Annotated in this window: 58 protein-coding genes and 2 pseudogenes (2 of these 60 running past the window's edge); 37 read left to right on the forward strand and 23 right to left on the reverse strand. The window is 55.0% G+C overall.

Annotation, left to right across the window (positions count from 1 at the left end):
• The 5 genes from NBT82_RS18660 to NBT82_RS18680 all read left to right on the forward strand — a co-directional run.
• A protein-coding gene (locus tag NBT82_RS18660; protein ID WP_251331473.1) for a DUF7995 family protein crosses the window boundary here: on the forward strand, positions 1 to 433 show its 3' portion. Its footprint begins 59 nt before the window's first position; the window shows 433 of its 492 coding nt (coding positions 60-492); its start codon lies beyond the left edge, outside the window; it ends in the stop codon at positions 431 to 433.
• 3 nt (positions 434 to 436) lie between these two features.
• Positions 437 to 802 (forward strand): DUF7568 family protein, encoded by a 366-nt coding sequence (locus tag NBT82_RS18665; protein ID WP_251331474.1) that lies wholly within the window; start codon positions 437 to 439, stop codon positions 800 to 802.
• 77 nt (positions 803 to 879) lie between these two features.
• On the forward strand, positions 880 to 1275 hold the full coding sequence (locus NBT82_RS18670) for a DUF7567 family protein (RefSeq protein WP_058567078.1): 396 nt from the start codon (positions 880 to 882) through the stop codon (positions 1273 to 1275).
• Positions 1276 to 1333: 58 nt separating this feature from the next.
• Complete coding sequence (locus NBT82_RS18675; RefSeq protein ID WP_251331475.1) at positions 1334 to 1927, forward strand: hypothetical protein; 594 nt, start codon at positions 1334 to 1336, stop codon at positions 1925 to 1927.
• Positions 1928 to 2001: 74 nt separating this feature from the next.
• The gene (locus NBT82_RS18680) at positions 2002 to 2574 is read left to right on the forward strand and encodes a hypothetical protein (protein WP_251331476.1); all 573 of its coding nucleotides are present in this window, start codon (positions 2002 to 2004) and stop codon (positions 2572 to 2574) included.
• Between the two features lie 87 nt (positions 2575 to 2661).
• Here NBT82_RS18680 and NBT82_RS18685 read toward each other — a convergent pair whose 3' ends face one another.
• Complete coding sequence (locus NBT82_RS18685) at positions 2662 to 3003, reverse strand: hypothetical protein (protein ID WP_008458758.1); 342 nt, start codon at positions 3001 to 3003, stop codon at positions 2662 to 2664.
• Between the two features lie 349 nt (positions 3004 to 3352).
• Positions 3353 to 4720, reverse strand: a complete 1368-nt coding sequence (locus tag NBT82_RS18690) for a restriction endonuclease (protein WP_251331477.1) — start codon at positions 4718 to 4720, stop codon at positions 3353 to 3355.
• 118 nt (positions 4721 to 4838) lie between these two features.
• Between NBT82_RS18690 and NBT82_RS18695 the strand changes: the two genes are divergently transcribed.
• The 12 genes from NBT82_RS18695 to NBT82_RS18745 all read left to right on the forward strand — a co-directional run bounded on the left by NBT82_RS18695 (position 4839) and on the right by NBT82_RS18745 (position 15131).
• Positions 4839 to 5525, forward strand: coding sequence for a DUF6166 domain-containing protein (locus NBT82_RS18695; RefSeq protein ID WP_251331382.1), 687 nt, complete (start codon positions 4839 to 4841; stop codon positions 5523 to 5525).
• Positions 5525 to 5650, forward strand: coding sequence for a hypothetical protein (locus NBT82_RS20090; protein WP_256476704.1), 126 nt, complete (start codon positions 5525 to 5527; stop codon positions 5648 to 5650). The genes NBT82_RS18695 and NBT82_RS20090 overlap by 1 nt, the downstream gene beginning before the upstream one ends.
• Positions 5651 to 5779: 129 nt before the next feature.
• On the forward strand, positions 5780 to 6940 hold the full coding sequence (locus NBT82_RS18700; RefSeq protein WP_251331383.1) for a hypothetical protein: 1161 nt from the start codon (positions 5780 to 5782) through the stop codon (positions 6938 to 6940).
• 97 nt (positions 6941 to 7037) lie between these two features.
• Positions 7038 to 7349, forward strand: coding sequence for a hypothetical protein (locus NBT82_RS18705; protein ID WP_251331384.1), 312 nt, complete (start codon positions 7038 to 7040; stop codon positions 7347 to 7349).
• A 139-nt stretch (positions 7350 to 7488) separates the two neighbouring features.
• A complete protein-coding gene (locus tag NBT82_RS18710) occupies positions 7489 to 7710 on the forward strand; it encodes a DUF8129 domain-containing protein (RefSeq protein ID WP_059059096.1) in 222 nt (73 codons plus the stop codon).
• A gap of 123 nt (positions 7711 to 7833) precedes the next feature.
• Positions 7834 to 8835, forward strand: a complete 1002-nt coding sequence (locus NBT82_RS18715; RefSeq protein ID WP_251331385.1) for a DUF6610 family protein — start codon at positions 7834 to 7836, stop codon at positions 8833 to 8835.
• A 70-nt stretch (positions 8836 to 8905) separates the two neighbouring features.
• The gene (locus NBT82_RS18720) at positions 8906 to 9253 is read left to right on the forward strand and encodes a DUF8013 domain-containing protein (RefSeq protein WP_251331386.1); all 348 of its coding nucleotides are present in this window, start codon (positions 8906 to 8908) and stop codon (positions 9251 to 9253) included.
• Between the two features lie 86 nt (positions 9254 to 9339).
• On the forward strand, positions 9340 to 10266 hold the full coding sequence (locus tag NBT82_RS18725; RefSeq protein ID WP_251331387.1) for a M78 family metallopeptidase domain-containing protein: 927 nt from the start codon (positions 9340 to 9342) through the stop codon (positions 10264 to 10266).
• Between the two features lie 162 nt (positions 10267 to 10428).
• A complete protein-coding gene (locus NBT82_RS18730) occupies positions 10429 to 10644 on the forward strand; it encodes a hypothetical protein (RefSeq protein WP_251331388.1) in 216 nt (71 codons plus the stop codon).
• Positions 10645 to 10733: 89 nt separating this feature from the next.
• Positions 10734 to 12368 carry a potassium channel family protein gene (locus NBT82_RS18735; protein ID WP_251331389.1) on the forward strand — a complete coding sequence of 545 codons (1635 nt, stop codon included), beginning with the start codon at positions 10734 to 10736 and terminating at the stop codon, positions 12366 to 12368.
• Between the two features lie 147 nt (positions 12369 to 12515).
• A complete protein-coding gene (locus tag NBT82_RS18740) occupies positions 12516 to 13337 on the forward strand; it encodes a CPBP family intramembrane glutamic endopeptidase (protein ID WP_251331390.1) in 822 nt (273 codons plus the stop codon).
• Positions 13338 to 13445: 108 nt separating this feature from the next.
• Positions 13446 to 15131 carry an NAD-binding protein gene (locus tag NBT82_RS18745; protein ID WP_251331391.1) on the forward strand — a complete coding sequence of 562 codons (1686 nt, stop codon included), beginning with the start codon at positions 13446 to 13448 and terminating at the stop codon, positions 15129 to 15131.
• A 329-nt stretch (positions 15132 to 15460) separates the two neighbouring features.
• Here the strand turns inward: NBT82_RS18745 and NBT82_RS18750 are convergent, their stop codons facing one another.
• Complete coding sequence (locus NBT82_RS18750; protein ID WP_251331392.1) at positions 15461 to 16192, reverse strand: hypothetical protein; 732 nt, start codon at positions 16190 to 16192, stop codon at positions 15461 to 15463.
• Between the two features lie 489 nt (positions 16193 to 16681).
• Here NBT82_RS18750 and NBT82_RS18755 point away from each other — a divergent pair, with 489 nt between their 5' ends.
• On the forward strand, positions 16682 to 17233 hold the full coding sequence (locus NBT82_RS18755; protein ID WP_251331393.1) for a DNA integrity scanning protein DisA nucleotide-binding domain protein: 552 nt from the start codon (positions 16682 to 16684) through the stop codon (positions 17231 to 17233).
• A gap of 11 nt (positions 17234 to 17244) precedes the next feature.
• Here the strand turns inward: NBT82_RS18755 and NBT82_RS18760 are convergent, their stop codons facing one another.
• The 4 genes from NBT82_RS18760 to NBT82_RS18775 form a co-directional block, all read right to left on the reverse strand.
• Positions 17245 to 18477, reverse strand: a complete 1233-nt coding sequence (locus NBT82_RS18760; protein ID WP_251331394.1) for a cation:proton antiporter — start codon at positions 18475 to 18477, stop codon at positions 17245 to 17247.
• 32 nt (positions 18478 to 18509) lie between these two features.
• Positions 18510 to 19010, reverse strand: coding sequence for a cation:proton antiporter regulatory subunit (locus tag NBT82_RS18765; RefSeq protein ID WP_251331478.1), 501 nt, complete (start codon positions 19008 to 19010; stop codon positions 18510 to 18512).
• 991 nt (positions 19011 to 20001) lie between these two features.
• Positions 20002 to 21339 (reverse strand): Trk system potassium transporter TrkA, encoded by a 1338-nt coding sequence (trkA, locus tag NBT82_RS18770; protein ID WP_251331479.1) that lies wholly within the window; start codon positions 21337 to 21339, stop codon positions 20002 to 20004.
• A gap of 445 nt (positions 21340 to 21784) precedes the next feature.
• Entirely contained in the window at positions 21785 to 22165 is a 381-nt protein-coding gene (locus NBT82_RS18775) for a hypothetical protein (protein ID WP_251331395.1), read from the reverse strand.
• Between the two features lie 164 nt (positions 22166 to 22329).
• Between NBT82_RS18775 and NBT82_RS18780 the strand changes: the two genes are divergently transcribed.
• From NBT82_RS18780 to NBT82_RS18790, 4 genes and pseudogenes are all read left to right on the forward strand, one after another.
• Positions 22330 to 22761, forward strand: a complete 432-nt coding sequence (locus tag NBT82_RS18780; RefSeq protein WP_251331396.1) for a universal stress protein — start codon at positions 22330 to 22332, stop codon at positions 22759 to 22761.
• A complete protein-coding gene (locus NBT82_RS18785) occupies positions 22758 to 24995 on the forward strand; it encodes an amino acid permease (RefSeq protein ID WP_251331397.1) in 2238 nt (745 codons plus the stop codon). Before NBT82_RS18780 ends, NBT82_RS18785 begins: the two co-directional genes overlap by 4 nt.
• A 108-nt stretch (positions 24996 to 25103) precedes the next feature.
• Positions 25104 to 25230, forward strand: a pseudogene (locus tag NBT82_RS20370) (DUF955 domain-containing protein); the annotation flags it as partial.
• Between the two features lie 90 nt (positions 25231 to 25320).
• Positions 25321 to 26136: a hypothetical protein gene (locus tag NBT82_RS18790; protein ID WP_251331398.1), complete on the forward strand. Its 816-nt coding sequence runs from the start codon at positions 25321 to 25323 to the stop codon at positions 26134 to 26136.
• Positions 26137 to 26147: 11 nt separating this feature from the next.
• On the opposite strand, the gene NBT82_RS18795 is transcribed toward NBT82_RS18790, so the two are convergent.
• Positions 26148 to 26951 (reverse strand): DUF6036 family nucleotidyltransferase, encoded by an 804-nt coding sequence (locus tag NBT82_RS18795; RefSeq protein ID WP_251331399.1) that lies wholly within the window; start codon positions 26949 to 26951, stop codon positions 26148 to 26150.
• Between the two features lie 138 nt (positions 26952 to 27089).
• Here NBT82_RS18795 and NBT82_RS18800 point away from each other — a divergent pair, with 138 nt between their 5' ends.
• Positions 27090 to 28319, forward strand: a complete 1230-nt coding sequence (locus tag NBT82_RS18800; RefSeq protein WP_251331400.1) for an RNA-guided endonuclease InsQ/TnpB family protein — start codon at positions 27090 to 27092, stop codon at positions 28317 to 28319.
• Between the two features lie 12 nt (positions 28320 to 28331).
• Here NBT82_RS18800 and NBT82_RS18805 read toward each other — a convergent pair whose 3' ends face one another.
• Entirely contained in the window at positions 28332 to 29258 is a 927-nt protein-coding gene (locus NBT82_RS18805) for a helix-turn-helix transcriptional regulator (protein ID WP_251331401.1), read from the reverse strand.
• A gap of 138 nt (positions 29259 to 29396) precedes the next feature.
• Between NBT82_RS18805 and NBT82_RS18810 the strand changes: the two genes are divergently transcribed.
• Entirely contained in the window at positions 29397 to 29720 is a 324-nt protein-coding gene (locus tag NBT82_RS18810; RefSeq protein ID WP_251331402.1) for a DUF6788 family protein, read from the forward strand.
• Between the two features lie 630 nt (positions 29721 to 30350).
• Positions 30351 to 31583 (forward strand): DNA replication protein Orc4, encoded by a 1233-nt coding sequence (orc4, locus tag NBT82_RS18815; protein WP_049908454.1) that lies wholly within the window; start codon positions 30351 to 30353, stop codon positions 31581 to 31583.
• A gap of 139 nt (positions 31584 to 31722) precedes the next feature.
• On the opposite strand, the gene NBT82_RS18820 is transcribed toward orc4, so the two are convergent.
• Together NBT82_RS18820 and NBT82_RS18825 are read right to left on the reverse strand one after the other, a co-directional pair.
• Positions 31723 to 33891 carry a type B DNA-directed DNA polymerase gene (locus NBT82_RS18820; RefSeq protein ID WP_251331403.1) on the reverse strand — a complete coding sequence of 723 codons (2169 nt, stop codon included), beginning with the start codon at positions 33889 to 33891 and terminating at the stop codon, positions 31723 to 31725.
• A gap of 320 nt (positions 33892 to 34211) precedes the next feature.
• Complete coding sequence (locus NBT82_RS18825; RefSeq protein ID WP_251331404.1) at positions 34212 to 34814, reverse strand: DUF7509 family protein; 603 nt, start codon at positions 34812 to 34814, stop codon at positions 34212 to 34214.
• A 94-nt stretch (positions 34815 to 34908) separates the two neighbouring features.
• On the opposite strand from NBT82_RS18825, the gene NBT82_RS18830 reads away from it, so the two are divergent.
• Complete coding sequence (locus NBT82_RS18830) at positions 34909 to 35364, forward strand: MarR family winged helix-turn-helix transcriptional regulator (RefSeq protein WP_050033912.1); 456 nt, start codon at positions 34909 to 34911, stop codon at positions 35362 to 35364.
• A 33-nt stretch (positions 35365 to 35397) separates the two neighbouring features.
• Here the strand turns inward: NBT82_RS18830 and NBT82_RS18835 are convergent, their stop codons facing one another.
• From NBT82_RS18835 to NBT82_RS18850, 4 genes are all read right to left on the reverse strand, one after another.
• A complete protein-coding gene (locus NBT82_RS18835; protein ID WP_251331405.1) occupies positions 35398 to 36054 on the reverse strand; it encodes a ribonuclease H-like domain-containing protein in 657 nt (218 codons plus the stop codon).
• Entirely contained in the window at positions 36051 to 36368 is a 318-nt protein-coding gene (locus tag NBT82_RS18840; RefSeq protein ID WP_251331406.1) for a DUF8156 family protein, read from the reverse strand. Before NBT82_RS18840 ends, NBT82_RS18835 begins: the two co-directional genes overlap by 4 nt.
• Before the next feature lie 2 nt (positions 36369 to 36370).
• Positions 36371 to 37309, reverse strand: a complete 939-nt coding sequence (locus NBT82_RS18845; protein WP_251331407.1) for a P-loop NTPase family protein — start codon at positions 37307 to 37309, stop codon at positions 36371 to 36373.
• A 284-nt stretch (positions 37310 to 37593) separates the two neighbouring features.
• A complete protein-coding gene (locus NBT82_RS18850; RefSeq protein ID WP_251331408.1) occupies positions 37594 to 38400 on the reverse strand; it encodes a restriction endonuclease in 807 nt (268 codons plus the stop codon).
• A gap of 556 nt (positions 38401 to 38956) precedes the next feature.
• Between NBT82_RS18850 and NBT82_RS18855 the strand changes: the two genes are divergently transcribed.
• A complete protein-coding gene (locus NBT82_RS18855) occupies positions 38957 to 39664 on the forward strand; it encodes a hypothetical protein (protein ID WP_251331409.1) in 708 nt (235 codons plus the stop codon).
• Between the two features lie 157 nt (positions 39665 to 39821).
• Here NBT82_RS18855 and NBT82_RS18860 read toward each other — a convergent pair whose 3' ends face one another.
• Positions 39822 to 40850: a Cdc6/Cdc18 family protein gene (locus tag NBT82_RS18860; RefSeq protein WP_251331410.1), complete on the reverse strand. Its 1029-nt coding sequence runs from the start codon at positions 40848 to 40850 to the stop codon at positions 39822 to 39824.
• Positions 40851 to 41174: 324 nt separating this feature from the next.
• A complete protein-coding gene (locus NBT82_RS18865) occupies positions 41175 to 41972 on the reverse strand; it encodes an alpha/beta fold hydrolase (protein WP_251331411.1) in 798 nt (265 codons plus the stop codon).
• 172 nt (positions 41973 to 42144) lie between these two features.
• Here NBT82_RS18865 and NBT82_RS18870 point away from each other — a divergent pair, with 172 nt between their 5' ends.
• The 3 genes and pseudogenes from NBT82_RS18870 to NBT82_RS18880 all read left to right on the forward strand — a co-directional run bounded on the left by NBT82_RS18870 (position 42145) and on the right by NBT82_RS18880 (position 44571).
• Positions 42145 to 42780, forward strand: coding sequence for an SDR family oxidoreductase (locus NBT82_RS18870; protein ID WP_251331412.1), 636 nt, complete (start codon positions 42145 to 42147; stop codon positions 42778 to 42780).
• Positions 42781 to 42945: 165 nt separating this feature from the next.
• Positions 42946 to 43134 (forward strand): annotated as a pseudogene (locus tag NBT82_RS18875) (DMT family transporter); the annotation flags it as partial.
• Positions 43135 to 43995: 861 nt separating this feature from the next.
• Positions 43996 to 44571, forward strand: coding sequence for a M61 metallopeptidase family protein (locus NBT82_RS18880; RefSeq protein WP_251331413.1), 576 nt, complete (start codon positions 43996 to 43998; stop codon positions 44569 to 44571).
• A 169-nt stretch (positions 44572 to 44740) separates the two neighbouring features.
• Here the strand turns inward: NBT82_RS18880 and NBT82_RS18885 are convergent, their stop codons facing one another.
• Positions 44741 to 45010, reverse strand: a complete 270-nt coding sequence (locus NBT82_RS18885) for a DUF8110 family protein (RefSeq protein ID WP_251331414.1) — start codon at positions 45008 to 45010, stop codon at positions 44741 to 44743.
• Between the two features lie 29 nt (positions 45011 to 45039).
• Complete coding sequence (locus tag NBT82_RS18890) at positions 45040 to 45396, reverse strand: DUF8165 family protein (RefSeq protein ID WP_251331415.1); 357 nt, start codon at positions 45394 to 45396, stop codon at positions 45040 to 45042.
• A 114-nt stretch (positions 45397 to 45510) separates the two neighbouring features.
• Here NBT82_RS18890 and NBT82_RS18895 point away from each other — a divergent pair, with 114 nt between their 5' ends.
• Together NBT82_RS18895 and NBT82_RS18900 are read left to right on the forward strand one after the other, a co-directional pair.
• Positions 45511 to 46332 carry a CBS domain-containing protein gene (locus NBT82_RS18895; RefSeq protein ID WP_251331416.1) on the forward strand — a complete coding sequence of 274 codons (822 nt, stop codon included), beginning with the start codon at positions 45511 to 45513 and terminating at the stop codon, positions 46330 to 46332.
• A 51-nt stretch (positions 46333 to 46383) separates the two neighbouring features.
• Complete coding sequence (locus NBT82_RS18900) at positions 46384 to 47364, forward strand: ADP-ribosylglycohydrolase family protein (RefSeq protein ID WP_251331417.1); 981 nt, start codon at positions 46384 to 46386, stop codon at positions 47362 to 47364.
• Between the two features lie 56 nt (positions 47365 to 47420).
• On the opposite strand, the gene NBT82_RS18905 is transcribed toward NBT82_RS18900, so the two are convergent.
• The 4 genes from NBT82_RS18905 to NBT82_RS18920 form a co-directional block, all read right to left on the reverse strand.
• The gene (locus NBT82_RS18905) at positions 47421 to 47603 is read right to left on the reverse strand and encodes a ribbon-helix-helix domain-containing protein (RefSeq protein ID WP_251331418.1); all 183 of its coding nucleotides are present in this window, start codon (positions 47601 to 47603) and stop codon (positions 47421 to 47423) included.
• A gap of 109 nt (positions 47604 to 47712) precedes the next feature.
• Complete coding sequence (queC, locus tag NBT82_RS18910) at positions 47713 to 48402, reverse strand: 7-cyano-7-deazaguanine synthase QueC (protein WP_251331419.1); 690 nt, start codon at positions 48400 to 48402, stop codon at positions 47713 to 47715.
• Positions 48403 to 48496: 94 nt separating this feature from the next.
• The gene (locus NBT82_RS18915; RefSeq protein ID WP_251331420.1) at positions 48497 to 49273 is read right to left on the reverse strand and encodes a 7-carboxy-7-deazaguanine synthase QueE; all 777 of its coding nucleotides are present in this window, start codon (positions 49271 to 49273) and stop codon (positions 48497 to 48499) included.
• Positions 49273 to 49734, reverse strand: coding sequence for a 6-pyruvoyl trahydropterin synthase family protein (locus NBT82_RS18920; RefSeq protein WP_251331421.1), 462 nt, complete (start codon positions 49732 to 49734; stop codon positions 49273 to 49275). The genes NBT82_RS18915 and NBT82_RS18920 overlap by 1 nt, the downstream gene beginning before the upstream one ends.
• Positions 49735 to 49973: 239 nt before the next feature.
• On the opposite strand from NBT82_RS18920, the gene NBT82_RS18925 reads away from it, so the two are divergent.
• The 5 genes from NBT82_RS18925 to NBT82_RS18945 form a co-directional block, all read left to right on the forward strand.
• Positions 49974 to 50345, forward strand: a complete 372-nt coding sequence (locus NBT82_RS18925; RefSeq protein WP_251331422.1) for a hypothetical protein — start codon at positions 49974 to 49976, stop codon at positions 50343 to 50345.
• 436 nt (positions 50346 to 50781) lie between these two features.
• Positions 50782 to 51762, forward strand: a complete 981-nt coding sequence (locus NBT82_RS18930) for a tRNA guanosine transglycosylase family protein (protein WP_251331423.1) — start codon at positions 50782 to 50784, stop codon at positions 51760 to 51762.
• A gap of 47 nt (positions 51763 to 51809) precedes the next feature.
• The gene (locus tag NBT82_RS18935) at positions 51810 to 52658 is read left to right on the forward strand and encodes a hypothetical protein (protein WP_251331424.1); all 849 of its coding nucleotides are present in this window, start codon (positions 51810 to 51812) and stop codon (positions 52656 to 52658) included.
• Positions 52645 to 53061, forward strand: a complete 417-nt coding sequence (locus tag NBT82_RS18940; protein WP_251331425.1) for a P-loop NTPase family protein — start codon at positions 52645 to 52647, stop codon at positions 53059 to 53061. The genes NBT82_RS18935 and NBT82_RS18940 overlap by 14 nt, the downstream gene beginning before the upstream one ends.
• Before the next feature lie 87 nt (positions 53062 to 53148).
• Positions 53149 to 56955 carry the 5' portion of a BREX system ATP-binding domain-containing protein gene (locus tag NBT82_RS18945; protein ID WP_251331426.1) on the forward strand. Its footprint extends 285 nt past the window's final position, so only the first 3807 of its 4092 coding nucleotides appear in the window; the start codon lies at positions 53149 to 53151; its stop codon lies beyond the right edge, outside the window.

Below are 56955 nucleotides of genomic sequence, written 5' to 3' on the forward strand. Positions count from 1 at the left end.
CGGAAAGTCGGTGTTCGACCGCCTGGTCGGCGCTGACCCACACGCCGGCGCCGTCTTCGACTACTACGTCACGTTCGATGAGGAGGACACGTCCGTTGCGGGGAAGGCGCGATGGGGAGAGTTGCCGACTGCAGCCCCCGTCGACTCTGATGACGGCGAAGACCTGCTCGAGCGTGGTTGGGAGGCGACGAAGGAGGAATTCGAGCGGAATCTCGACCGGGTGAAGGAGGCCATCGACGAGCTCTCAGACGAGGAGATCATGCGCGACGAGGACCTCGCCCGGCACGCCTTCCACCAGGTCGGTGCGTACGATGGCCCGACAATCTTCCTGTACACCGAACACGGAACCGGCATTCGTCACCGTGGACAGCTGGATCGACTCCTCGAGGAGAGTGAAGAGCTCTGGATCGTGCCCGCTGACGTCCACTTCTAACCAATGCCTCGCATCACCAACTGGCGACGCCAGAGCCGCTCGCCGACGCTTGCGTATCGGAACACCGAGACCGGTGCGCGAGCCGTCCTGCATCGAGCCCCGGACTCCTACCGGTACAAATGGCGTGGGGCAATCCTCGTCGACGGCTATCCGGTGTGGTCGCGGGGGTACGAGACGAAGGACGCGACGTCGTTCCGTGACGAACTCCGGGAGCGGCCGGCTCCGGACCTCAGCTGCCCGGAGTGTCCGAACAACGACGTTCGCGTCGGCGAGAAGGCAGCAGACGGGGCGAAAGTCCAGCGGTGGTACGACTGCCCCGACTGTGGATACGAAGCCCCCTCACGCATCGTCTACGGCCCCGAACGGTGAGTGAGTGAGTGAGCGCTGGGCGCTGTTTTTCGGCCGGGCACGAGGTGGTGGCCCGGGACGACCGGGTGAGTCAACCAATGACCCTCGAAGTACTTGACCGACACAGCGAGGCACTATTCGAGTTCCTCTGGTGTCCCGTCTGCGGGCAGGAGGTCTTCACTCACATCCCCTTCGAGGGGGTGTTCTGCAAGAACTGCAACACCCAGGTCGAACTCCAAGAATCCCGCGAGACACGCGGCTACGAGGAGGCCGTGCTCGCCTGCTTCGATTCTACCACGACCTGGAACCTCCACGTCGACGAGAAACTGCGCCGCGGACTGCCTGATGGGTCGGCGCGCGTGAAGATCTTCGGCGCACCGGGCGCCTACGAGGTCGACTGGTGGAGTCCGGAGCCAGGTGAGGATTGGGAACCTGTCGAGCGCGGCGAATTCGACGACGTCGAGGAACCAAACGAGGTGGCGCACCTAGCGTAGAGCTTAGCAAATACGCCAAGCCTGTTTGTTTTTACTCTACCAATTGCACACATCGTTTATGGTCCAAACCGAAGGCGCTGTAGAACGACTACGGCGAAGAAAATCAATGGAATCGGATCTGCGCGAACAAATTGGTGGTGTACAGTTCTCTTTGCCCTTATTCACGATCGAACAGGCTCAGGAAATTAGACTACGCCCAGATTACGAAGACCTTCTATTTGACATGTATATGTCCCCTCAGAAGAGTGATCTCGATTTCGAACACGACACCCTATCATATCGGATTAAGGATGTAGAAGTGCGTGAACACGGGACGGGGATCAGTTATCGAGTCAAGCGAATATTGGATATGGCCTCATTTCAAGCAATCGTGAAAATTGACCTCGAATTCGAGGAATCTATCCCCACAATGCAGCTTCACGAGGACCCTCGATTAGAAGATCTTGATCTCTCAGCGGATTACTATCGGGGCGACTCTGAGATGACACTGTGGATGAAGGAAGTAGAGGACGGAACAGATGCGCTCGCACACCTTGCCCAATTTAATCAGGCGCTCAGTAGCCAATGGAACGGACCGAAAACGATAGATGAGGCAATTGAAGGAATTGCAAAATGGCAGGCGTTCAATCTTATGCAGGAGAAGAGGCGGTGACTGGAGAGAAGGTTTCCTGACGGTTGTTTCTGCGCCGGCGATGGGTGCCGGCGCACCCGCGTCGGCGGTGATCGATGTCGACACGAAGTCAACTCCGATTCATCCAACGGAGCGAGACCGCAGGCGAACAGTCCGATACCGACCGCATCGCACAAATCTACCGCCACTCGGACGGATATCCCGATAGCGTCCTCCATGACCTGGACCAGCTGAAGCAGCTGCTTGACGAGACACGAACAGAGCGCGGGGCTGCGTACGCCGCTGCCCAGTTCCTGTTCCTCGACACGCTCTCGACGATGACCCTCTACGTGGACGAAGGGCGTGACCGGAGCATCCACGCTGACCAACCCTCGGATCTCCTCGACCCGGACAATATGGAGCACCTCAACCAGCCGATGTTTCTGCTCGGACACGGCGTCGAGAATCCGGCCGACGGCATCCACGGCGACGAAGAGTACCTCTACGTTGTCGAACTCCCGACACGGAATCCGTTCGAGGAGCCGTCCGAGTGGACCGTCAAAGTGAGTGGTCACTCCGCCTTCCCGCGCTGGGATGGTCCGACCGAGGAAGCCTTCGATCGGGCTAGCTGGCAGTTTGAAGGACCGCTCTCGGCCGCCGTCGACGAACTACTAGCTCAACCAAGCTAATCGTTAATTGGACACTCCCAAGGTTCGAGTTCTGAAGAGAAGGAGCACCCAGTATAGGATTCTTCGGAACGAATGATTTGCAGATTGCTACTGAGAGTTACGAATCCGCCGTCGAGCTCGAGAATCCAATACCTGCTGTGCATAGAGTGAATCCTCTCGGTCGCTTTCCGCGACCCATTCAAACGCTTGGCGAGAAATTTGTTTCATCAGTAGCTCACCGTTTTCGATTTTCCAGCCAAACGGTTCTTTAGGGTCTAATCCCCGCTCTCGAAGGATCTCGTCGTCGACACGCAGAGCCATAACGAGGTCGTCCCCGTATTCAGCTGCTTGTTCCGGGCTCAGCACCAAGTTATCGAGGTATTCATCGCTGTTCGGCTTGGGCGTCATCCACTCGACGGTCCACTCATCTCCGACCTGATTGGAAGGCATACCTGTAGAATAGTCGTTGCTCGATAAAATTGACAGGGGAACAAAGGGTCGTATCAGAACCAGGTGTTTGCGCTCAGAGCAGACCATTGCCAGGACAACAGAGAACAATACCCGTTTTAATCGATAAGTCCGATTGGTCCAGTATGGATTACGTGGATGAGCCGCCGGAAACAGAAAATCCTGTAATGGTGATTCGGGTAACAGCGAAATGTACCCTCTGCGAAACCGCTGAGCGGTGTGACTCACCTGGCGAAGCAAAAGAGTGGGCGAGAGATCATCAACATCCTCGAGACTTTATTGGATACCGTCGGACCTGGGCCGAGCGATAACCAATTCGACACCTCGATACTCAGATTACACCTCCAAGTGCGAGGATGCCAAGCAGTAGTAGAACAGCCGTAATTACTCCTCCACCAGCAGTGAGGAGCTTATTCTCCATCACCTTCTCGTGGATCGGCATCGCGGCGTACTCCTCGCGGAAGGCCTCGAGATTCTCCTCGTCGTAGAAGTACTTCGTCTTCAATGCGAACCGTTCCGTCACCGCGCAGCCCGTACAGACCGGTTCGCCTTCCAGCCGCTCCGTTTTGGTGTGGCTGGAGCAGGCGATGGCCCCGCAGTTCGGACAGTAGGTGTACATCTCGGTGACGCCACTCGTATCACAGTGGACGCACTGATGGATGCCGTCCTCGGCGGTCACTCTCGACGGGCCTGCCGCATAGTACTCGTAGGGGTAGGTGTACTCCTGGACGTCGGTAGTGTGCCGAACTTCCGGGAGGTACACTGGTTCGATCGACTGGACAGAGATGTCCGAGCGGTTCGGCTCACAGGTCTTGTTGTACGTGACGTTGTTGTCGCCGGTGTAGGTGACCGTCGTCGTGTGATGCTGCTGGAGGCGCTCGACGGCCCACTCCTTGTACTCCGTTTGCGTCTGCCCGAACCGCCGCTCCTCGACGTCGTCGAACACCTCTCCGAACTGCTCGGCATCGAGGTCGACCGTCGCGTGGAGATTCTCGGTGACCAGCGTCCCGACGTCCTCATCGACGACCTGCGGCTGCCCGCGTTCGGCGTGGGCGACGAATCGGGTCCGGTCGTTGATCCGGTGGATGACGCCCACCGACGTCTCGAAGACGGCGTTCGTGTCCGCGGTGACAGCGACCACCGGGCGGAACGTCACCGATGAGTGTGGGTCTGGCAGGTCGGCAGCCTCGATGTTCTCGATGTCGCGGAACGCCTCCGTGACCGGCGCGTCGACGTCGGCGGCAGGGTCGTACGGGCGGAGCGTCTCGTCGCAGAGAATCTCGATTCGTCCGTTGTAGAGGTCGAGGCCGATCTCGTCGGCGATCTCCCGGAGGTCCTCGCCATCGAGCAGCTCGATCGGGTGTGGGTCGTCGTTCTGCTGGAGGCGGTTTGCGTACTCCTGAGCAGGGTTCGTAAACCGGCCGGTCGTGACGACCATTCCGCGTTTCGGGCCGTCGAAGTCGAACGTCGCGATCGCCGAGTGGAGCTTCTGGACGACCGGCCGCCCGACCGTCCCCGTGTGCTTGCACTCGACGATAATCGCACGCCGCGTGCCGTCGACGACCTCCTCCATGATGACGTCGCGACCCTCGTCAGCCGTGCGGTCGGCCTGGCGGACGTTCTCGTAGCCGAGGTTCCGGAACACGTCCTCCATCACGTCCTCGAACTCGAAGCCAGAGAGATCGTCCAGTACAGCCATCCTCAATTATGTGGACAGTACGTTGGAACTGCCAAATACGTTGGTGAACGCTACGCCGTCCTGTTTGTTGAACCCCTGAGAGGGGTGCGGGGGTCACCGAACCGCCCGCGAGCAACGAATGAACGGGAATGTACCTGTAGCAAGTTCGGAATCGGTTCCAGTAGCATCGGCCGCTCAGTCTCACCAAGCCACAGTCGAATACGTCGGCTTCCGCGTCGACGGCCAAGCCGTCGTGCTGAACCTCTCGGAGCATCGGCGACTCTCCCTCGAGCGCAGTCTGGACCTCGTCAACCACAGTCCGAGCGGGTTCGAGTGGGGGTACACCGGTAGCGGGCCCGCCCAGCTCGCGTGCGCACTCCTGCTCGACTACTACGACGACGAGCAGTTCGCCCGTGAGCACTACATCGCGTTCCGGAATCAGGTGGTCTCACAGTTGGAGTGCGACGGTGCAGCGGCGTGCTGGCACCTCACCGGCGAGGAGATCGACACCGCGATGGCGACCCTTACCGACGACGTCGTCGCGCTCCCCGACGGTGGACGGCCGTCACCGACGCTCCCCGAGAACTGGCGAACCGTCTCTCGCCCGGACCGGCGGGTCTTCCAGCGCGCTGATCGCGACCACTACATCGTACTCGGGGATGGGAGCGACGAGTGGCTGGTCGTACTCTGCAGCCAAGGCGACCGGGCATATCCTGCCCCGCTCGTACATCGGACGGTTGCCGAAGAGGCTGACGTGGAACGGGTAATCCGGGAACTCGCCGAAGAAAGCAACGGCCTCATCGAGCCCCGGGAGGGGGAGCACTGATGGAGACACTTCGGCTGGCGCGAGCCACCCACCAGCTCCTCGAACGTGTCGAGGCGCTCGAGAAAATCGGGCGCGAACTGGAGCGATACAACGACCGACAGGAGCGCACCGACGGAGACACCTGAGGATGTGAGGACACGCTCCAGGTCGAGTGGTAGTTCGTGAGACGTTGTTTTTGCGCCCGGGAGAGGGGCGCAGGGCGCGAGACGATGCAGTCGCACGTCGACGAGGATTCCTGAAGTGAGGTGACTGAGATGAAAGATCCAGAGTCCAGAACCATCTTCGCTGGCGTCGATGGACGTACCGACACCGAACTACCAGAGTGGTACCGAGAGCGACACGGGGATGCAGACCCTGTGACCTTCGCCGAGGCGATTCGCGATCTTCCGCAGGCCGTCGAGACGACCGTGGCGTACCAGAATCCGTACACCGACGAGTGGGTCAAGACGGAGCGGTTCAACGCGCTCGTCGAGCCGAGTCGGGCTCAGGAGCAGGCCCGAGATGAGGACGCGGACACGGACCCGTTGTTCCACGTTCCCACTGACAGCTACTCGATCATCAATCCGGTCGACGTCTACGGGCCGCTGGAGGAGGTCCTCCGCGAGGAGACCATCGACGGGACCCCGCTGGGCGAGGTGATGTTCGGCGAGATTCGGCGCTACCGGGGCGGCGGCGAAGTCCATATAGACATCATGTTCGACGGCCTCGAGGTGCGCCTTCCCGGTCGGTCGGACCCGATTACGATGGGCGTCACGTCGGGCTACGACTTCTTCGGCGAGCACGCCGTCTACGTGGAGGGGTTCGCTCAGGATGGCTACTGCTCGAACACGATGCGCTCGCTCACCGACAAGGAGGTCATCAAACACGTCGGCGACGTCCGGAACTTCCGGACCTGGTGGGAGGAACTGCTCGCACAGGTCGAACTCGTCGCCGATGACCTCTTCGAGTTCATCCGGGACGCCCAGGATATCGAACTCGACTTCTCCGAACTCCCGTTCACCGTCACGGAGTTCTACACCCTGCTGGGGTTCCCGGACTACCTGGCCGAGCGTGCCGCCGGCGATGCAGAAGCCAATGCGGCGTCCCCCTTCGAGATCGATATGTGGACGCTGCATTCCGGCGCGACGTACGCCCTCACCCACTTCTTCAAAGGGAAAGAGGGGGCATCCCTCGATCAGTACGTCCGCATCGCCAACGACATCCTGTTCAATCCGGAAGGCACGATCGAGCGCGTCGAGCAGGCCTACGAGCAGCAGCTAGAGGCGGACGGTGACGACGGGTCACAGGCGTCGCTGGCCGGCGAACGAGCGCTGGCGAGCATCGAGCGCGTCAGCGACGACCTGCAGGAGAAAGTCGAGCAGTTCGAAGAACGCGAGGACGCGCTACGTGAGCGGTTCCAAGAGGCGATGGGCTAAGAGCAGTCGGCGAGAAAATTCGCCAGGCGTGCTTCCGTTCTAGCGGCTGGAATCCACTGCTGACAGTATTAAGTGAGTAGGGGCGTACCCAGAGACCATGTCTATTGAGCATAATCCGACTCTCGACGCGCGAGAGCCACAGCAGGGGGATATAGAGACTTTTGAAGAGTTGGAGTCTGGTGACTCGGTCAAATTCTTTGAGTGGCCCGTCGAGCCGTTGACTGTCATCGGCTGGGAAGAAGACGACAAAGTCGGGGAGCGGGTAAGAGTAGAAGCAGAAGGCGGCGAGTCGTTTCTATATCAGGTAAACGGTCACCTCTGGCATTACGTCCCTGAGGACGAGTTCGCCGGCGAGAATAACCCGTACCCTGTTCAGGACCTCGTTTTGCTCGAATCCTCGGAAGCCTGACTGGGCTTCGAGACAGCGCGAATCCTGTCGTGAAGGCCTCTATTTTGGTGGTCCCATTCGCAGTGGGTGCACCTTCCCAAGATCTACTGCTTCAATTCTCTGCTGTTGCTCGTGCCCTCGATAGGTGGAGGCATCCGTTATGGGTACTTCTACAGACGACTCAGAGGCGTCAGACGAATTTCCGCCTGAAAAACGGCTTGAAGCACCGAACACGCGCCTGATCAAGGCAGGGATCGAGACGATTCCGGATATGGAAACCCTCCAGGAGTGCGTTGCCTACGAGAACGCCCACCAGAATCGAACGCAGATTCTGCGCCGGCTCAAGTGGAAGGCTGAAGAGCTACGTGAGGGCGAAGAGTAAGTTCTGTTCTTAACCAACGCATTCCGCGTGGGTTTCCTGATTGTTGGTTAACTGCCTGAGTCTCGGTTTTTCGGGCCCCTGAATGGGTGCGGGGCAGCCAGCAGCGGCCTCGCGAGCCTAATCATGTCCCTCAAGCTGAGCTCCAGCGCCAGCACCGCCCGCGAAATCGCCGCCGCCAGACAGGCAGACTACGTGGCGTTTCTGCATCGAGCCCCGTTTGTCGTCGACGCTGTCGACCTCGGCTTCCTTCCCGGCTTTCGCGAGGATTGTGGGTATCAGGAGGCGCAGTATCAGAACCTTAGCCTCCCTGTCGGGATGCTCGACAACGATTTCCGGAATCCCGATCTGGAGCGGTTCGTCGACCGTTTCTTCGAGTACGAACCTCAGGTCGGGGTCATCGGGGACGTCGACGAAATCGACGACGTCGACGCCCACGTCGCTGCTGCTCGTGAGATCCAAGCGAGCTATCCAGAGGCCGAGCTCATCGTCGTTCCGAAGTCGCGGGCGGTGATCGACGCGATTCCCGAGACCCTCGTCCTCGGGTATTCACGAGGATACGCCGACCGCCTGGCCCACGAGTTCTCCGACCCTGCCGATTGGAGAGGGCGGCGCGTCCACATCCTCGGCGGGAGTCCGCCCAAGCAGCTCGATGCCATTCGGCAGCTGACCAGACCGACACTCACGGACGAGCCACCAGCCGACATCGTCGGCGTCGACTGGAACGGGCTGCATCGCGGCGCGCAGTTCGGTGAGTTCTGGACGGCCGACGGCTGGGACGACAGCGGTCGCGACGCCGACCACGTCACTGTCCGAAAGACGGTGCGCCACAGCCTCGCTCGCGTCCGTGAGTTTTGGAGGGCCCACGGAATCTGGCCCGAAACGACACCGCAAGACGAGGGGCTCAACGTCGAGTACGAGGGTCCGAGTCCTGCCGATCTCGAGGACGCTGCCTGTACCGAGTGCGGGACGAACGTCTGGCGAACTCGCCGCGGCCCGTACGTGGCCGAATACGATTCCGGCGCAATCTGTGGATACTGCAGCTACGAGTGCTACTTCAGCCACCGTCATCGGAATAACCTGGAGGAGATCGCCGGCGAGCAGAGCGTCTACCTCCCGCCGGCGTGACTTCGCGACCTGTTTTTCGTGCCCCAGAGAGGGCGAGGGCTCCTTCGAAAGCTCTCAGAGGTGACTTCCAGTGAGTCAACAACAGAGTCCCGACAACGTCTCGATCGACGAGATCCCGGTCGATATCGACAACACGCAATCAGCGAAAGTCGATTCCGCCGACGTCCCCGACGAAATCGAATCCATCACCCGTGGGCTCGCCGGTGAGCAGCCGCCGACGAATCCCATAGTGGTTCTCAAGGCGGCCCGGTGGTGGTACATTCACGGCAAGGGCGGCACGGATCCCGCCTTCCAGTGGGCCATCGAGTGGGCGCGTCACCTTGCGACCGACACACCCAGTGACGTCGAGCGGTTCGACGAGTTCCTCGAGTACCTCGTCACGGTTGGCTTTGCGGACGAACGCCACGAGCTCCGCTGACCGGCAGAGCGGTTTTTGAACGCCCCTGAGGGGTGCGGCGCGGTCTAAACAGACGCAGTCGCCGTGAACTCGATTCGGTGAACACGATGTCCACGACCAGAGACTCGTCGGTCTCCTTCGACCAGACCGACACGCGATCAGACGAGATGAACAGTACCATCGAACAGTGGATCGACGACCTCGTCGCCGGCGTCGACGACGCGCAGGCCAGCGAAGAGTTCCAGGAGTGGCTCGACGTCCAGAGTCGCTTCCACGACTACTCCTACCGGAACACGCTCCTCATCAAGCGGCAGTGTCCCGAGGCGAGCCAGGTGGCGGGCTACCGGACGTGGCAGGAGGAGTTCGACCGTCACGTCACGGAGGGTGAGTCGGCCATCTGGATCTGGGCGCCGATCATCACCAAGCAGTGCCCGGAGTGCGAGAATTCGCCGAGCTATCACGAGGATAGTGACTGTGACTACGATGAGACGTCGCCCGAGGAGTGGTCCGAGGGCCTGGTCGGGTTCAAGCCCGCGCCGGTGTTCGATGTCTCCCAGACCGAGGGCGAACCGCTTCCCGACCTAGACACTGAAGCGACTGGGGACGCCGGCGATCTCGTCGAGCAGTTGACTGACGCCGCTGACGACCTCGGCGTGACGGTGCGGATCGTTCCAGCCGAGGAGTGGACCCACGGCGAGGCGAAGGGCATCTGCGAGCAGCTGAGTCTCGTCGACGTTCAGCCGCTCGTCGAGGTACGTGATCGGGAGAACGAGGCCGACCTCGCGCGAACGCTGATTCACGAGTACGCTCACGCCCTGCTCCACTTCGACGTCGACGACGACACCGAACGGGCGAAACGCGAGGTCGAGGCCGAAGCCGTCGCGTACGTCGTCGGGCGCTACTGCGGGATCGATACCAGCGGGTCAGCGTTCTACCTCGCTGCGTGGGAGTCGGATAACCCCGAGGTCGTTCGCGAGCGGCTTGGACGTATCAGTTCCACAGCAGAGGAGCTCATCGACGTGCTCGGAACCTGAGTTGCCGCAGTGAGAAAGAGTTGGAATGATAGATAGGAGCGGTTTAAAACGGCCTCCATTACGCATCAGGATCGGTCCCAGAATACTGGTGGAGAGAACTCTGTTAGTGTGCTACCGCTCCAAGTTCTATATAGTAACCACCCAACTTTCTATTGGAGACCGATGAAGGAAGTGACTGATACGAAGATATATGCGTACTCAACCGAAGTGACCGTGGAGATCATGGGCGTCGATAGCCACGGAGACTTTGCTATCGTCTCCTATCAGTTCAGTTTCGATAACGATCAGACGACACTACGGGTGAAAGGAGATATCGACCCACAACACGAATCATATGTAGAATCCGCTCTCGAAGAGGCTGGTTATACACTCGTTTGATCCGAACCATACATCGAATTCGAAACCTGATCGAAGTTCCGATAACCATCTCCTGATGGTTTAATGGAGCGGACCTTATGACCGTCAGTATGGATAAATGGCAGCGACGGACAGTCTATTATTCACTCCTTCTCATCGGAGTGATGCTTGTTTACACGGTTCTCTATCATAACGGAATGCGAATCTACGAGGGAGAGAATCTCACCTTCCTCCATTCCCTGCAGGTTGTCGTCGAGACGTTCACCACGACCGGGTTCGGGTCGGATGCACCGTGGGACAGCCCAGAGATGAACGCACTTGTTATCGTCATGGACCTCACAGGTGTAGTCCTCATTTTTATGGCCCTGCCAGTGTTGGCATTCCCGTTGCTCGAAGATATCCTGTCGACGACCGTCCCAAAATCGGTCGATAACGGGCTCGATGACCACGTCGTCATCTGTTCCTATACTCCCCGAGCGGAGGCGCTCATCTCCGAACTTGAATCCTGGGACGTAGACTACGTTATCGTCGAGCCGGACCGTGACCGTGCGACCGAGATCTACGAAGATGATTATCACGTCATCCATGAGGATCCCGAATCGGTGACTGGCCTCAAACAAGCAGAACTCACATCGGCTCGGGCACTCGTCGCCGACGTTTCCGATCAAATAGACGCAAGTATCGTCTTGACCGCTCAGGAAGTCGCCGATGATGTTCCGATTATCAGTGTCGTTGAGGAACCTGATCGAACGGCATATCACCAGCTCGCAGGTGCTGACGAGGTGCTCTCTCCACGACCGCTACTCGGCGAAAGTCTCGCGTCGAAAGTAACGACATCCATCACAGCCGATTTGGGGGAGGCAGTCGAGATCGGCGATGACTTCGAGATTGCGGAACTCCCGATCCATCGTGGCAGTCAACTCGTCGGCACAACGCTCGCCGACAGCGGGATACGGGAGCAGTCCGGCGTCAACGTTATCGGGGCGTGGTTCCGTGGAGAATTTGAAACCCCACCATCTCCGGACGCAACGCTCACGAATGGTACAGTGCTCCTCGTCACAGGCCGCGAGGAGCAACTCGAACAACTCAAAGAACTCACGCTCTCAGAGGTTCGACATTTCGATCGTGGACGGACCATCGTTATCGGATACGGACAGGTCGGCCGCACGATCACCAATGCCCTCGATGAAGCCGACCTGCCGTACACCGTGGTCGACCAGACGGAGATGGAGGATGTCGACGTCGTCGGTGACGCTATTGAGCCGGAGACGCTTCAAGAGGCGGGAATAAACGATGCCAGATCGGTGATTCTTGCGCTCCCCGATGACACGACTACCGAATTTGCGACGCTGGTAATCCGGGATGTGAGCCCCCAGACGGAGATCATCGCCAGGGTTGAGGAGACTGAGAGTGTCCAGAAGATGTACCGGGCCGGCGCCGACTATGTCCTGTCGCTGGCCACCGTCAGCGGCCGAATGATTGCGTCGACAATACTCGAAAACGAAGACGTCCTCTCGTTGGATCAGCATGTGGAGGTGGTCCGCACGCACGCACCAGAACTGGTCGGGCGAACAATTGGCGACGCTCTAGTGCGATCGAAGACAGGTTGTACCGTCGTCGGGGTTGAGCGTGACGGTGGCGTTATTACCGACGTGGGACCAAATCACAGAGTCGAGTCGGGCGATGAACTCATCATCGCAGGTACTGACGAGGGAATTCGACGGTTCAACGAGCAAATGACGTGAAGAGCGAATAAGTGCGAACCACACTAACCATCGAATCAAACGCATATGCATCCGTATATACGCGAATATTTCCGACGCCTCCGTTTGCTCTCGTGGAACGAGCAAGAGCAGCGGTTACGCGCATTTCTTCGCGTGTACGTGTTCGTGATGGCCTACGCCATCGTCTTCATCTCACTTCCACTCCTCGTCTCACCATCAGGAAATGAATTTTTCCGCTCAGCTCTTCTCCGGCTCCTCTTGCTTTTTTTCACGGTCGGACTTATCATTGGGGCAGCGGTCTATCTGGATAAACGACCTGTTCGGGGGTATGGCCTCGAAATATCCCGAGGATGGATGTTCGATCTTCTCGCAGGTGTTGTTATTGGAGGAATGATTCCCGCAGTAGCAGTGTCCCTCGGGGTCGTTGGTGGCTGGATTGCGGTCGTCGAACCACGATTTTCGCTGACAGCCAGCTACCTCCGGAAAATATGGCTAAGTGTCGTCACTATCATAGGTATCGCGGTGGTCGAAGAACTCGTCTTTAGGGGATACGTACTCACAAACGCTATTGAGGGATTGGATCTGCGGTGGATGTCTGAGACGATGACGATTGCCGTTGCGTGGAGTATATCAGCAGTGCTGTTTGCAATCACACATCCAGCTCCCACTCTCGTTGATGGACTTCACTTCCTGAGTGCGGGACTCTTGCTCGGGCTAGCATATCTCGCTTCGGGACAACTTGGCCTCCCGATCGGCATCCATGCCGGGTTTAATTTCGTCTCAGGTCACGTGTTTCCGATAGCATCCGATCCATCGGTTACAGTCATTTCACTCTCCGTGAGTGGGCCTACATGGCTTACCGGCCAGTCCGGTCTCATCCAGACGGGACTCCTGATCCCAGCCGCCCTTGGGATGCTGGGGTTTCTCTGGTGGCGGACTGATAGGCTTGGTATTAGTCCGGATATCAGATCCAAACTCAAGAACAAGTGACCCGCCTCGGGGTCAAGCCCCGAGGCACTCGGCCTGTTCCGCCTGTAGACTCCAACGATATCAGGAATTCTTTTTGAGCCATGCCCGATAAGTTGGAGTCACTATACCATGGTTGACCTTCCTGAGTCGCTATCCAATATAGAGCTTTCTCGGAGAAACCGTCTCGTCGTCTACTACCTCACTGGGTTGGTCGGCCTGGTCATGATCTATACGATCACTTACAACGTCGCTCTAGCACAATTGGAAGGAGTCAACCAATCTATTTTCGCCTCTTTTGAATTCATCGTCCAGACGATGACCACGACGGGATACGGCCAAGATTCGGACGTATGGAGTCATCCATTGATGTTCTTGTTCGTCGCTGGAACGCAGATATCCGGTATCGCACTCGGCTTCTTCACGCTCCGGCTCATCATCATCCCGTTATTCACTGGGGCCGAGGTCAACCTCGATAACCGACTCACTCCTAAATCCGACCATGTCATCATCTGTGAGTACCGCCGTGATTCCGCTGTCCTCCTTGATGAACTCAAAGAACTTGGTATCGACTACGTCCTGATTTCGTCGTCCGAGGAGAACGCCAAAGCACTTTCTGATGAGGGATATTCTGCCATTCATGGCTCTCCACAGGATGCAACGGCATTCGAACGAGCCAGTATCGAGACAGCACGAGCAATCATAACAGATGCGGGAGATGCGAATGTCAACACCATCCTGACGGCGCGTTCACTCGATTCGGATATCGACATCATCACGCTTACTGACGATAGCGATATGCGAGATATCTTGTTAGAAACGGGCGCAGATACCGTGTTGTCTCCCCATGGGGTACTCGGGCACCGGCTTGCCGAGAAGGCGATTTCGTCGTTCAGGGCGGATCTAACAGATACAATTGATATTGGGGGCGAGTTAGAGGTCACAGAAGTTCCGATTCAACAGGGTAACCGACTGATCGGAACACGGATCCGCGACTCGAAGATCAGAGAGGAAACGGGCGCGAACATCATCGGGGCGTGGATCGACGGGGAACTACAGCTGCCCCCTGATCCGGACGCGATCATCCGCTCGAATACAGTACTGCTCCTCACAGGCGCACACGAGGCGTTGGAAGCGTTCAGTGACTTTACTCAGCCCGCTCGCACGCTTCGCAAACACGAGCGCATCATCATTGCCGGACAGGGTGAGGTCGGGCAAGCTGCACGGGAGGTCGTATCTGAGGAAGGACTTGATGTCGTGACTATCGATATCGAAGATGACGGAGGCGTGGATATTGTGGGCGACGCTGGATCGGAGGATATTTTAGAAGAAGCGGGGGTGGAGACTGCTGGTGCTATTATTATCGGTCTGCCGGATGATTCTGCATCACTACTGACAACCGTGTTAGCGCGGTCACTGAATCGTGATATCGAGATCCTCGCTCGAGTGAGTGACACCGATGCGACTCGAAAGGCACTGAGTGCCGGAGCGGACTATGTACTGTCGGTACCACGGGTGAGCGCTCGGATGGTCGCCAGGGAACTCCGCGGCGAGGACGTTCTTGCACCAGCGAGTCAAATTCGGCTACTCCGTGCCCCCGCCACGCCGTTGGCAGGATCCACACTCGCCGAGTCGGGTATCTACGAAAAAACAGGCTGTCGCGTCATCGCGATCGAAGATGACTCCGGGCTCACCAGCACGGTCGACCCACAACGTGAATTTACGGGCAGTGAGCGCATCGTCCTCGTTGGCTCTGACGAGGCGGTCCAACAGTTCAGAAAACAGTTCGACGTCTCACCGATAGAGTCTGAAAACTGATTGCTTGGAGTTCATGTTGATTCTATTGTCCTGCTTTGAATAATCATGTCGAATCAGTGATTGCTCCACGCGGCTGACTCAGCACTCTCATTCAAATACCTGATCAGCCAGTGTTTTGTTACACTGTTTTCAGAGAAGCCGTTTAATGTCAGTGTGAACTAGATGTTTGTGAGACAGCTGCTACGGTATTTCAAAGACTCCGCCTATCCTGTTGGATACATACGGATTGCTGTCTCTGTATCTTGCACATCACTTTATCGAGAACTATGGAGGTTGACGCCCATTCCGGCCACTGCTGACTCTACATCGGTTGATCCAGTATGAAGCGTTCACTTACTCGTTCTGATTGTAAGCAGCGGCTTCTCTGTCTTGTTAGCAATCTCTGACTGAACCGTCCCAAAGATACGTTCTCGCAATGCTGGCTTGGTTTCGCTCAGTACCACGAAGTCAAAATCAGAAGTCCGTGATAGAATAACAGCAGTCTGCTCGCCATTCGTCGATTGCTCCCATTCGATCCGATCACGACTGATCCCTAACTCGCTAAGCCGATCGACAAGTCCACGAAGCATATACTCTGTTGCGTCGTGCAAGTGTTCGTTCGTACTCTCAACGGCATGAAAGAGGTAGAGTTCAACATCGCTCTCAGCGAACAGTATCCCTAGGGTAGTGACGATTCGATCAAGATCAGCATTCGGTTTTATCAGAACTATCCCGCGTGCGGCTCCCGACGGTGGTGACTCTGTTCCCGGAATCAGTACTGACTGACACTCATACTTGTTCGTGGCTCGATCGATTAACTGATTCCGGTCTTTCGTAAACACCAATTCGGTCTGTAGCTCAACCCCTTGATCGGTAAATCGGTCTGCGAGGGTCTGCAGTCGCTGTTGGGCTTCCTCTTCGAACTGATCGCGGGCTTGATCGGGGGCTGATTGATCCGGAATCGGCCAGTAGCCAAGGATGACGGCCTTCGTTAATGGCACCGTCTCAATAAGTGTCCCTCCAAGTGAATGTGACTCCGACACATCAACCGGAATCAGTACGCGATTGAGCGATGCCGTCATGATACCCAGGACTACAACCTCTGATAATAAATAAGATATCCGTGCTAAAGTGCCTTCCCTGGTGAAGAGAGAGTGAAAAATGTCTCGGCCTCCACGACGATTGACTCCTCTCAAACGGATACCTAGCCCGTATCGATAACCACAGTTCGCTGACCGCCGACGCGCTTCGTTCATTCGGCCCGACTGACAAGGTTTCGACCAACCTCCTTGCTGAATCCCTGGACGCTCGGTCGCTGTGGGGGCCAAGGGCGGTCTGAACGATCGCGTGCTCCACGACCTAGCGATCAGCTGGTGGTCGCCCATCCTGGCGAACACGAATGCAAGCCACCAATAATACCCATCACGACTCATGACGGATTTTACCAGGGTTCGGTTCGGCCATAATAGAGGGCGTAAAGACGCGAAAATACCGGACAAAAATGGTCCGCTGAGAATTCGTGATCGACCGGTCTTATTACATTAAACAACGAACACTGGGCACGAACTCTAATGACAGATCCGGATCCATTACGAGTCGAATACACGACAGTCAGAGAGCTGATTGATTTCCTCACGTATGCGGTCGAGAGCATCAGCCTAAGCTTCGACCGGTGGGAGGAAGAGCATGTCCGCGGTCCGGGATTGTATTTCGTTATCGTGACTGGAGTCCACTCCGGATCATATGCTGATTCATTAGGCGAGAATAAGTGGCCGACCGAAACCTGTCAGATCGTGTCGGAGGATATCGATAAGTTCGTCAAGGCAGCACGCACCGTTGGCTTCACACGCGATGGTGCGGTTATCATCAGCACGGACGGAACCATCCAAGAGCAAATGGTCCGAATCAAAAGTCAGAGTGACTTAGAGGGGAACACGACACTTGAGTACGCTGACTGGATGGGAACAAAGCATCTGAGCGCTATTGAGGTCTCGGTTCGTTCGGAGGTACTCGCAGCGATTACACTCAGCGAAGAGGATGGACGAGTATCGGTTTTCCAAGATGGTAGTTGTGAGGACTACAAACGCGACGAATTAGGAGGTGTGTGGCGTCCATCGGAGTGAGATATCGGCATTCAGTCAGTTTTCGCAGAAGAATCAGAGAAGAACCCCGAAAGTCGTGAGACGACAGCTGCCTCGATAGGTGTCGAATATTGCATCAGCATCGTCCCGACGATACTCATAACCAGGACGTAGCCGACGGCAAATGCATAGATCGTCTGTGCGACCGGCTCAGTTAGTGTGGTCCCCGCACCGGATAGGGCTAGCGTGGCGATAATGAGTGAAAACTCGCCTCGGGTGGTCATCCCGAGTCCGACTCGTGTCGATTGACGGATATTCAGATTGTATATCCGACCGCCGAAATATCCACTTATCAGCTTTGTTGGTACCGTTAGCACGACAGCAATAAGGATGAGCGTGAGAACGCCCGCGAACACCAGGGGATCGGTCACGAGGCCGATCCAAACGAAGAAGATGGCGGCAAAGAGGTCGCGAATCGGCTCGAGGAGCCGTTCCAGTTGTTCGACGTGTTCAGTCGAGGAGAATGCCATCCCGATGAAGAAGGCAGCGACTGCCTCACTCACGCCAAGCGCGAGTGCCGCCCCGGCAGTGAGAACAGTGATTCCCACGGCTCGGAGGACGATAAATTCGTGCGAGTCAGCATCCAGTACACGCTCGAAGAACGGCGTACCGAACCAGACGACTATCAATAAAAGGAGGATAACGCCCAGGGCAAGCCCAATCGACTGCACAGCTGCGCCGATATCACCGCCCCCCAGCAGCAGTGCTGAGGCGACCACGAGGTACACTGCGATAACGAGGTCCTCATAGACGAGCGTTCCCAACATCGGTTCAGCCTCGTCGTTAGCGATCCATCCAAGATCGATCAGGGACTTCGTGATGATGGCTGATGAGGAGATATAGACGATTCCCGCTACTAGAAATGCCGGTAAGATTGCCCGAAAGAGGACGAACCCAAGTATTAGTCCACCCCCAAAGTTGACGACGAGGTCAACCGTGCCGGCCTTACCGATGCGACTCCGGTTGGCGAGTAGGCGGTTGAGATTGAATTCAAGCCCGAGAAAGAACAGCAAGAACACGATACCGAGTTCGGCCCCTAGTTCGACAAATTCGGTCGCTTCGAGCGCATAAGGAGTGAGTCGCCCAACAACGTACGGACCGAGCAGGATGCCAGCACCAATATAAAAGGGGATAACCGACTGACGAAGGTAATTGGCGATACCACCGACAAGTGCAACCGCGGCAAATAACACTCCGAGTTCGAAGAGCGCCACCTCACTGACCACACCACATCACCTCCAGTTTGTTCGCCATAGAGTCACTCGGAATTAGCGGCGTCGTTAGAGACGAGCGCATCGAACTCTTGCAAATCTTCCTGAGAGCCGATGACCACGAGTGTGTCACCGACCTCGATAACCGTATCCGCTTGTGGTGATGGCACCACGGATCCAGCTCGTTCGATGGCGGCAACCGACACTCCCGTTCGCTCACGGACACGCGCGTCCGCTAGTGTTTGGCCGGCGATCTCCGCCCCGTCGTCGACGTTGTACCACTCCAAGAACGTCCCCTCTGCGAGCATCGTCTCGACCTGTTCGGATTGCACCGGCTGGAAATACGCACCTTCTAGAATAGTCCCGACAGTTCGAGCCAGACGGTCAGGGAGTTCGAACAATTTCTCGGAGTCAGCACCCTCTGAGGCCTTGAGAAATACCTCCCGCTTGCCGGTATTGTGCGTGACGATGACGAGTCGCTGTTCGTCGTCGATTTCGATCTCGAATTTCTTCCCGACGCCGGGAAGGTCACTCTCGTAGACAGTCATACCAGACTTGTGTTTAGGAAGCCTAATAAAAACGGCCGAGTATCCAGAGAGAATCAGCCTAATCGCTCCGGCCATGCCACTGGACGGAACCTTGACAGTCTCAGTTCAGCTCCGTCGAATGAGTTACGACTCTCGGGGCCATCACATTACGCATGTCAAACAAGGATTCAGAAGAACAGTCATCAGATGGCGAGTCACTGTCACCAGATGACGTTTACGAGGTGATGGAGCCGTTCGAACCGTACACATTAGACGATTTAATCCAGCGACTTGACGTCACGAAGGGACGTCTTTGGTCTCTATTGCGAACCCTCCATCAGGGCGGCAAAATCAGAAGGAAAGAATCGGAACCCAACCAGCGAATATGGGTTCGAGAACCACCCACTCAGCAATGTGCGAACTGTGATTACGAGTTCCAAATCAAACTATCTCATCCTATCCTCGGAGCTGTACAGTTCTGTCCCCGTTGTGGCACGCACCTCCGATGAGGCCGTGCCCTCACCAGCAGTTAAACAGATACTGGATCAATAAGCAAGACAATCATCACGGCAATCTCTCCGACGGCACTAGAAACGGGAGAAGCTGTAGTGGGTAATTATTGTGTTTTATCCACTCGACTTCCACAGTTAGGACAATATCTGACAGAAGACAATATCGGATGGAGAAATTTCACCTCGAATTCGTAGTCACACTGTGGACAAGTATTATCGGGCGGTTCACGCATCCAAATTCGGAGATTGGGTTCTGGTTCCTTCTTTTGAACCTTTCCCGCCACCGCGAGGCTGCGAAGGATCGACCACATATTCCCGAGAGATGTACCAACACGATCTGCCAGCTCCCGGGTAGTATAGGGTACGAACGGGTCCATTTCCTCATAGACCGTCTCTTCTGATATCTGTCCAGAATGCTGGTTGTCTTTTGGGGGTTCAGCCGACATTTGCTGAAAATATGCTCCGAGCTATTGTTAAACCCCTATTATTAAGGGAACATGTCAAATATAACTCATAACGTCTGATGCAATATCAGTACTAACGAACAGGACGATGTGATCACCGGCCTTGATCACGGTGTCACCCCGAGGTACAATGAACTCACGGTCACGGGTAACTGCCCCTATGACGACTGCAGAGGGAAGGTCAGTAATGCTCTCTTCGATCGGGCGGTTCGTGAGAATACTATCCTCGTCGATTTCGAGTTCAATAATCTCTGCTTGACGATTCTCAATGAGGGAAAGATTCTCGATCTGTCTCTCTTGAGTGAAGCGGATAATCTCCTCGGCAGTTACTTCGCGTGGGTTGACTGCAACGTCAATCCCCACCGCCTCAAATAATGATGCGTATTCCCCGTCTTCAACGATTGCTATTGTCCTCTGTACGCCAATATTATTGGCTACCAAAGAAACGAGGAGATTCTTCTCGTCACTGTCTGTTGCTGCAATAAGAGTCCCTACCTGGTCAATATTTTCGCGTAGAAGAAACTCTGAATCCGTTGCGTCGTGGTTCAGGATCAAGGTTTGTTGTAGTGTCTCGGCCAGTTCTCGGGCTCGGTCACCATCTTGCTCAATCAGACGGGACTCGATATCTTGTTCTTCGAGTCGTCTGGCTGTATTATACCCGATATCACTACCTCCAACGATGACAATATCGTCGCTCTCATCTGGAATATTCGGAGGTGCAACTGTTCTCGAAAACGCCTGTATGCTTGTTGGCTCACCGATGATGATGATCCTATCTCCAAGTTCAATAGAGGTCTCTCCATCCGGAATAATAACGTCACCATCTCGGGCGAGCGCAGCAAACGTCAGCGACTCGAATCGGTCCGCATCTGCAACAGTTTGGCCGACAAGCTCGTTTTCTTGTGTGAGTTCAAACTCAGCCATCTGGACAAGGCCACCGGCAAATGTCGCAACATCAACTGCGGCCGGCAGGCCAATGACACGGGCGATATTGTCCGCTGTCAGGAGATTCGTCGAGACCATAAAGTCGACACCGAAAGCACCCTCGGACTGCTTCCACGTTTGAAAAAAGGACTTGTTACGGACTCTAGCGATTGTAAAGGCGTCACTCACAGTTTTCGCTGTTCCACACGTGACTAAGTTCGTTTCATCATCGTCTGTACTTGCGATAAGCATATCTGCATCTTCTAGACCGGCTTGCTGTAGTATATCCAGAGAACTCCCATCTCCCTCGATCGCCAGCACATCTATTGAATAGGTGAGTTGTTCAACCATCTCAGGGTCGGTGTCAACAACCACGACATCATGGTTGTCAGAAAGGCTCGTGGCGATATTCGATCCGACCTCACCAGCACCGACTATTAGAATCTTCATTGGATCTTGAGAATCGTTCATTTGTGACTAATAGACAAGCCCGACTAATGGACGTTCTGCTTGTTCTGATGCGAGTTCCTATCCTGTACATGAAGCACAGAGATTTGACGCATTCTGTATCGACCACAACATCTCTAAACTCAGTGCAATCAGATCTTGGTCGCCACGCTCAAGTTATCGGTCGAAGTGAGAGCATCGGCGCCCAGATCAATAGTTTCCGTACGTTCTCTACTCTGGCTGAATTTTAGAAGGTGTTCCCGATCTGGATAGGAACTCGGGATCGGATCCGTGTTTGTCATATGCACTCCGGATGTGACTTCGATGGGAGTGGAACACGTTAAATCAACGTCCTCCCTGTGGTTACGTCTGATCTGCAACTATCATCAGTGAGTGGCAGTACAACAAACCAACCCACAAATGGCAGACGAACATCAGGGCGAGTAGGTCACATAGCTGCCAAGAAGAATTGAATAGCCGGTGGGAGGGTGACCCGGAGCAGCGCTCCGCCAAATCCGAGACTGATGAAACCAAACAGGGTAGCGAGCTGCGATTTGTCATCCTCTATCCCGACCAACATATGGTACAAGACGAACGATCCAGAACTCTGTACAATAAATAGCCCCACCACTGCCCCACCGGTTACAAAAAATGGGTCTGCTTTAAGCGAAAATATGGGGTACGATAACGCAGGCCATCCAAGCAAAATTGCAGATATGCCGATAACGACGTAAAAAAAGAACAAGCCCGATACTACAAGAGCAGCGCGTATCCCAACAGCAAAAACGAGTTTGAGAGACGCCTCCAGAAGGGTTGTTATCCTGGCCATCCGTGACTGAGGGGGATCCAGCTTATCGGACACAACTCTCTCATATCGGCCTACGTGAAGGGTACTTATCAAGATACTGTAGAAACTGAAAGCCCAGAATTCTTCCCATACGCTCGGTGGGACTGGATACACACTCTTAACAGATAGTGGATGAACTTATCAGTATGAACAGTGAGACCGACGACGAAGACATCCTTGCTCATGTACTTCTTCCCGTCGCTCACGAAGCCGACGCGTTGGCGACGGCGACCGCGCTTGAACCCTACGGACCAACCCACGTGACCGCCCTTCACGTCGTAGAGAAGGGCGACGGCGTGCCGGACAAAACGCCGGTCGAGCAGTCTGAGGACCTTGCCGCAGAATCGTACGCTGCCGTTCAATCAGTATTCCCCGATGCCGACGAACACACCGCCTATGGACGGGACGTGGCTGCTGAGATTTTCAACGCCGCTGACGAGGTCGACGCCAGCGCCATCGCCTACCGTTCTCGTGGTGGGAATCGACTTATGCAGTTTCTCTCCGGCGACATTTCGGTGAAACTGGTGACCAAGGCGGACCGCCCCGTCATCGCCCTCCCCCGTGAGGACGAATCATGAGCGAAGAAGAACTCGCCAAGGACCTGGGGCCGCTCGCGGCTCTGACCATCGGCGTTGGGACGATGATTGGTGCGGGTATCTTCGTTCTGCCGGGTGAGGCCATCCTCAAGGCCGGGTCGCTAGCGTCTGTGGCATTCGTTCTGGGTGGTGTCATCGCTATGTTCACGGCGCTGTCAGCTAGCGAACTCGGGACCGCGATGCCTCGCTCGGGGGGAGCCTACTACTACGTCAATCACGCGCTGGGACCGATGTTCGGGTCGATCGCTGGCTGGGCCAACTGGCTCGGGCTGGCCTTCGCTAGTGCGTTCTATATGGTCGGCTTCGGCCGGTACATCGCCCGCATCTTCGGTCTCTCCGGTAGCGTCGGTGTCGGCCCGGTATCAATCACCGTCGTGAAGATAATCGCGCTCGTCGGGGGTGCCTTTTTTGTCCTCATCAACTACGTCGGTGCGAAGGAGACGGGGCGGCTCCAGAACATCATCGTCGTTCTGCTGATTGGTATCCTCACTGTGTTCACAGTATTAGGAACACTGCGGGCCGAACCGTCGAATCTCCCCGCCGCGACAGACGTGGTCACCACTTTAGAGACGACGGGCCTCATCTTCGTCTCCTATCTCGGCTTCGTCCAGATCACGAGCGTCGCCGAGGAAATCAAAGACCCAGGAAAGAATCTCCCACGGGCAGTCATCGGCAGCGTCGTCATCGTGACGGTCATCTACGCGCTTGTCTTGGTGATCATGAGTGCGGCCGTTCCCCCAGGATTCATTGCGGATATCATCAGCTCAAATGCCGAGAACCCTATTGCCGTCGTCGAAGTTGGGGACTACATTCAAGGGGCTGCAATGGGCGGTGCTCTGCTATTCGGTGGCCTTCTTGCGACGGCATCCAGTGCGAATGCCTCCATCCTTGCTTCCTCGCGGATCAACTTCGCAATGGGCCGTGACCGCATCGTCACGCCGGCACTCAACGAAATCCACGAAAAGTTCGGTACCCCGTACCGAGCTATCGGCATTACCGGCGCACTTATCCTCCTGTTCATCGTCATCGGCGACCTGACGCTATTGTCCGGAGCCGCATCGGGTTTGCACCTCATCATCTACGGCCTGCTGAATTTGGCGCTCATCGTGATGCGCTACGTCGGTCCCGAGGAGTACACGCCGGATTTCGTCGTTCCGTTGTATCCGCTATTGCCGATCTTAGGCGTCGTGCTTTCCTTTGCGCTACTGGTCTTCGTCGCCAGTGACGCACTGATCCTGTCGTTCGGCATCGCAGTAGCGGCGATACTGTGGTATTTCTTCTATGCTCGAACTCGAACGGAAAAACAGGGAATCCTCTCGAAGCACATCATTTCACGCTCGCGAGAAATGCCGGACGCGGCCGTTAATGCCGCAACGAGTGTCCAACCAGACGGCGGGCAGTTCCGCGTGATGGTGCCATTGGCCAACCCCGCTCACGAGCAGGAACTTATCACGCTCGCCAGTGCTATCGCCAAACAGCGAGGTGGCACCGTTGTCGCCACCCATATCGTGACGGTCCCTGACCAGACGGCACTGGCAGCTGCCGCCGACCGCTCCGATGATATCGACGAAAGTTCACAGCACCTGCTTGACAACGCCCGCGAGGACGCCGAGACCTTCGGGGTCGATGTCGAGACACACACCATCCTGTCACACAAATCCTACGAGGCCATCTTTGATGCTGCCCGAACCCACACCGCAGACCTCGTGGTTATGGGTTGGGGGCCTGACTCGCATGGCTCGCCCGGGCGAGCGGAGTCGGCAATCGACGAACTCACCGAGGCAGTCCCCTGTGACTTCCTGATTCTCCGCGATCGTGGGTTCGATCCCTCGCGCATTCTTCTCCCGACAGCCGGAGGCCCGGACTCCGAGCTATCGGCCACCATCGCGAAATACCTCCAATCAGAGTTCGACGCCAAAGTGACCTTGCTCAACGTCGCGGAGGACCGCGAAGCAGGCCAGCAGTTCCTCGAAGAGTGGGCAGTGGACAACGGTTTGGAGGATGCCGAACTGCTGGTCAAATCCGGAGACATAGAGACGGCTATCCAGAACGCCGCGGACGATGCGACGCTTCTGCTCCTCGGTGCGACGGAAGAAGGGCTCCTCCGTCGACTCGTCTCCGGATCGCTCGTGTTGAACGTTATCGACAATGTGGAGTGTTCGGTTCTGCTCGCAGAGAAACACCGCGATCGTGGTCTACTCCAACGGCTGTTCTGAGACAGGAATTCCGGTCTCAAACCTATTGGCTCAATGGGCCCCCAAAACGGGATCACACCGAAATTCCCCTCTTTTTGATACGACAGGTAGTATCTAACTTATCCGCCGGCGTTCTACCTCGTTGCGTGGGAGTCGAAGGGCCGTGATCGTTCGCGTGCGCACCGGACGGATTAGTCGAACCGCAGAAGAACTCATCGACGTTCTCAAGGGCGAGTCCTCGTCCTCACTCAGTTAACCAACACGGTGATGGATCCCTTCCGCTCTGTTGGTTAAGTTTTTCAGCGCCCGCGGAGGGGCGGAGGCGCGTTCTGACCTCCGTCGAATAATGACTGAACCCTATCTCACGACGGTTCTTTGGGAAGCCGAGCACGTTGCCGAGCAGCACGACCAGGTCGCTCGAACGACAGACAATCAAGCCCACGAGTACCTCCGATACGCCGTCCTCCGAGTGCTTGAAGGCGAGTCGGACCACCTCCCAGCAGACTGGACGCCGATCGACGGCGTGACCGTCGGCTACGGGAGCGACGACGCGATGTACGACAGCTGGGGCTCCAGCGAAGACTGGTGGGAGACCGTCCCGCCGCAGGAGGCGTGTACCCGCTTCCGGGTGTTCTTCCCGGACGACCACCAGACGGTTCCCCGTGACATCGTCGACGTGATGGCTGCGCTGGGTGCCTGGCGCGTCTGGACCGGGAGCGCAGCCGCGTGCGGCTCCTATGACCATCGCGAGCGCCGCGAGGTCCACTACCTGTGGCCGGAAGGCCATCCGGTGGAGGAACTGCTCCACGAGCGGCTCAGGGGGCCTGCGGAAGCCATCGCGCCCGACGGTGGCCGAACGGGCGATGTTCGCGACCGACTGGTCGTCGACGAGAACGCACAGTCGGAGGACGATCTTGAGCCCCGCACGAAGCGTGCCGTCGCCGAAGCGATGGACGTCTCACTCCTCTCGAAGGGTGGCCGCTACGAGGTACAGTCTGCGTCCGGGAACCGGTACGAAGTCGACGTCATCGACGAATCGTGTACCTGTCCCGACTGGCAGCAACGTTCACCCGAAGGCGGCTGCAAGCACCTGCGCCGCGTCGATCACGAGATCAAACGGGGCCGCGTGCCCCGACCAGACGGCCGCCTTCCCTCCCCGTAGTCGTGGCCAGACTACTCCACGGGACGGACTGTGTCGCCATCCCGACGGACCCGGTCGAACGTTGAGAGATACGCGATCCGGTCGTGAACCTCCTCGTCATCCAGCTCCAGTTTGGCGGCCAGTTCGTCGACGGTCATCGGGTCATCGAGTGCCTGGAGGACTTCGAGCCCCCGGTAGTACCTGTTCATGAGTTCCTGAACGCGGTCCTCAATCGGTGTGGTCACCCCGTACCGCTCCTCGAGTTCGACCAGGGCCTCGTTCGCGAACGTGGCGAACTGATCGTCCCCCAGGCGTTCGATCTGGGCTTCGAGTTCATCCCGGACGACGTCGTAATCGAGGCCGGCCTGCACGAGCATATTCATGTCCTCGATGTCGTCGTCGCGGCCTGCGATCGCCTTGAACAGGAAGATATCCTCGTTGCTGACCAGCCGGACCGTCAGTCGATCCGTGTCGAGGAACGGCTCGCTGCGCTCTTGCATCCCGTCGGTGAGCACGAGCTTGTTCGCGACCTGCTGGTTGAAGATGTCGAGGCGACACCCATCGTCGTTCTCGACGCAGCTCGTCGCCCCCAGCGCCCGGTAATCTGGATCCAGCGATTGAACCTCCGCATACCCGAGGTCCATCAGGACGGCCCACAGCTGGCCGTACGCGTCGCCATCCGGGACGACCAGGTCGATATCTTTCGTCGCCCCCTTGAGGTCGCGCAGCGACATCGCGCCACCACCGATCAGGTAGACCGTGAGCGGGGCTGAGAGGCCATCCGCGATTCGCTGGAATTCGTTCTCGATGTACTCGCGTCCGAATGTTGGTCTCATAGTAAATCAATAGAGGTGCCCGAAACTACGGGTACGGGAGAAAACCAGCACTCGTGAGTCGTCTCACGGTCCATGGCAGGGTTGACTCTCTACTATATCTTATTAATACTTTTAATCACAGGTTGTGTTGTGATGTATATGGAGGTCCACCGCACTGTTCCGGTCAAACTCGATGTGACCGAAGAGCAGGCGGACCTGCTTCACGAGACCATCGACGAGTTTCGGTGGGCCGCCAACTATGTCGTAGATGCCGCGTGGGACGGTGAATGGGCCGAAACCCGAAAGTCCGTCCTGCACGACCTGACCTACGACGAACTACGCGAGCAGACACGGCTTCACAGCAACCACGTTCAGTCGGCTCGCGACCGTGCCGTTGACGCACTTGAAAGTGTGCTCGCGAAGTGGTCGAAAGGTGAGTACGCTTCATTGCCCACGTTCACCTCGCCCTTCGTGGAATATAACCAGCGAAACGCCACATTCCACGACGACCACGCCTCGTTATCTACCGTCGATGGACGCGTTATTGTCGAGTACGTCATTCCCGAGGTAACCGGTGAAACGCCCTTCTCCGAATATCTGCGGAGCAACAAGTGGGAGACTACTGGTGCGACACTCCATTATCGCCGTGGCGATTTCTACCTCCACGTCCGAACAAAGGCGGATGTGGACGACCCCGTTCCAGCCGAGAACGGAACGGTTCTCGGTGTGGACCTCGGGGTCGAGAACATCGCCGTTACTTCGACTGGCGTGTTCTGGTCTGCCGACGAACTCAACCACTGGCGACAGGAGTACGTTCAGCGCCGCAAATCGCTCCAAGAGTGTGGGTCGCGGTGGGCTCATGAGAACGTCCAAGCGGTCGGACGCAAGGAGACGGGACGCTTCAAGCAGTATCTTCACCGTGTCGCGAACGAACTCGTAGACGAGGCAGCTGAAAATGGCTGCACGGTGATCGCCTTCGAGAACTTGACGGATATCCGCGATCGGATGCCAGATGCCCGTAAGTTCCACGAGTGGGCGTTCCGTCGCCTGTACGACTACGTCTCGTACAAGGCCGAGGTACGCGGGATCCAGGTTGAGCAAGTGAACCCGAAGAACACGTCGAGACGGTGTTCATCTTGTGGGTTCACACACGAGGACAACCGCCCCGCACAGGACGCGTTCTGCTGTCAGTCCTGCGAGTACGAGAACCACGCGGACTACAACGCAGCCAAAAACATCGGCTATCGACTCCTTCGCAACCAAACTGGCGGCGAAGGAGGTGCACCCGTAGGCGTGCGCTTGAACACCGGGATGCTGAACGCGAACGGGGTCAAGCCCCTGCCGGATTCGGCTAGAGCGGGAGTCCACGGTGAACACCACGGTCCTTAGGCCGTAGTGAGCTTACTGTGGTAGTGGCACCTCGTAGTCAGCCGCCAGCTCCTGGAACTCGTCCCACTCCGGGAGTTGCTCGTCATCGACCTCGCCGTGCGTCTCGAGGTAGCGGAGCAAGGCGTCGATTTCGTCTTCGAGGCCATACTTCGCCGCCTGCTCTCGGAGGTCCGCCTCGTCAACGTCGACGCGGCTGAGTAGGAGGAGACAGTACGAGCGGTGACGGCTGCCGTCGTCGATCAGTAGCGTGTGACAGCAAAGTTCCGCCGGCGAGACGGCATCGAGTTCTTCAGAATAGAAGTAGTAGCGGTGGCCGGTGAGCAGGAACTGGAGGTCGAAGGCGGCGAATCGAGCGAGGCCGGTTTCGTGGAACGCCTCTGCCTCGATCTCCGTCTCAGCCTGGGCGAGGAATTCGTCGTAGTCCTCCCAGAGAATCGTGCCCTTCGGGGCGACGGATTCGAGGCGTTGACGATGTAGATGGTGTGCGAGTTCACGGGCGAACTCGTGGAGGCGGTCGAAGTCGGCGTTGAAGTCATAGCGGCCGTCGGCTGTTCCGACGAGACCCCGGTCGCGAAACCGCTTGAGGACCCGGTTGACCGTGTTGCGGTAGTTGTCGCTCCGGTCCGCAATCTCGGAGACCGTTCGCGGCTGGTCGAGGTAGTACAGCACCTCGAGTGTCTTCCCGGTCAGCAGCTCGGGGAAGTCGATGTGGGAGTGCTGGCGGACGAGGTCCTGGTAGAGCTCGACGGCACGAGCGTCTGACGGGATGACTCGTTTTCGGCGGCCGTCGCGTTCCGTGTAGACGAGTCCCTTCTCGACGAGGTCAGCGACGGCACGAGAGAGGTAACTCTCGCTGTGGTCGAGCTTCGTCGCGAGTTCGGAGATCGTGTCGCCACGGTCGACCGTGGCTAGGACCTCGAGTTCGATGCGCCGGAGCACGGTGTAACATAGTACGAAACTTGTATATAAAGAAGTTTCGAGTAGTGTTACAGTCAGCAGGCACGAGAGCCGTCTCCATCGTCTTAACCAACAAAACTATGGATCCGTAGGACGTGTTGGTTAACACGAGAGTAGCTGATGTCCTACGAACCCCCGACCCCACCGGCGAACCTAACGACAGAGATCGTCAAGACGCTCAACGAGTCGGATCCGGAGCAACTCCGAGACGTTGCTAGGTACGCTGAAGCGCTCGCCGAGCACAAGGAACGAGAGGCCCGTCTCGAGGAGTCGGCAGATCAAGAAGAGGTCGAAGAACGACCAGACGATCTTCCGGACGACGTCCCGGCCAAAGCAACGATCACGATCAAGGAAATCAACGACAATCGCTACTACTACTGGCAGTGGCGGGAGGGAGAGAAGATTCGTTCTCAGTACAAGGGTCCGGTCAACCCGGACGAGTAAAACTCGATGATGGAGGACACCCACCCCACGTTTCCGTCGTAACTGGATGTTGGTGGAGGGGGTGACGCTGATTTCGAAGAGACCACACCCCCCGCGTTTCCGTCGTTTCTCCACGACGGCGTAGGGAGAGGCTACGAAAGTGCTATACAGCCACTAATTCTGTTGACCTAGAACCAATCTAGAGATGAACTAACTTCTGCAACACATAGATTAAAGTGGTATAGCTGAGAAACGCTCATTAAGTGTACTTCGACCAAAGAGGGGGCGAAGTACTTCGCCCCCTCAGCTGAAACAATCCTTTCCAGCTGATTCTGTAGACGGCCAGTATTGGACGGCTAGGCCGCTCTCGTCTTTGGTATCTCGTCGTGGACGTCTTCTTCGAGTCCCCTCCCCACCTATTCGGTGATTACGACGGAAACGTGGGGTGTGTGGGTTCGGGATTCGACATCGAGGCGATGCTTCCGTCTACGGGTTTCCTCTCTCACGTCGGAAACGCGGCTATATTGTCAGCAATCCAATTCCACCGAATGACGGCATTTTCCGGCTGATATCGGACAAGGAACGTCGGAAACGTGGGGTGGCGTTCTCCACTAGATTTATACTCCCCCCGCTCACACCGTGTGATATTCAATGACGCCCGACTCTTCACCCAGTTCTGTCGACGATCCACTCTTTGAATCCGGGCATCGCATCTTCGCGAACAAGGATCTCCTGAAAATCGGCCACGTCCCGGAGGCTGACCGGATCGTCGGTCGCGACGAGGAAATCTCGAAGCTCGCGAAACGTCTCAACGGTGCTGTCCACGGGTACTCCCCGGAAAACGTGATGATCTACGGGAAAACGGGGACCGGCAAATCTCTCGTTTCAAAACACGTCTGTCAGCGAGCTCAAAATGCCGCTCAGGATGGCGTCGAGATTGGAACAGCGTATATCGACTGTGCTGAAGACAATACCGAAACCCAAGCAATCTCCTCACTGGCCGCGAAGCTGAACGATGAATCTTCGACTGGAATCTCCGTCCCACATACCGGCCTCAGTACGTCGAAATACTACAAACTCCTCTGGAAGACGCTCGACGCTCAATTCGATTCTGTGATCATCATCCTCGACGAGATCGATCTGATGAACGACGACAGCGTGTTGATGAAGCTCTCGCGCGCTGAGGAGGCGGGGAAAATCGACTGTAGCGTCGGTGTCATCGCCATCAGCAACAAGATCCAGTACGTCGACAACGTGAACGAGCGCGTGAAAAGCAGCTTCCAGCACAAGGAGCTGTTCTTCAAGCCATACGACGCCAACCAGCTCCGGGAGATCATGTTCAATCGTGAGGACGCCTTCCAGGACGGCGTCCTTTCCGAGGACGTGATTCCGCTCTCGGCGGCCTTCGCAGCGCAGGAACACGGCGACGCTCGGAAGGCGATCGACATTCTTCGTCACGCCGGGGAGGTCGCCTACGAGGCCGGAGCAGAGCAGGTGACGGAAGAACACGTTCGCCAGGCACAGCAGCACGCCGAAAAGGACCGGTTCAGAGAACTCGTGAACGGCGCACCCACGCAGGCGAAGGCGGCGTTGCTGGCGCTCACGGAACTGAGTGTCAACAGCAATGACGATGCGTTCCTCACCAGCCGGGTGTACGACCAGTACGAACGCATCTGCAACCATCTCGATATGGATATCCTCTCCGTCCGCCGGTTCCGCGACATCCTGAAAGAGCAAGCCTTCCTCGGGGTTGTCGAAATCGAGAAGATCAACAAGGGAAGTGCGGGTGGCATCCACCTCCAGAACCGACTCATCGAAGACCCCCAGGTCGTCCGCGAAACGATCCTCGAGGACAGCCGGATGCAGGACTGGACTCGCGAGTAGTGACCCCCTACTACTGAGTGGGTGCGGACGACGGAAATCCGGGGTGGGGCGTGAGGAAACGACGGAAACGAGGGGGGTCGAAAATTACGTCGGAAACGTGGGGTTGGTTCGAAACGACGGAAACCAGGGGTGGGGTCCACTACGACAGTTCGTTGGTGGCTCCGAACGAGCTCAAAACGGCGTCCCTCTCACCGGAGAGCTCTCGACGAATGTCGGAGCGGTCCCACCCGAGCGGTGAAAGGACGCTCTCGACCGCTCTGACCAGCTGCGTCTCGTAGTACGAGGCGTCGTAGGTCTCGATCTCCTCGTGGGCGAGGGCGACACGGTCTCGCGAGGATTTCTCGTCGTCGACGACCACGTACTCGATATCCTGGCCCGGGTGGACTGCCAATTCCTGTTCGCGGGCTCGCTTCAAGGCGGCCACGTTCTGGGTATTCTGTGAGTAGCCTTCCAGGGGCTTGGAGACACGATTCCGCTCGACGAGCCGCTCCACTGTTACGTTGCCTGCCTGCAGTTCGTCGATTGCTCGTTCGAGCCGTCCGAGTACCGCGTCCGGTGACCGCGTGGCATCGAGCTGGTCGAGACAGTCCCGCTGGACGTCCTCGATGAACGGCGGGGTCGAGCGCTGCCGGGCTTCGATGCCTCTGACCTTGAAGTCGTCGTCGCCGGCGACCTTTCCGAAGTACTTCGTCAGCGCGCCGGCGTCGCTCTCGCGCTGCGGGACGAACGCCACCCAGTCGTACTGAGCTTCGTGTTCGAGCCGAATCTCGACACGTTCCGTGATCTCCGTCGCGAGCGTCTGGAGGTCTTCGAGGTCATCGTCGTCGACGTCAGGGTCCGGCGTCACCCAGATGGAGTCGACGATGCCGTGGACGACCCGCCAGCCGCCAGCTTCCAGCCGCTGTTTCGCCGTCAGTAGGATGTCGCGAGCGAACGCGTTGATTCCTTCGTGGCACTCGATGCGGCCGAACTTCGCGTTGCTGAACCCCTGATAGCCGAAGCAGGCGACGAGGATCCACTTCAGCGCTCCCGACCGTCCCTCGAGCTCCGCCAGGCGGTCCTCGTCGGGGTCGTCTCGATCCTTTTCGCGACGGATGGCCGCCTTGATCTCGTCGCGTGCGTCGATGATCGGCTGCAGCACGTCGACAAGGTAGCCCTGGTCGTCGCAGATCGAGTACCCGAGGCCGGGGACGTCGTCCCGGTCGCTGTGACAGCTACACCGGATGACGTCCGGCGAGACGTTCCGGGTACAGATGATGTTCGGATACAACGAGGAGAAGTCGAGTTCGTGGACGTTCTCGTGGAGGCCGACCTCGGGTGCGAAGATAAAGCCGCCGCGGTCGGCATCGTGGAGCGTCCCCATCGGCTTGTAGAACTCGTGGCGCCAGGAGTTCCATGGGACGAGGACACCGCGGTCGTGGGCCTCGCAGATCTGGACCGCCGTGAGCACGTTCCCGATCGATGCCCACGCAAGCTCCTGGACGGGCTTGTTCGAGCGCGACACGAGGTCGAGGACGCCGTCGAGGTTCGTCTCCCCGTAGAAGAACGTGTTCGACTCGTCGATAATCGCCCGGCCAGGCACGTTGTACCGCGCCGGCGAGTGGCCGACGCGGCCGTAGCTTGAGTACGTTGACCGGCTTGCGAGCTGCTGGTAGTCGACGTCCGGCCACCGACTCAGCGAGAAGTCGTTGACGCCGGCAGCCGTCGCCATCTCGTACAGCGTCGGGATGATCTCGCTCGTCGAGCAGACGAGGATGTCTGGGTCGTGTGTCTCGATCGCCGCTTGAACGGTGGTGAGGATGTCTCCTGCTGACCCGGTTACAGTCTCGCCCGCAATTGTGAGCTCGCTGTACGTGTCTTGGCCTGTCTCGGTCACTGGAATACCGAGCCGGAGCGTCGACAGTTCCGCCGCCGGCGTTGGATCGCGATTCGTCTCCAGACAGTAGCGAAACTCCCGTGAGAAATCGACGTTGAAGCAGGCGAGATCTCCAACGGGGTACGCTGACAGTTGGTGTGCCTGTCGCGCAAGCGGTGTGACGCGGTCGACATGGTTGACGTCGACAGCCAGAGCGCGCTCGTCGTCACGCCTGAAGCCGGAGCGCCGCGACACGGATTCGGTCGCGACGACGTCAGGATGCCGTTCGTATAGTGACTGAAGTTGTGTAAGATCGATGTCGGTGTCAGGGTCACGTGCTGCGACGAAGAAACGGGGAGTGTAGTCGTCGCGTTCGGTCATGGTGGCGCCATCGTCGGTCGCTTCCCATTCAAGGACGCGACCATCGCCAAGGAAATCGATTGTGAACGCCATTTGCGTAAGTCACCCACCTACCATTCTATACACCGAAATCTCGCATAATCGCCGGTGTGTCTGTTCCGGATTTCGGGAAACGAGGATCGTCTCGATAGAAACATCGCGCCCTCGGAAATTCATTCTTTTACCCACTTTCCGGAATCGCTTCCGAGTTTGATATTCGAACCTCCGAATCCGTGTTAACCAACAGACTGGCTGTATCACAGAATTTTGTTGGTTAAACCGAAGCATTTGGATTCTCCGAGCTAGACCTGCCGATCGAAATTATGTTCGCTGAGGGTTTCAACAGACTTCGTCAAATGAAATGGAGGCTCCCGCTACGCAACTTGGCGGACGTGGGCTTTGACAGCTTGATAGAGCCCGTCGAAATCATCGAACTCGTCGACTGTAACGTGCCAGCGGTCTGAAATCGCATCGATCATCGAACTTTCGACGTTCTGTTCGCCAAGGAACAGCACTTCTTCACGGAGTTCCTGTGACGAGAGATGTTCACAGACAGATCCGATCTCGATTCCTACACCGAGGTTGTCGCCCATCGCCGGGGCAATAAAGACAGTTGCAACGGACGCTTTAGTAAATTCGACACTTTGGGTAGCAGCGTCCATTTCGTAGAGCGGGATTTCAGGATCCGTCGCGAGAAAGGCATTGACTCCTCGCTCTTTTCGGAGTCGTCGTCGGAGTTCGATAAGGAGCCAGAGTGCCTCATCCGCGTCAAAGTCAGTTTCAGTAGCTTGGAGGTTTTGGACTGCTTCGTCAAGTGTAGTTCGCGTCGTGGCTACGCCTAGCTCGGTAGAGGGTGACTCGTAGGGTGGATAGGACTTGTAGGGTCCCATCAAATAGACCAAAAGTCGGGGCTTGGAGATCTCTGTCTCGCTGAGGTAGGGGCTTGTATCGAGTGCCTCGATCAACCGCTCTTCCATTATCCGTTACTCAATTCGGTGGACCAAATAGTTGGATGGTCTCGCCGCAACCATAGTAAAAAATCTTAAGATGGTAGGGAACCAACTGACTTATATGACTAACTCGCCCGACCGAACGTCAATTCCTGACGGCGGTTCGCTCCGACGGCGTGACGACCCTAATGAGGGCGATAACGGGTTCGACCTTGACGTTGAACTCCCTGAAGACAGCCTGTTCGATCTTGACGATTACTTGAAGATGTACGAAGTGGCGTCTAAGCCCAAGCAATATCTGATCCTTGAGGCGCTTGCGGAGAATAATCAACTCAGCACCAGCGAACTGTCAATGGTACTTGGTGAGGAGGATAATGCGCTCCACTATCCGCTCCGGACGCTCAAAGATGTCGCACTCATCAAGAACCGACGCGATCCGAATACGGGGACTGAAGAGACCTATTCGTACTACGAACTGACGGAGCTAGGACGGATCGTGTTGACCGAGGGGATCCGCGAGGGTGTCCAAATACTGGCTCGGCAAGAAGCATCTCTCGAAGACAAATATAGCAAGTAAATCGCCCCGAGGCCCTCGACAGTTTTTGTACATTCACCCTTCACTAATCACTGGGTCAAGCGATTTCATCGAAAAATCTGATTTCGAGCAGTATCGTTCGGCGACGTCCATCAGCGCTCGTGTGCGGCGAATATCGGCGACGTTGTGGAGTACGACCGCTTCGAAATCACCAGTCTCCCACGCGTCGACGGCCTCGCTACTTTTCCCAATTGGATCGACTGTGCCGTGGCCGGAAGCCACGAGCTCGTCATACACTCCAGTGAGGCTGTTCTCGCTCGTGTTGAATCGTGAGGAGAAGACCTCCATCACGTCGATGTACGGCAGCTCGGTGAACGGCCACTCGCGTTCATGATGACTCAACCGCGTTCGAAGAAATGGCAGATCGAATCCTCCCTTCCAGGTTTCCCCGTTGTAGGCAACGAGCTTGACATCTCGCTGTGCGATCGTGGCGTCGACGAACGTCTTGACTGCGTCCAACAGTGCGCCCTCATCGTCATGAACAGAGAGCGTTACTGGCGTGGCGAGATGCTCATTCACGCGCTGTTCGATATCTGCGGCACACGCACTCCCGTCTGTATTGAGGAACACTCTCGAGCCGATCTCGGCGTCGAAGCCGACGACGGTCAGCTGGTCAGTCGTCGAAAACCCCGTCGTCTCGATGTCGAATGCGATCGTCGCGAGTGTACTCATTGGGGTGGCTCGCTGGTTTCTTCATCGGATACTTGCGCATCGGTGTGCTGTTCGTCGAGCCAGTGTTCGAGCGCTTCGAGGCGTTCCTCGTGGTCTTCCAACGTGGCCTCCTGTTCGAGATCGATACTGAATAGCGCCGGCACCAGTGGATTCTGATGGTTCAACAGCCCGCTCGCGTCAGCGTGTTCGCGAGCGTACTCGAACAGTTGGTCGAAGCGTGGTTGGTCGCGACGACGGAGCGCCCGTCGGAACTCCGCCCAGCGGTCTTCGATAGCCCGCAGTGCATCCCGATATGTCGGATTCGTGCGTCCCATTGTTAGCGCCCCCCAGGTGCTGTCCACGCATCGAGGAGCGGACTCGCGGTGAGCGACGTCGTCTCGCCGTCAGCGGTCACGCTTGTTCCAACAACTGCCGGACTCGACGTCGACGACGGGGGTGTCGCCGGTTCGAGGCCAACCTGCGTCGCCCGCGTAGCGAGTAGCTGTCGCCAGTAGGCAAATGTGGTCTGGTAGTACGAACCGTCATCAACGGGATAGACGAGTGTCTCGAACTCGTCACCGACGAGTCGCGGCCCCATCCGTGTTTGCTCACACTCAAGATGGTGATTGGCGGCCGTCGCGACCGCTGCTGTGAACTCATCGATCGTACTCCGAGTAACGAGTACCGGGATGTCATAGCTGTCAGCGTACGTCGCTAGCCGAGCGAGAGTTCTCGCTTGTAGTGTTTCTGCGTGGTGCTCGCTGAGCGTCTCGTCGCTGCGGTACTGGGCGTCGACGGCCGGCGCGACGATGAGCGACGGGGTGTGTGGAGACGAGTCATCGTCTTGACCCATTGAATGTCGATCGGATGTGCTGGTGACAGCGGTCGATTTCTGGATGGCCTGGTTTACTGCTGTCGGGAGATCGTCGACAGCGCCGTAGTGCTGGTACGCGGTAAATCCGCGTGCGACGTGGATGCGGTCGAGCAACCGCTGGCTCGGTGTGATCTGAGCCAGCGTCGTCGTCGTCGCGTGGCCGTTCGCATCAACCCAGAAGGCGGGCCCATCGTGTAACAAGAGATGGTCAAGCACGAGCGACTGGAGGATTGGGACGCCACGCCCCCCGTCTATGTCCAGCAGCGTGATGCCGTCGTCGAGTGACGGTAGCAGCATCGCTTCTGTGGCTGGGTCGGCTTGATCAGCCAAGGTCCGATTGCGGTCAGCCCCCCGTGTCGGCTTGTCGGCCGCCATTCGGTTCGATGGTGGGTGGTCTCCCATACTCGATAACTAGTCACCCTCTCAATAAGCGACGGCGCGGTGCTTCCGTGTTTCAGGGAATAGCCTCTAGTGGCTACAGAATGGCCCAGTAAGCGTATATTTGGCCTGGCTGTTGCTTCCGAGAAAACTTCCACAGTTCTGACTCTGTTGAAATTCTCGACTGATGATTGTTCGGAAAGGGCATGCTGAATACAACGCGCGTATCCTGTGTAGAATTGCTCCAGTATTGAGCGAACATACCATGGCTAACTCGACTTCAAAACCGAGAGTAGCTACCAATAAGATTATTTTACGTACCTATCCACGACATCGTGTAGGTTTTCGTCATTAATGAATTCAGTTAGTTCTATGCCATCGATCAATTCAACATCCAAATCCTGAGCAGCTTTTCGTGCATTTTCTGTGAATTGAGCAGTAGTTACTAGAAATGACTTGTCACCATCCACCATTTTATCAATTGCTCCATAGTTCCTTATCGTACCTAGATTAATAGTGCTATCTGGTTGATATCGCTTGACTTGAATAGCATGTTTTTCACGCCAAGGATCCTGCCGTTGAGCAATTACATCTATGCCCAAGTCATCTTCATCTGGAACCACATTAGCACTAAATCCTATCTCCTTCCAACAATCCGCTATGAAGTGTTCAAATTCGGTAGGATCCATGGCATATAGTTTTTCTAATAATTCTTTATTAGGCAACGCTTGGTATTGCTTGCCTTCTTCTACTCTTTGAATAAAAGTGTCATACCAAGATAAAACTCCCAAATCACTCAAATTAATTATATATCTGCCGATAGCATTGTCTTCCCCATCTCTAACGGACGTACGAAGTCCTTCCATTAACTCATATGCATCCTCCAAAAGGTCTATTGAGGGTTTCCCAAGCAGATGATATACAGAAAACCAATCCATCTCATCTCTTCTAATACAAAAACGCAACATTTCTCTAGCATTGAGAATTTTATCGTGATCTAAGTCATTAGCAGAGGGATTAGTATAATCAGGGAGTTCTATTACATATCTTGAAGCCTCAAGAAATCTATCTTTGTTCCCTCCCAATTCTTTCATTCCAAAATCGTCCGCCGACACGTGGAGTTCGTTGTTTTTTCGGCTTACTCGGTATACGTGGGCATCCAAGGGCCTATTGAGCTCAACAGGCTGTCGGTTCGATAGACGAATATCCCACTCATTATCAAGATCGTCAGGCCTCTCGCATTCGTATACTGTGAAACTTCCACGTTCAGTGCTCTTCTTAACAGGGATTACAGTTACCTGTTCACCTATTAGATCAGATCGGGGGTGGGATACATTAATCACCATGATGATTCGTTATCCGCTAATAACTACAGTATTTCGCCGGCAAATTCTCTGAGCGGTTGCCTAGAGGTCTGAGAATAAGTAGTCTGTACTAGACAATATTACACAATACAGTCTGATGAACCTACCCTCTACATTTAGCAACGGTACCTATCATTACCAAAACATTTTAACAGAGTCTAAATCCTCGTTCTTGTTGATCCAGCTTAACCAACATTAGCACTAATCTTGTTGGTTAATTCGGCACGTGTTCTGGATCTAGCGGGATTCCGAGACAGAAGAGTTCGAGGGGGGGAACGCTTTTATTCGGCCTCTATTATCCGCATGTGTGACTAATTCCGACCAATCTGCTTTTGAGACTTTGATTGACGAGATTCATACTGATTTCTCCGACAATCCGGTTAACTACGGAAACGAGGATCCAGTCATTCCGGAGTTGATCCACCGGCTTCGACAGAAAATAGATGTAGACTATCTCCCAGTAGAGTATCGTCAAGAGTACGCCGATAACGAACAGTGGCGAGTCCGTGATTTTTCGACTCGTGTTGATAACATTGGCCAGGCAACTCGAATCCGTCCAGAAGTTCTCTTTGTACATGAGGGAGAGCGGTGGAAGTACGAGCGAACACTTGCTGGGGAAATCAAATCGACAGTGCCAAAATTTGATCTCGTTGTTTTCAACCCAGAACCACCGCTGATTGCGCAGAGCAAGGCGGAAGGCCCTGGTAATTATTGGGATACTGAGAACGACATCTCGGTGCTTTGTGAGGTTAAACACTCAAAAAACGAATCCTCGAACTTCTTTGCTGAATCAAATGGTGCCGATGATGTACAGGCGCTATCGCAGTATCCCGGCTCTGTAGAGCGGCGGGTATTCTTGTTCTTCGACTGGTGGCCAATCGATGGGAACCAATCCCATCGATACGAGCGCCACCGAGACCGATTGATAGAGAATGTCGGAGTGATATCAGAGCCAGTAGATGTTATTTTTCTCTCCCGTATTGGCGACTACCACACATTCACTATCGGATACTGAAGCGTCTCAGTTGGGCTTTTCAGACTATTATCGGCTGAAACGTCTGATCGCTGGAGACTGTGTATTGAACATAACTGGTCAGAATGTAACCCGTGTTGAGGATTTCAACAGAGCTGAATTAGCGTATTTACACTCCTACTACCGACTTAACAGATTGTTACGAAACTGGCGACGCAGCTGCTGAATCAACGAGTGAGTACTCGCGGTCTCGACTCGTGCCTTCTGCTTCGAGGAGATTGTACTGTGCCATCTTCGAAAGGTAGGTCCGGACAGTGCGTTTCGTCCGCGGATCGTCGACCGCCCCAGTATAGTGGTCGTGAATCTCGCTGGGTCCAAGTGGCCCGTGGTCGCGAACAATATCGTATACGACCCGCTGGTGTGGCGTAAGCGAGTCAAGGCTCTTCTGCTTAATTTGGGCCCGAGCATCTTCAGCGGCATCTAGGAGGATGTCGTTAGTGATCTCCTCGTGATTTTCGCGATCAGCCGTGCTGGCTGCGCTGCGAAGCATCCCGATAGCCAGACGAGCATCACCAGCGGCCGCATCGGCGATCTGATAGAGCTGCTCGTCGGTGATGACGTCGTTTTCAAGGCCCCATTTCGTTCGAGCACTCAGAATATCGTAGAGTTGCTCGTTGTGGTACTTGTCCATCCGGACGTGTTCGCTTGAGCGCAGCCGACTTACGAGCCGGTCGTCGACGCGGCTGAACAGCTCTTCTTCCTTGTTCGCGATACAGATCACCGCGAACTGCTCCATACTGTGGAGGTCGTAGATGAGGCTCGGGTCTTCGAGTTGGTCGACCTCGTCGAGGATGACAACGGTTCGAGGACCGTCGTACTGTTGGAGCCGATCAATGAGCTCGTCGTGGGGTGTCGACTGCCGATGAATGTCTATCGTCGCGCCGATGTCGTCGAGGATCTGGTACAGCGTTCGGAAGCGGCTGTAGTTTCGCCAGCAGTTGACGTAGGTGGCCTCGACGTCGAGCACTTCCTCGCGGAGCCGTTCGGTAACGAACTTCGAGACACAGGTTTTACCGACACCGCTCGGACCGGTGACGATAGCCGTGTCAGCTGGCTCTCCGTTCGTGATCGGTTCGAGAACGCTCGAGAGGTGGTTGACTTCGGCGTCGCGATGCTCGACTTCTCGAGGGACGAACCCGGCGCGGAGGACGCGAGCATCACGGATCATTTGTTTCTGACAGACTAATTTCCGGTCAGGTTATAAAAACCTCACCGGGTCAGTTCCGGAAAATTCCTCATCGCCGTTGAATTGCTTCTTCTATAGTGTCGCTGTCTCCCGATTCTGATTGTGGAAACGCTCCACTTCCGGAAACGTCCAAAAACTCACTCGGCTCTCTCTAGCCCGGCGTCTTCACCGTCAACCTCGATGACATCACCGTCGCCAACGTTCAGCGCGTTACGAAGCTTCTCGAGATGGTCATCTGCCTCCTCGCGGATCTCCTTCGCGGTGGTGAGATCAACCTCTCCATCTTCGAGTGTCTCGGCGGCCTCTTCAACAGCGTCCTGTGATGAACGACGAAAGGACGTGGTTGAACCGCTCAGGCTCCTCTAAGAAGGGACAATGACCACTATTGGTGAAGCGCTCAAGCTCGGCGTCAGGTGTATTGTCGGCAACGTATTCGACACCACCATTCTCTAGCATCGTTTCGTCTTCACCAAGACACACGAGGGTAGGAACATCCACGTCGGGAACCATTTCCCGGTAGTCGCGTACTGATTGGTCGAAAAGAATCGCGCTCGTGATCGGTGGTGGGACTCGTGTGATCTCGTCGAAGAGCGTCTGTTCGACAGTATTCGGTTCATCCACGAGCATCTCGTCAATGAGGGACCACGCCAGCTCGTGTGGATTTGTTTGTGCGAGCTCCATGAGTCCACGAAGTTCATCAAAGCCGAACACACCGTGCTCGTAATCCTCCTGTTCAAGATCCAGTGGCTGTTGTTCGACACTTACGAAGCCGCGGAATCGGTCTGTCCCAAACTGACGAACGTATTCCCATGCCACGAGCGACCCCATCGACCAGCCGACCAGAATAACATCAGAAAGACCCTGTGCGTCAAGGAACGCCTCCAGGTCACGAGCATACTGAGGCAGGGTATGTCCGGTTTCGGTTTTCTCGGAACGACCATGGCCTCTGAAATCGAGGGTGATCACCCGATACTCGTCGCTGAGAGGCTGCTGTTCGCTGAAGAACCGGCTACTCATCAACACTCCGTGAAGGAAGACAACCGGTACTCCGTCTCCATCCGATTCGTAGTACAACTCCGCCCCGTTGACCGATTCAGTTGGCATATCGGAAGATATGTATGATCGCTGTTAGTTGTTGTGCCGAATGCTGCTGATATCCAGTTGTTCCACTCTAGTATAGCACATTATGCCTCAGAACAGGGTATCCGCTATTGACTCTCCTCAGTCGCTTCCGTTGACGCCACCTTCTTGACGATATTGACCGAACATCGATTGTATGAATGTTCTCGTCGCTGGTTCGCATGGACAAGTTGGCCAACACGTGACCCGTCTGCTTGCTGAGAGCGATCACAGCGTTCAGGGGATGGTGCGTGTGGAATCGCAAGCACCAGATATCAGGGATTTGGATGCTGAGCCGGTTGTAGCGGATCTCACCGGTGATGTCTCACACGCCGTTGAAGAAATTGACGCGATCATTTTCGCTGCGGGATCGGGTGGTGAAGACGTGTGGGGTGTTGACCGCGACGGTGCGATTAACATCATTGACGAGGCGGTATCTGCGGGGGTAGAACGGTTTGTGATGCTTAGTTCGATTAATGCCGATCAGCCTGAGAATAGCCCCGAGGCGTTGCGAGAGTATCTCCGCGCAAAGGGTGAGGCCGACGAGTATCTCCAACAGAGCAACCTGACGTACACTATCGTTCGTCCTGGACCGCTGACAAACGAAGGTGGTACCAAACGAATCAAAACAGGTACTGATCTCGACAGAGACGCGATTGAGATCCCGCGAGAAGATGTCGCCCGGACACTGATCGCGACGCTCGGGGCTGAGAGTACGTATGATGAAACGTTCGAACTTGCGGCCGGTGAGGTGTCGATCGGTGAGGCGTTAGAGACGCCACACCATACGTAGTCTGACGACCGGATTCGTGGACGGCTATCCTTTTTGATGGTGTCCGTACGGGTGTTGAAGTCCTTTGGCTGTACCACACCCCTCTGTCGACGCTATCGCCAAGCGCATCCGGATTGCCGGGGTGGTTTGACGCATGTTTCGCCGTTGGCGGCGACCCCCTCGTGAATGAGTTGCTACCGGACGGCCGGCCGCTTCTTGTTGCTGGGTGCGGTCTGGGGGACGGCGTTCATGGCGACGGACGTCGGCCTCGCAGATCTCCCCGTGGTACCGTTCGCAGCCGTGCGCTTTGATGTCGCTGCCGCGCTGCTGTTCGCCGCCGTTCTCGTCTCTGGTTCGGATGTCTATCCTCGGACTCTTCTGGTTTCAGTTTCACCCTCCTTGACGAACTCTTTTGTCGGTCTTTAACGGTGTGGCAGTATGCGACGATACGGTATCATTCTGCTACTTATCATTGTAGTCGTGGCCGCTGGCACTACGGCTACAACGGGTCAACAAGTCCAAGACAGAGCCCCCGAAAGTTGCATAGATGCTTTTACAGCCCAACAGTGGGAGTCGGCTCAGCTTACGGGAGAGATACGACTCGCTGAGGATGACACAGTCCAAATCACATACGATGGCCACGGTGAATTGACCCCATTCGAGGTTGACCCACCGACTGCGGCTACCGTTGTCAACACGACTGGGTTCTCGAACACTGCGGATGGGACCTACACCTTTGGTGGACGGCAGGCAACACCGACCCTCACGTATCGCGTACAAACTGGATTATCCACCAATGAATCTTATGCGAGCGGTGAGTCGTGGCTTCATACTCCGCTCCCTTCGTACATTCAGACCCGCGTCCACCACATCACCCCCGAAGGCGGCCACGTTGGTACGCAATTCGCCTATCTTGGAAATTATTCAGCTGTAACGCTTCAAGATGGATGCCACGAAGTCACGGGCATCATCGCTGACGAGAGCCGGTCGGCGGTTGACAGTGAGCAAATCGAGCGGCAGCTCCGATACGCGATGACTGAGTACGATGTTGGACACCGTTACAGCAAGACAACAGTCTTCGTAACACCGGGAAAAGTCGATCCCACTTCCAGTGGTGAAGCACACAAAGCGGACGCGTGGGCGTCCAGTCGACATGGGCCATCGAATACCACCCATATCGTACTCCACGAGTACTTACATACGAGACATTCTTTCGGTGATGCTTCACTAGGCGAGATGAGTTGGTTCAATGAGGGGACAACGGAGTATATGTCTCTACGACTAATGCTGGGCGCTGGGACACTTTCGCCACGAGAATACAACAACCGATTGGAGAACGCCGCAGGGGGGCGTGCTGTCCTATCGAACCGGTCAACGTGGACCGATCATCGTACCCCATACCAGCGGGGAACGTTGTTTAATGCCCATTTAGACCACCGTATCCGAAACGCTACAGACGGCGAGAGTACGCTCGAAGATGTCGTCGCTGTCGCGAACGCTAAACAGGGGAGCCAGTTCCTTCCGTCTGAACGTGCGGTATTCGATATTGTCGCAACTGTTTCCAATACAGACACAGCGACATGGGCAAACAGTACTGTAGATAGCAGTCAGGCTTTCGGAATTTCACCAATCCAACAAAAGACCACTCCTGAATGGGAGTACCGGATCTCAATCGCTCACGAAAATCTAAGCGAACAACCTCTACTTGGTGTCTTCTTCGGATTGGTGCTTGGGGTTCTGCTGATGACAATTTCCGAAGAGTACGTCAATGGGTCGGAGGATGACAGCCCAGAAAAATCAGAAAACAGCTAGTTAGTAGGCGGCTAAGTCCTCTATTAAAGAAGGCGCTCATTCAGGGTATCCGAATCTGTCAGTACACGCTGCGAGAGTGAGCATTGGTTCTGTAGGGCCGAGACTGACTGGGCGAAGTCACCCTGATGCTGAATAATATTGGTGAAGCGCCGTACTGTCCGCCTTCTGGTCACTTGTCCGGCTTCGTCCCGGTTCGCAGATTCTCGCGGTACTCAGCCCACGCCTCGTACATTTCGATCTGATCGTTTTTCGACATTGTCTCATCGGTGTCCGGGTCGAAGAACGGAAGTTCTTCTTTCTCCGGCATCGCCATCACTTGGCTGAGCGGATAGAGCTCAGAGTAGTAGTTTTCGAGGACCCATTCTTCACCGTGATCTTCGACAGCTTCGGTAATGAATGGGGCTGCTTCCGGGTACTCGTCGGCAAGGGTATCGGGCATTGTGAACTGTAGTGGGAAGAGTGGCCGGCCTACGCGTCGGTGAACTCAGCAAGCGAGTGGTTGGGACTGCTGTGGTTCCACTTTCCGATCTGAATGAGATCGAAGGTCTCGATGTCGTCTTCAACAGCGGCGTCAAGTGTGGCAGTAATGTCGGCAGAGAGACTGTCGACACGGATCGCCGTCACTGGGTGACCTCCAAGCTTGTAGCCGGTTGCGAGACTCGTGGGAGAGACGACGATTACCGCACCACCATCGACAGCGTCGAGGGCGAGTTGGGCATCCCGATGCTGGAGGACGGTCGCATCCAGCTCATCGACAGGGAAGAGACAGACTGCTGTCCCGTACTCAATGCTCGCCCCCGCTGTGTAGAAATGCCCTATAGACATAATCAGCTGCTACTATATGCCCTATGGACATTAATATTGCGGCTCCAATCAATACCGAGTCATGCGACTCGGCCAGCCCGTAAGTTGAATATCCAGCCCGTTTCAGCGCTGTGTGTGGCTCGAAATCTGTACGAGAGTACCGCGGCGGCACTCGCGACTGGATCTGTGGAACACATTTCGTACGAGACCCCACCGAGCACTGCTGCCGAGTGGCTCGTGACGAATGGCTACGATGCGGCGCCAGTTGACCGGGACGGCGACCCAGTTGGATTCATCCACGAAGATGACGTCGACACCGACGATACTGGTGACACGCTTGAGGCGGCGCTCACACCGCTCACTATTGACTACATGATTAGCGGTGACACGTCGTTCGCGGAGAGTCTCGCAGCGCTAATCGAGGAGCCGGTCTATTTCCTTGGGGGCCACAACCGGATCACCGGCATCCTCACCCGTGCGGATCTGAATACCCCACCCGCACGGATGTATCTCTTCGATCGGATCACGTACTTGGAAGAACATCTGCGAGAGATCATCTCGTCGGAGGTTTCCGATTGGAAGCAGACTCCTGTGAGTACCGACGAAATCGATGGTATCGAAACCCGGTATGCGGATGCCAAAGCCGCTAACGTGGAATTATCAGAGATTCACTACGCCCAATTTTCGACACTCAGTACGATTGTGTCGAGCGTCGAGGCCTGTTGGCAAGAGTGCGGGTTTTTAATGGCAGGTGAGGCGCAGTCGCGGCTTCACGACATTACGGAACTCCGGAACGATGTCGCCCACGCCAATCTCCTCGTTGAGCATACGGAAGATGATAAGTTTCTGAGTAGCGGCCGGACGACTGAGAATCTGTATACTCTCCTTGCGGACATCGAACAGATCCTGACCAGCCTACAGGGTGCGGGGTACGCGCCGGAGACTGCCACAGAGTAGCAATCCGTCGGACGTCCAACTACTATCATCCCTCGCTGATTCGTCTGATCTATGAGTGACTCAGCGGCAGGCGTCCTCCTTGGTCTCGCCTGCGGTGATGCCCTCGGCCGTCCGGTAGAGTTCCAGCAAACAACCTCCATCCAGCGCCGGCACGGCTGCGTTACGGAGATGCTGGCCAACGGGACCCATGGCCAACCGGCTGGCACGATCACGGACGACACCGAGATGGCGCTGTGTGTGGCTCGAAGCCTCGTTGGTTCGGGCCACTTCGACCCCGTTGACGTCGCAGACCGATTCGTTGAGTGGTATCAATCAGACCCGTTTGACATTGGACTACTCACTAGCACAGTCCTCAGGCGACTCCGAGATGGTGACGCGTGGGATGAGGCTGGGATCGATGAGTGGAAACACCTCCCAGAGGGATCCAATGCGGGCAACGGCAGCGTCATGCGATGTGCCCCGTACGGGATCGCGTTTGCTGGTGAGTCCGATGTACTCGTGACTGCGAGTCGTGTGTCGTCGGCGATCACGCATGCCGACCCGCGCTGCCAATGGGGATGTGTGATTCTAAACGCGACGCTCGCTGGCCTGCTCGGGGGTAAGGAACAGCCGCTTGCGTCCGCGCTTGAACTCGCAGTGAATGCGCCTGCTGAACTCCGGAGCGCGTGTGAAGCTGTTCAGGCAATTGTGGAAGGGTCTGAGTCTGCGGCGGATCTTGAACTCGCTAATTCGGGCTATGTCGTCACAACACTTCAGGCGGGGCTCTATCACGGATTGACTGCTGAGAGTGCGGAGGACGCCATCGTCGATGCGGTGATGCTGGGTGGTGATACAGATACGATTGCGGCCGTTGCTGGGGCTGTTGCGGGGGCACGGTTTGGCGCGTCCGGGCTTCCCGATCGTTGGTTCCGGGCAATCGATGAGACGGCCGAACTCACAAAGTTAGGCCAGCAACTCGATACGATGGATTTGTCGCTTCCTGAGTCAGTCGCTGAGAATCTTTCGAGTAGCCAATTTGATTTACAAGCCTAATTTAGAATTTTTAACCAACAACTGGGGATATTTCGAGCTATTGTAGGTTAAAGTGACTACTCTACTTCATCAGTTTCGGCCCGTCCGTGCCGTCTATCTATCTCATCAAACATATCGAGTGTCTTTCGGATTGATGCCCGAACCGCATCGCTTCGATTGACGAATTTTCCCTCGTCACCGACGTGTTCATCGAGGTCATCAAGCAGTTCTTGGGGGATCTCGACGCTGACCTTCGGCATACCCTATAATCGCAGAGGAATCTCTTCAGAATGTCGCACAGTACAACGGTTCCCTTCACACCTAGGATGACCCACAGTAGATAGCGAACCAAGCGTGCTGATTAATAAACTACGAGAACTCCGGCCGTTCCGCGTACGCAATCGGATCGCGTGACTCGGCATTCCGGAATGCTTCGAGTCGGAACGCACACGCATCACACGTTCCGCACGCCGGTTCCTCATCCCGGTAACACGACCACGTCATGTCGTATGGCACACCGAGCTCCAACCCCCGCTCGGCGATCTCCGTTTTCGACCATTCGACGAACGGCGCTTTCAACTCGATCTGTGTCTCCGGTTTTGTCCCGACATCGATCACGTTCTGAAAAGCGTCGAAAAACGCCGGGCGACAGTCAGGGTATCCGGAGAAATCCTCCGAATGTGCGCCGATAAACAGCGCCTCTGAATCAGTCGCCTCCGCGTACGACGTCGCCATCGACAACAAATTCGCATTCCGGAAGGGGACGTACGATGTCGGAATGTCGTCACTCTCAAGATCTGCGTCGGCCACGTCCATCTCCTCGTCGGTCAAACTCGACGCACCGATCTGGGAGAGATGTCCCGTTTCGATATGGAGGAAGTCAGCCGCATCAACTTCCTCCGCGAGCGCTTTCGCACACTCGTACTCCTTGTCTTCGGTGCGCTGACCGTACGACGTATGGAGGAAGTACGGCTCGTAGCCCTGCACGATCGCCTCGTAGACAGCCGTCGCACTATCCATCCCACCAGACACCAGAATCACCGCGCTTTTGTTGCTCATATCTGCTTGGTTGCGTCGAATCGATTATCGCTCTGTTCACCACACCGCACTCGCGGCACCGTGCTCTTCTGACCGGCCTCTAAGGATAACGTGCTCATGTCCCCGGTGCGTCGTTCCATAGGTCCACGTGGAGTCGCGGCGTGTACCGGTAGCCGTACTCCATCGCCAGCTCGGCGACCTCGCTTCGCGTCCCGTCGAGTTGCTCGCGCGTCATGCCCTCCGGCATCAACAACACGTCATCATCGGCGACAGTCGTCGCCGTCGCTTTTTGTACTCGGTCAACCAGGTCCGTAATCTCCGGGAGGTCCGTCTCGTCGGTCACGACGAACTTGAGTTGCGTCTCGTACGTATCGACCATCTGGGACAACGCATCCATGTCAATTCGATTCTGTTCGTGTTTCTCCTCCCACTCGCCCTCCCCCTTCGGGTCACGATCGGGTGTTGGCGTGCTGCTCGCCAGCTTCGGGCTGATACTCGCTAAATCGATCGGCGCGTCCCGGTAGATTGTCCCGTTCGTTTCCACCGTCGTGTGATAGCCGTCTGCGGCGAGTCGTTCGAGGAGTTCGACTGACTCCTCATGGATGAGTGGCTCCCCACCTGTGAGGACGACGTGGCCAGCCTGTTCGTGGGACTGTACTTCTTCCACGATCGAGTCGATGTCGCGCCACGCCCCGGTCGGCTCCCACGAGGTATGGTACGAATCACAGAACCAACACCGCAGATTACATCCAGAGGTCCGTACGAAGACGGAGGGGACGCCTGCGAGCGTTCCCTCGCCCTGTAACGAGTAGAACACCTCGTTGATCGGGAGGCCCTCACCAGTCGCGTCAGCGTCTGTTGCGGGCTCTTCGATATCACTAGCAACCGGCATCAGTACGACGCACAGAGCTCCTTGGTCTCGCTCACCGACACCGACACATCCGTCACGGTATCCGGGAACTCATCGAGCATGCGTTGTTCGAGGAGGAGGCTCATCACCTCCGCCGTCGGCGGGTGTTCCAACACCACGAGCGCGTCGCCGTCACCAGACGCCTCGAACGCATCTACAAGCGGGTCGCCCTCCTCAACCAGGAACCGGTGATCCCACGCGTCGATGACGTCCGTGACGTCGCCTTTGTCGACGACCCAGCCCTCCTCGGTGAGTTCACCGGTCACTTCGACAGTGATCTCGTAGTTGTGGCCGTGTGGCCGCGAACACTTCCCGTCGTGATGTAGGATTCGATGACCCGAACTGATCCGGATTGGATTGTCGCCTCCGATTTTGAGTGTCCGCTGGCCTGCCTCGACCAAGTTTTCAGCCGTAGAATCATCTTGTGATATGCTTTGAGACATACTCGAAGATTACCAATCGCAGATATAAATATTAGGATCCAGCTTAATTATCGAGTACGGGCCTGTTCACTAGTTTTGGATTATGAACACTTATTCACAAAGTATGGCACCTTTCACACGGATTTTCGCCGGATTGGTGAGAGACACTTTTCCGCCAAATGTTGAGGAGCTCTCGACCGATCAAGAAGATGAACAACACCATCCAAGATTACAAATATACACTACGATAAGAATAGACAATGAGTAAACGAGAAGATCAACGAGAGAGTAGCTTGTCCTTGAGTGAAATAGACTCCACGCGAGCCCCTGATGAAAAGCAAATGGACGGCAAATCTGGAGAGATGCTGTATCAGCTCAAATTTCACAAAAGGCAGGGAGCAACCACCGAGGTGGGAAAAGTAACTGAAATCGGATCGTTAGAGGATTCGCCTCCCGTTGATCTTCAGGCACTTCAGACAGATACCTATACTCACTATGCTATCTTCCGTTTGAAAGATCGATCAACGACACTGATTGTACAAGACGAATCTGGAAATACGCACAAAGCGCTTTCACTTGGCAAAGATACTGTGAAAGTACCTTACAAAGTGAGTATTACCATCCAATCTTAGTAACAGTTCCCAGCTGATAGACCCCAAAGTGGTCTTGCTACTTCCAGTCTCTGAGAAGTAATGCTCCGTTCGCTGAGCAGGTTGTGGCTCATTGTAGTATCGCAAAATTTTCGCGTATATTGTTAGCTACACTAGAATAAATGAAATAGTCTCGTGAAATCACAAACATAGATCACAAACATTCCACTCTATATTCGAACGTAGCATCGGTTACTCACCTTCTGTGGATTCAACGGAACAAGAATCGGGATAATAGTAATGTTATCATAATATATCTGTGCTTACACTCACTGTATTGAAGACACAAATGATATGACGAGTGAGGTAGGGTATCTGAGTAAGTAGCTTCATGCGACGATACCAATTCGATGACGTCGGCGAGATAGAATTCGTGGCGTCTGTCGCGCAAATCAATCGTTCTCAGCTTATCGATATCGTGGAGGACCTCGAGGAATACAACCTTGTAGAGTATGCTCTTGGTCGGATGATGTTTTGTCCGCTTACCTCCTCAGAGATTGCGGTTGATTATCTTGAATCGCTTTCATCGTCCTACGATCTCACATTCGCTTGTGATTCGGGAGGGTATGAGTCTCAAGTCAACGATGAATATACGATGAAAGACATCTATACATTTGATCGAGAATACTACTTGTCGACAGACTGGCCTGACGAATTAGTTCTGCCCGACCAAGTGCCCGTAGAAGGAGACGACGAGGCAACGATAGAGCAGAAGGTCCAGGACACAATCTCTCTCTCTCGAATGCTCTATAATGAACTACCAAGCGACAAGCAAGAGCGCGCAGTGCCAGTAATCCAGGGGCATACTAAACAACAAATCGTTGAGTGTCTCGATGTTTATAGGAAGTTTGACAAAATAAATAAAATTGGGTTTGGGAGCTTTGGTACCGGAGGAGTAAATGGGGGTGTGAATTATTTGAATGAGGAGAATCTCGAACTACTACAATTCGTTGTGAAAGAGGCTCGGAAGTATGATCTAGACGTCCATGCATTCGGAATTGGCGGGCCAACTTCAATTCCTATCCTATATCAGTGTGGTGTTGATACGTTCGATTCGACTGGCTGGATACGATCTGGGGGTTATGGAAATATCTTTTTCCCATTTAAAAGTCGGCTTAATGTTACGCACCTTCGCAATCGGTCCGGTCCTACAGTCTTCCGAGAGGAATTGAGGGAAATAAAAGAGGAGACCGGACATGAATGTCCGTACTGTCGGTCATTCGAATCCCTGCAAAACAGTCGTCAACATCGAATTTTACATAATCTTATTGTCATGCGTGAGATGACAGACATGATCCTAGAATATTCGCTCGAAGAACTCATCGAGATGATGAATCCTAACTCAAAGTATACCGGCTACCTAAAGAAATTTACATCAACCGAGTCGGTCCGGAACTGATTATCTAGAGGTAGATATTTGTTTGAGGTGTCTAATTGAATGACGAGATGAGTCATTACACTTCAAAATTCCATATTAGTGACCCTGGCCCACAGGAGTTGTATGAATATTTGGATACTGTGGAGGCAACATCGCCATCATCGAATCCAGAACTTCTTGAATCGGCCAGAGACCTTGGCCACTCAATCGGGAGCAAGGAGAAATCTACAGAAGGTTCGGTGCTTGGCCGGCTCGGGATTGTAGATCCCACCGATCAATTTCAGTTTACTGAACTCGGTGACTCCCTGGTCGATATCATGTATAGGGATCGGAACCTGTTTAATACGGTACTTCATTTTCTTTATTACTCTGCTTTTGAGAGATACCCAGACAGATATGTATTTATGTCGTATACATACAGAGAGATGACCAACTATCTCTATGATAATTCCCCGTTTAGCACTTTTCGGGGAGAGCGTGGAACAATTGTTGGTGAAGTCACCGAATTAGCAGAACAGAGTCCAGATGTCGACGTTTCCAAGACACGAAGCGGCGTGTCACTTAGTACAAAGAGTTTCAATAATTATCTGCAGTATCTTGCGGAACTATCCCCCGAGGTGCTAGTGGAGGATGACTCTGGGAGTCCCGGATTCGAGCGACGTGCGTTCTGCCCTCCGGAACTTATGATCTTGGCCGTGGATCATATCTATAAGCAAAACGAGACAGATTATGAGACGCTCCTCAGAGTGACAGATGATACCAAAGTTCGAATTCAACAGATGTGCCTCCTCTCTGATGATGGGTTCGATGAGGTAACCGAGTACGCTGAACAGGCGTATCCATTCTTCTCAAAGAAACATGACTTTGGTCTCAACCTTCGATTAGACCGAGAAGTAACTCTTGATGACCTCCAATAGCATGTCGTCACCTGTTGCAGAACTACTACAGAAATCTAATGAGGCAAAGCGGCGACTACAAGATGACCTCCTGACCGACGATCAGATCGCAGTACGCTCGAAACTTTTGGAATTTGCTGATCAGGACGGCGGTCATTACAACTTGTATGGAGCAAGAGGTGTTGGCAAGACCACGCTGGCTAAATATATGATGGTTCATCAGAACGGGTGGGGATACGCTCCATGGCTACCCGTGAAAAATGCCTCAACACGAGTCCTCTTCGTCGATAATGTACCGGCAACCAGGACAGCGTCACGCAGAGCGCGTGAAATTATTGGATTTGACACTCCAGACACGGTGATTTCAGTTTCGCGCAAACCGGTTCCGGAAACAAAAGCGCGTGTTACACTCTCTGACAACTGATACTTACAGGAGATATTCCCCTTCTCTACTCTCTGTCGATCATCCAATAATTTATTAACAGAGAAGTGCCAGAAGGGTATAGTTACTATGGGACAGGCGAATGCGCAAAATATCGAGTCCTCTCTTCGAGAACTCAATGACACGCTGAACAAAGATGAGGGGATTGTCAATACATCAAGCGCTCACCGATTTTTAGACCAGCCGAGCGATATCGAGACCGAATACATTGAGTACGCTCGGACTCACCTGATCCAGCCAGACATTCAACGGTTTATCGATTCGTTGACTGGAGCCCTCGAAGATGAAGATCTGAATAAATCTGTTCCTGGATACATTGTGGGCCCCTACGGGTTTGGGAAGACCAGTACAACGGGAAAAGTTTGGTACCTTCTTGACCAGGAAGACAACTACATTACTACCCCTCCGATCTATTTCGATGAACTACAGTCAATTGTCGACGCCGTGTACGGATGGATGCGGTTCCGCTTGAGGGACCGAGAAGAGCATCTAGAAACCCTCGAACAGCGGTACCAGGCCAAAGTGACCAGTAACGTCGAAGATATTGTTGACCAAACTGGATTCGATGACAAAGATCAAACCCGGGAAGAGTTCGAGCGACTAATCGAGTCGGGATCGATTGATATCGAATTCTCGGTCCAACACGTTCTGGATTTCCTTTCTGAATGTAATCAGATCGCAAAAGACGCTGGGTACAAAGGCCTCGTCGTTATTGCCGACGAACTTCAGCAGTTCATATCCAGTCACTCGTCTGACAAAGAAGCATACTCTAAGCTACGTGATATTGCAAAAAGCACAGCCCTCGGCCTGAACGAAGGCGACGGCTTGGGTCTTCTGTTCACCATGGACGATGGTCTCCACGGAGACCTGGACGTGAATGCAGACGATGTTCTTGCGCGGTTAGCAGAACAGAACGTTCAACTCAACTTAGCGAATGTTTACAACCGAGATTTCCCGACTAAGCTGTGGGAAAGTCTGGCTGAAACTTACGGTTTCAAGGACAGACGCTACGAAGTAATTACCGAGGATACGCTAGACGCAATTGGTCAGATCTGTGAACGTGGACCTCCTCTTTCAAACGGCCCTCGTTCAGTTGTGGACATTCTCACGATCGCTATCGAGCACTACCTCTCTGAGTCGGAGGCGTTTGATGCTCTTGACCTCGCCAATGCGTACTATAATGGCGTTGTCCGATTCAAAGGAGACCACATCAAAACCGCAATCACAGAGGCGATTAATTCTGATCAAATAAGTACCCCCGATCGTGAGAATTTCATCAAGCTGTGTGGGGTATTCCCTCGAGGAGTCTCAGATGACCTACTGAAGCAGTATGGGGTTCACGAGGCGAAAGAACAGGTCAAAGGAGAACTTCACGGACAGCTCATCATCACACACGAGGAAGGGCGCACGCTCAAACGTCTTGAGCGGGAAGGAGAGGATCGTGGGATCAAAGACGAACTGTTCACACAGTTCTATCGGGATTATGACACCACAGACATCTACGATTCGAACGCTTCTGAGACGTTCCGAGAATTTGTTGTTTCGGAAGAACTCTTCCCCGCTGTTCGAGGAAAGAGTCTGAGCAGCTGGGTTACCGAACACGCCTTTGAACCCGAAACTGGAGGAGTGTACGCGGCAGTCTTTCGTGGGTCATTCAACGGGCAAGAGTACCCTGAGCGGCTTATTGAAATCCGAATGGGCACGGATGCTACATCAGTTAAATCGCCCGATGAAGGCACAGATACTGACCTCACGATTGGCTTTGCCGTTAACATGGAGAAGCAGACTGAAGTCACCCCTCACATCGAACGGGTATCTACTGACGAGGTTCTTCTACATCTAGACTTAGCTGATTCTTTCGACAGCCTCCCGAGCAATATCGTTATGTTGGAAGATTACATGAGTCCGGAAGATGTCAGCCCCCATCTGCTGCTCTCCTTACATCACTTCATGCGTAATTGGGAGGAGAACCAAACAGTCAATCCCAACCAGGAGACACAGTTGGAATATATCCGTGACCAGTTAGTCACGCAAAGCATTCAGAAGGCGTTTGGCCCTCCCCTGAATGGGGACGACTTCCTCGATGAATCAGGGAGTAGTCGCCGGACCGTTGATCCGTCAAAGGTCGTCGAGAAAATCTTCAACCGTGTAATCGAAGAGGTCTATCCTGATTATAAAACTCTCTTCATCTCGGACAATTACCAGACCTTCTTAGATGACTATGAATCTCTCCTAGTAGGAAACGATCCGAATATCCGGATCTCACAAAAGCGGGGTAATACCCCAATTGAAGGGACAAAAAGCGATATTTCCAACGCGATCGGGGTATCTAGTAACTCGACAGCAAAAACACGTCTTGATAAACAATTTGAAGATCTCGTTGACACTGAAGTCTGGCAGGGCAAGGATGCCAGGGTTCGATTGACCCTTCATCCCCTTGAGGAACTTCTTAAAGACCATATCGAGGAGCAAGAGAAGGAAACTGTCGCCGTCAGTGAGTTATATGATGTAGCCGGGGAGAAAGGGTACCGGCAGGAAGAAGTTGACTGGGCAGTCCGCCTCCTTGTTGGTCGAGATTTCATCAAGCATGATCAAAACGATGAAACGGTCGAACTGAGCGACATTGCTATCGACATCGACCAAGTCAAATCTCGGCTGGAATCACTCCGAAACACGGCTGCGGAGCTCAACGAAATCTCGAACGAGTGGAGTGAGTATGACTCGATCACTAATGAGTTGAATCGCCTTGAGGAGGAACTCAGCGGAACGACGAATGACGACATTGAGATACTCGATGATCTTAACGCCGAGCTAGAAGAGGTAGATTCGCAGATCTCGACGCAGATCAAGGCCACAAGTGCGACCCTTCGTGAACGTGCCCGAGGAACAATAGACAGACTCAAAGGACTTTCATCCAGCAACAAGCCTCGCGATCTGAAAAAGACTGTCGAGAAGTCTAATGTTCCGTTCGGCCTCCATATCAAAGACATCGAGACTGAACTATCATCCAACTTTACAAAAGCAACTACAGAGGCCGACTCTGCCCGCTCAGATCTTGATACAGATCTCGAGATTGCATCTGGCACGGCAGCTCTGAGTGAGATTAATACTCTACAGGACTCAATTGAGGAGGCGAAAGAAATCGCTGAGCAGGTTGATGAAGAATTAGAGGATATCAAAGAGGACGCGGCTGACTACGCGGATTGGTGTCGACTTGCAAATGACATGGACGCTGCTCGTTCGGATATTGTTCAGTATGCAAATACTCATCCTGACAACAGTGCCGCGATGTCAATCAGGGATGAGCTTACCGCTCTGATGAGTGAGATTCAGACTGAGTTCCAGAAGGGCAGTGACCACGATGACTTCCCTCAGGCACTGCGGAATGCCGAAATGTATCGGCAGCAGTTCGAAGACCTCAAAGACCAATTCGAGGAGATAACTCAGGGGGACGAAGAGAACTTCAATTACCGGAAGAATGTGCTTGAGAACACGCTGAAGATTGGTACTTCCGGCCACCCAAGTATCAGACAAAACTTGAGTCCTAACAATGCTGAGAAGTCACGTAATGACCTCAAGCATGAGTTCCGCCGCCAGCTGGTTGAGAACAGCGATGGAATCGAAGATGTAAAGTCCGATATCAAATCGATTGAGACCAGCATTGAGTATGCTGAGTTGTTGAATCAGGTTCCGGATGAAGCTGACCCGACTCCGGCTGATATCCGCGATCAGATAGTCGATTTCGAATCTACTATTGAAGATATCCATCAGGCTGTCAGTCAAATGGATATCACTTCGGCTATCCGACTTCCGACTGAGGGTGGCCGTTCGAACTCGTTCCCCAACACCGATGAGAAATTGAGTCTCTCGATTGAC

Source organism: Haloplanus sp. HW8-1, from assembly GCF_023703795.1.
GTDB lineage: Archaea > Halobacteriota > Halobacteria > Halobacteriales > Haloferacaceae > Haloplanus > Haloplanus pelagicus.

Bases quoted from the DNA above. Each gene is read 5' to 3' on its own strand.
- NBT82_RS18685 (WP_008458758.1), bottom strand. From the start codon at position 3,003: ATGCCTTCCAATCAGGTCGGAGATGAGTGGACCGTCGAGTGGATGACG.
- NBT82_RS18880 (WP_251331413.1), top strand. From the start codon at position 43,996: ATGAGTTGGTTCAATGAGGGGACAACGGAGTATATGTCTCTACGACTA.
- NBT82_RS18905 (WP_251331418.1), bottom strand. From the start codon at position 47,603: ATGCCGAAGGTCAGCGTCGAGATCCCCCAAGAACTGCTTGATGACCTC.
- NBT82_RS18725 (WP_251331387.1), top strand. From the start codon at position 9,340: ATGTCCACGACCAGAGACTCGTCGGTCTCCTTCGACCAGACCGACACG.
- NBT82_RS18665 (WP_251331474.1), top strand. From the start codon at position 437: ATGCCTCGCATCACCAACTGGCGACGCCAGAGCCGCTCGCCGACGCTT.
- NBT82_RS18680 (WP_251331476.1), top strand. From the start codon at position 2,002: ATGTCGACACGAAGTCAACTCCGATTCATCCAACGGAGCGAGACCGCA.
- NBT82_RS18715 (WP_251331385.1), top strand. From the start codon at position 7,834: ATGTCCCTCAAGCTGAGCTCCAGCGCCAGCACCGCCCGCGAAATCGCC.
- NBT82_RS18940 (WP_251331425.1), top strand. From the start codon at position 52,645: ATGACCTCCAATAGCATGTCGTCACCTGTTGCAGAACTACTACAGAAA.
- NBT82_RS18865 (WP_251331411.1), bottom strand. From the start codon at position 41,972: ATGCCAACTGAATCGGTCAACGGGGCGGAGTTGTACTACGAATCGGAT.
- NBT82_RS18860 (WP_251331410.1), bottom strand. From the start codon at position 40,850: ATGATCCGTGATGCTCGCGTCCTCCGCGCCGGGTTCGTCCCTCGAGAA.
- NBT82_RS18825 (WP_251331404.1), bottom strand. From the start codon at position 34,814: ATGGAAGAGCGGTTGATCGAGGCACTCGATACAAGCCCCTACCTCAGC.
- NBT82_RS18870 (WP_251331412.1), top strand. From the start codon at position 42,145: ATGAATGTTCTCGTCGCTGGTTCGCATGGACAAGTTGGCCAACACGTG.
- queC (WP_251331419.1), bottom strand. From the start codon at position 48,402: ATGAGCAACAAAAGCGCGGTGATTCTGGTGTCTGGTGGGATGGATAGT.
- NBT82_RS18925 (WP_251331422.1), top strand. From the start codon at position 49,974: ATGAGTAAACGAGAAGATCAACGAGAGAGTAGCTTGTCCTTGAGTGAA.
- NBT82_RS18790 (WP_251331398.1), top strand. From the start codon at position 25,321: ATGACTGAACCCTATCTCACGACGGTTCTTTGGGAAGCCGAGCACGTT.
- NBT82_RS18705 (WP_251331384.1), top strand. From the start codon at position 7,038: ATGTCTATTGAGCATAATCCGACTCTCGACGCGCGAGAGCCACAGCAG.
- NBT82_RS18840 (WP_251331406.1), bottom strand. From the start codon at position 36,368: ATGGGACGCACGAATCCGACATATCGGGATGCACTGCGGGCTATCGAA.
- NBT82_RS18755 (WP_251331393.1), top strand. From the start codon at position 16,682: ATGACAGATCCGGATCCATTACGAGTCGAATACACGACAGTCAGAGAG.
- NBT82_RS18735 (WP_251331389.1), top strand. From the start codon at position 10,734: ATGGATAAATGGCAGCGACGGACAGTCTATTATTCACTCCTTCTCATC.
- NBT82_RS18915 (WP_251331420.1), bottom strand. From the start codon at position 49,273: ATGCCGGTTGCTAGTGATATCGAAGAGCCCGCAACAGACGCTGACGCG.
- NBT82_RS18730 (WP_251331388.1), top strand. From the start codon at position 10,429: ATGAAGGAAGTGACTGATACGAAGATATATGCGTACTCAACCGAAGTG.
- NBT82_RS18670 (WP_058567078.1), top strand. From the start codon at position 880: ATGACCCTCGAAGTACTTGACCGACACAGCGAGGCACTATTCGAGTTC.
- NBT82_RS18710 (WP_059059096.1), top strand. From the start codon at position 7,489: ATGGGTACTTCTACAGACGACTCAGAGGCGTCAGACGAATTTCCGCCT.
- NBT82_RS18935 (WP_251331424.1), top strand. From the start codon at position 51,810: ATGAGTCATTACACTTCAAAATTCCATATTAGTGACCCTGGCCCACAG.
- NBT82_RS18695 (WP_251331382.1), top strand. From the start codon at position 4,839: ATGAACGGGAATGTACCTGTAGCAAGTTCGGAATCGGTTCCAGTAGCA.
- NBT82_RS18820 (WP_251331403.1), bottom strand. From the start codon at position 33,891: ATGGCGTTCACAATCGATTTCCTTGGCGATGGTCGCGTCCTTGAATGG.
- NBT82_RS18800 (WP_251331400.1), top strand. From the start codon at position 27,090: ATGGAGGTCCACCGCACTGTTCCGGTCAAACTCGATGTGACCGAAGAG.
- NBT82_RS18845 (WP_251331407.1), bottom strand. From the start codon at position 37,309: ATGGGAGACCACCCACCATCGAACCGAATGGCGGCCGACAAGCCGACA.
- NBT82_RS18920 (WP_251331421.1), bottom strand. From the start codon at position 49,734: ATGTCTCAAAGCATATCACAAGATGATTCTACGGCTGAAAACTTGGTC.
- NBT82_RS18780 (WP_251331396.1), top strand. From the start codon at position 22,330: ATGAACAGTGAGACCGACGACGAAGACATCCTTGCTCATGTACTTCTT.
- NBT82_RS20090 (WP_256476704.1), top strand. From the start codon at position 5,525: ATGGAGACACTTCGGCTGGCGCGAGCCACCCACCAGCTCCTCGAACGT.
- NBT82_RS18795 (WP_251331399.1), bottom strand. From the start codon at position 26,951: ATGAGACCAACATTCGGACGCGAGTACATCGAGAACGAATTCCAGCGA.
- NBT82_RS18900 (WP_251331417.1), top strand. From the start codon at position 46,384: ATGAGTGACTCAGCGGCAGGCGTCCTCCTTGGTCTCGCCTGCGGTGAT.
- NBT82_RS18775 (WP_251331395.1), bottom strand. From the start codon at position 22,165: ATGGCCAGGATAACAACCCTTCTGGAGGCGTCTCTCAAACTCGTTTTT.
- NBT82_RS18785 (WP_251331397.1), top strand. From the start codon at position 22,758: ATGAGCGAAGAAGAACTCGCCAAGGACCTGGGGCCGCTCGCGGCTCTG.
- NBT82_RS18765 (WP_251331478.1), bottom strand. From the start codon at position 19,010: ATGACTGTCTACGAGAGTGACCTTCCCGGCGTCGGGAAGAAATTCGAG.
- NBT82_RS18885 (WP_251331414.1), bottom strand. From the start codon at position 45,010: ATGCCCGATACCCTTGCCGACGAGTACCCGGAAGCAGCCCCATTCATT.
- trkA (WP_251331479.1), bottom strand. From the start codon at position 21,339: ATGAAGATTCTAATAGTCGGTGCTGGTGAGGTCGGATCGAATATCGCC.
- NBT82_RS18830 (WP_050033912.1), top strand. From the start codon at position 34,909: ATGACTAACTCGCCCGACCGAACGTCAATTCCTGACGGCGGTTCGCTC.
- NBT82_RS18890 (WP_251331415.1), bottom strand. From the start codon at position 45,396: ATGTCTATAGGGCATTTCTACACAGCGGGGGCGAGCATTGAGTACGGG.
- NBT82_RS18675 (WP_251331475.1), top strand. From the start codon at position 1,334: ATGGTCCAAACCGAAGGCGCTGTAGAACGACTACGGCGAAGAAAATCA.
- NBT82_RS18745 (WP_251331391.1), top strand. From the start codon at position 13,446: ATGGTTGACCTTCCTGAGTCGCTATCCAATATAGAGCTTTCTCGGAGA.
- NBT82_RS18810 (WP_251331402.1), top strand. From the start codon at position 29,397: ATGTCCTACGAACCCCCGACCCCACCGGCGAACCTAACGACAGAGATC.
- NBT82_RS18740 (WP_251331390.1), top strand. From the start codon at position 12,516: ATGGCCTACGCCATCGTCTTCATCTCACTTCCACTCCTCGTCTCACCA.
- NBT82_RS18750 (WP_251331392.1), bottom strand. From the start codon at position 16,192: ATGACGGCATCGCTCAATCGCGTACTGATTCCGGTTGATGTGTCGGAG.
- NBT82_RS18700 (WP_251331383.1), top strand. From the start codon at position 5,780: ATGAAAGATCCAGAGTCCAGAACCATCTTCGCTGGCGTCGATGGACGT.
- NBT82_RS18690 (WP_251331477.1), bottom strand. From the start codon at position 4,720: ATGGCTGTACTGGACGATCTCTCTGGCTTCGAGTTCGAGGACGTGATG.
- NBT82_RS18835 (WP_251331405.1), bottom strand. From the start codon at position 36,054: ATGAGTACACTCGCGACGATCGCATTCGACATCGAGACGACGGGGTTT.
- orc4 (WP_049908454.1), top strand. From the start codon at position 30,351: ATGACGCCCGACTCTTCACCCAGTTCTGTCGACGATCCACTCTTTGAA.